Genomic DNA, 41563 nt, shown 5'->3' with positions numbered 1-41563 from the left:
GATGAAAGACGTGGTAGCCTGCGAAAAGCTTCGGGGAGTCGGCAAACAGACTTTGATCCGGAGATGTCTGAATGGGGGAACCCAGCCATCATAAGATGGTTATCTTGTACTGAATACATAGGTGCAAGAGGCGAACCAGGGGAACTGAAACATCTAAGTACCCTGAGGAAAAGAAATCAACCGAGATTCCCTTAGTAGTGGCGAGCGAACGGGGACTAGCCCTTAAGTGGCTTTGAGATTAGCGGAACGCTCTGGAAAGTGCGGCCATAGTGGGTGATAGCCCTGTACGCGAAAATCTCTTAGTCATGAAATCGAGTAGGACGGAGCACGAGAAACTTTGTCTGAATATGGGGGGACCATCCTCCAAGGCTAAATACTACTGACTGACCGATAGTGAACTAGTACCGTGAGGGAAAGGCGAAAAGAACCCCGGAGAGGGGAGTGAAATAGATCCTGAAACCGTATGCGTACAAGCAGTGGGAGCAGACTTTGTTCTGTGACTGCGTACCTTTTGTATAATGGGTCAGCGACTTATTTTCAGTGGCGAGCTTAACCGAATAGGGGAGGCGTAGCGAAAGCGAGTCTTAATAGGGCGTCTAGTCGCTGGGAATAGACCCGAAACCGGGCGATCTATCCATGGGCAGGTTGAAGGTTGGGTAACACTAACTGGAGGACCGAACCGACTACCGTTGAAAAGTTAGCGGATGACCTGTGGATCGGAGTGAAAGGCTAATCAAGCTCGGAGATAGCTGGTTCTCCTCGAAAGCTATTTAGGTAGCGCCTCATGTATCACTGTAGGGGGTAGAGCACTGTTTCGGCTAGGGGGTCATCCCGACTTACCAAACCGATGCAAACTCCGAATACCTACAAGTGCCGAGCATGGGAGACACACGGCGGGTGCTAACGTCCGTCGTGAAAAGGGAAACAACCCAGACCGTCAGCTAAGGTCCCAAAGTTATGGTTAAGTGGGAAACGATGTGGGAAGGCTTAGACAGCTAGGAGGTTGGCTTAGAAGCAGCCACCCTTTAAAGAAAGCGTAATAGCTCACTAGTCGAGTCGGCCTGCGCGGAAGATGTAACGGGGCTCAAACCATACACCGAAGCTACGGGTATCACCTTCGGGTGATGCGGTAGAGGAGCGTTCTGTAAGCCTGTGAAGGTGAGTTGAGAAGCTTGCTGGAGGTATCAGAAGTGCGAATGCTGACATGAGTAACGACAATGGGTGTGAAAAACACCCACGCCGAAAGACCAAGGTTTCCTGCGCAACGTTAATCGACGCAGGGTTAGTCGGTCCCTAAGGCGAGGCTGAAAAGCGTAGTCGATGGAAAACAGGTTAATATTCCTGTACTTCTGGTTATTGCGATGGAGGGACGGAGAAGGCTAGGCCAGCTTGGCGTTGGTTGTCCAAGTTTAAGGTGGTAGGCTGAGATCTTAGGTAAATCCGGGATCTTAAGGCCGAGAGCTGATGACGAGTTATCTTTTAGATGACGAAGTGGTTGATGCCATGCTTCCAAGAAAAGCTTCTAAGCTTCAGGTAACCAGGAACCGTACCCCAAACCGACACAGGTGGTTGGGTAGAGAATACCAAGGCGCTTGAGAGAACTCGGGTGAAGGAACTAGGCAAAATGGCACCGTAACTTCGGGAGAAGGTGCGCCGGTGAGGGTGAAGGACTTGCTCCGTAAGCTCATGCCGGTCGAAGATACCAGGCCGCTGCGACTGTTTATTAAAAACACAGCACTCTGCAAACACGAAAGTGGACGTATAGGGTGTGACGCCTGCCCGGTGCCGGAAGGTTAATTGATGGGGTTAGCTAACGCGAAGCTCTTGATCGAAGCCCCGGTAAACGGCGGCCGTAACTATAACGGTCCTAAGGTAGCGAAATTCCTTGTCGGGTAAGTTCCGACCTGCACGAATGGCGTAACGATGGCGGCGCTGTCTCCACCCGAGACTCAGTGAAATTGAAATCGCTGTGAAGATGCAGTGTATCCGCGGCTAGACGGAAAGACCCCGTGAACCTTTACTATAGCTTTGCACTGGACTTTGAATTTGCTTGTGTAGGATAGGTGGGAGGCTTTGAAGCGTGGACGCCAGTCTGCGTGGAGCCAACCTTGAAATACCACCCTGGCAACTTTGAGGTTCTAACTCAGGTCCGTTATCCGGATCGAGGACAGTGTATGGTGGGTAGTTTGACTGGGGCGGTCTCCTCCTAAAGAGTAACGGAGGAGTACGAAGGTGCGCTCAGACCGGTCGGAAATCGGTCGTAGAGTATAAAGGCAAAAGCGCGCTTGACTGCGAGACAGACACGTCGAGCAGGTACGAAAGTAGGTCTTAGTGATCCGGTGGTTCTGTATGGAAGGGCCATCGCTCAACGGATAAAAGGTACTCCGGGGATAACAGGCTGATACCGCCCAAGAGTTCATATCGACGGCGGTGTTTGGCACCTCGATGTCGGCTCATCACATCCTGGGGCTGAAGCCGGTCCCAAGGGTATGGCTGTTCGCCATTTAAAGTGGTACGCGAGCTGGGTTTAGAACGTCGTGAGACAGTTCGGTCCCTATCTGCCGTGGACGTTTGAGATTTGAGAGGGGCTGCTCCTAGTACGAGAGGACCGGAGTGGACGAACCTCTGGTGTTCCGGTTGTCACGCCAGTGGCATTGCCGGGTAGCTATGTTCGGAAAAGATAACCGCTGAAAGCATCTAAGCGGGAAACTTGCCTCAAGATGAGATCTCACTGGAACCTTGAGTTCCCTGAAGGGCCGTCGAAGACTACGACGTTGATAGGTTGGGTGTGTAAGCGCTGTGAGGCGTTGAGCTAACCAATACTAATTGCCCGTGAGGCTTGACCATATAACACCCAAGCAATTTGAGTACTCGAAAGAGCATCAGATTGCGGTGTGTGAAGACGAAACGAACCGAAAGTTCGACCGCCCCTAAAAAGGCAGCACAAAACACCGAAAACTATCCCATACCCAATTTGCTGAAGCGAGGCCATCTGGCCACGGTTCGGTACCCGAATTTCTTGACGACCATAGAGCGTTGGAACCACCTGATCCCATCCCGAACTCAGCAGTGAAACGATGCATCGCCGATGGTAGTGTGGGGTTTCCCCATGTGAGAGTAGGTCATCGTCAAGATTAAATTCCGAAACCCCAATTGCGAAAGCAGTTGGGGTTTTGTTTTGCCCGCAGGAAAGTTCGTAAAGCAATAAGCGCTTTGATCGCTTGAAAGTTTCAGAAGCAGCGGTCAGTTGGATTCGTCTGTTTCGAACTTGGCAATTGACGTGGTGACGTCGTTCAGACTTCGGCGGCCATTGACCGTGTACTCGCGCTCGCGGTCGTCTACCGAGCCCGGTTTACGCACGGTCATTTGCGCATACAGTCCATCTTTCTTGCTGTAGCTGCCGTAGTGATTGTTCATCCTCGCAATAAAACACTCACTTGCGATGATCACCGGGAAGTCAGCAACAGGCTCGATCACGTAATAGCCCGCGCCGTAACCATAGTATTCCTCGCTGTCATTGGCTGAAGGAGGAATAGGACAAATCGGCTTTCTCTCCTCCCCGTTCCCGTATGACTCTTTATCTATCGTGGCCAAACCTTTCGCCAGCGCCCGATGCAGGCCGGGTTTCAGCGTGTAAGTGGTTTTTTTGTCTTCTTTTTGCTGTGTGCGGGGAATGCTCAGTCGATAACGGTAGCGTACTTCTACCAACGGTACTTCCACGTTAATTTGCAGCGGACTGAGCAAATAGACGTTATCGACTCCATACGAGCTGTCGCGATAGGCGGCATAGACCTTGCCGCGAATGCTGATCCAGTTCACGGACTGATTGGCGCCGCGATCACTGATGGAGTAAAGCGAACTGCCAATACCTGATTCCTGGCCCAGCGCTGCGGTTCTGCGGGTGAACCGGTCACCGTCACGGCGGTAGGTTTCGAAGAAGCTGAACAGCCCGGTGCCGCCAGTGTAGGTCTGAACGATCAGGTCGCGCTGTCCATCTCCGTCCAGATCAAGCAAGTTGAACGAAGTCTGCCCAAGTTCGGTGTCGGCATCCAGGTTTGAGGCTTGCATAGCCTTCCACTCGCTCTGGGTAACGCCCTTGGGAGAGGACTTCGGGAAGTGCGTTTTTTCAGAATATTGACCATCGTCAGACTCTGCGTAAAAGGTTGTCAGGGGGCTTTTGATCGACAATGAGGCAAGTGTCCGTTCCAAGGCAAACTCCGGATCTTTTTTGCTCATCGCTTGAATGCGCTGTTGCAGGTCGTCCATTACTTGTTTATCGATGTCATTCGGTTTGAAGACAACCGCTGCCTTCCACGCCGCTTGCAACAATTGCAGGCGCTCGCGGTAGTGCTGATCCAGGCAAGAAACATCCTCTGCACACTCATTCCGGGTGTCCAGCCACTGCCGTTGAGAGCGTTTAAGTTCAGGCTGCGTCTGTGCCGATGCCTTCATCAAACCCCGATACACCATGCCCATTTGCGCATCAAGTTCATGCAACTCTTTACTTGCGCAGATAGTGTTTTCGACGACATTCGCCGCTTTTATGCAATCCATTCCGGCCGCCATCGCTTGCTGAACAAACAGCGCTGCGCAGGCGGACACAATGCAACGTTCCTTGATGTACACGCAGTCATCCTTGTTTTGAGTAGTTGTACAGGCGCGCAGGGTAATCGTTGGGCGAGGAATCTTGAAGCGCTGGCTTCAGAGAACGCTACTTCTGGCCGATAACCCACTCGGTGACTTCAAAGTCGAGCGAAATCGCTTGATAGCATTTGGCCGCCAGCTATCATCTGCGCGCCTGAAATTGCCACTTTCTTCAATTGCCTGGAAATCTTCGATGCTGTCGTATCACCAAAAGAGTTTTCTGATCGTCGATGATTTCTCGGATTTCCGCAGTTCCGTTCGTTCGATGCTGCGGGAACTTGGGGTCAAGGACGTCGACACCGCCGACACCGGTGAGCAGGCGCTGAAGATGTGTGCACAGAAGTCCTACGATTTTATCTTGCAGGATTTCCATCTTGGCGACGGCAAGAAGAACGGCCAGCAGGTACTCGAAGACCTGATGCTGGAGAAGCTCATCAGCCACGAAGCGGTGTTCGTCATGGTCACCGCCGAGACCAGTCAGGCGATGGTGCTCAGCGCGCTGGAGCATGAGCCGGACGCGTACCTGACCAAGCCGTTCAACCGCTCCGGGCTGGCCCAGCGACTTGAGCGTCTGGAGCAGCGCAAGACGCTGCTAAAACCGATTCTGCAAGCTCTCGACCGTGGTAAACCGGTCGAGGTGCTCAATGCCTGCATCGCTCTGTGCAAACAGGATATTCGCTATTCGCCGCTGTGCCTGCGTTACCGTGCCGATGCCCTGCGCGACATGAACCAGAACGAAGCGCTGGAGCGTCTTTACGACAGCATCATTGCCGACCGGCCGTTGCCGTGGGCGTTTGCCGGGTTGGGCAAATTGCTCTTCAAGCGTGGGCAAGTGGCGCAGGCCAAAGGTGTTTATGAGAAAGCGCTGAAGGTGTTCCCGATGATGCCGGCGCTGTACGACGGCATGGCTGAAGTCCTGGTTTCCGAAGGCGATACCAAAGGCGCGCAGCAGGTGCTCGAAGAAGCGATCAGGTTATCGCCGCTGGCGGTGCGTCGGCAGGCGTTGCTGGGCAAACTGGCGATGGCCAACGAGGATTTCGACACGGCTTCGCGCGCCTATCGTCAAGCCGTGGCGCAGGGCGCGCAGTCGCGGTTCAAGGACCCGGAAAGCAACCTGGGGCTGGCTCACGCGCTAATCAGCAAAGGCAGTGAGCGTGGTCTCGATACGCGCACGCGGCTTGAGATCAACACCACCCTGAGTGCGGTCGCCAAAGAGAACCCGACCGATCCCGGCCTGCAGATCCGTGCACGTCTGATGAAGGCCACCAGCCTGTTGCTCAATGATGCCGAGACTGCCGATAAGCTCACCGAACAAGCGTTGATGCGTCTTGATGGCATGGAGCAATTCATGAGTCCGGAAGCGGCGCTGCTCGTCGCCAAGCAATTGCAGATGCTGGGTCAGGCTGAGGCGGGCACCTCGATGCTCAAGAGTTGCGCGGAGATCTACGGCGACGATCCGGCAGTGATGAAAGACATCGCCAAGCTCACCGATGACCCGACTATCCTCAGTTCCAGCAACGCTGCCGCTGACCTCAACCGTCAAGGCGTGCGGGTGTACAAGACCGGCAACCTGGTCGAGGCCCGCGAGGTGTTCCGCAAGGCGCTGAAGATGCAACCGAAAAACATCAGTATCGCCCTGAACATGGCCCAGTCGCTGCTCCATGGCACTGACACCAGTGTGCCGTCGGCGGAGCTGGAAGAATGTCGGGCCTGCCTGAAACTGGTTGGCCTGATGCCCGACACCGACGCGCGTCATGCGCGTTATCAGAAGCTGAAAAGCAAGGCGTTTGGCGAATGAACGACGATCAGCAGGCGCTGGATTTTTCCACGGTGATTGCCTCCACCGTCCACGACATGAAGAACTCCCTGGCCATGCTGATGCAGGCCCACAGCCAGTGGCTGGCGCGATTGTCCGAAGCACAGCGCCAGGGTTCGGAGCAGGGCGTGATCGATTTCGAGTTCGCCCACCTCAACGGCATGCTGGTGCAATTGCTTGGGCTGTATAAGCTCGGCGTCAATCAGCTACCACTGCAGCCGGCATATCACGAACTCGACGATTTCATCGAGGCGCAACTGGCGGCGCATCAGGAAGTGTTCGCCAGCCGCGGGATCATCGCCACGTACGAGGTTGATCCGCTGAGTCCGCTGGGCTTCTTTGATCGTGAACTGATTGCCTCGGTGCTCGGCAACTGCATCAACAATGCAATCCGCTACGCACGCGAGTCGTTGCTGATTACTGTCAGTGACGAAGCGGGGCAGTTGGTGCTGACCATCAATGATGACGGCGACGGTTATCCGGCCGAGATGCTCGAGCGTCAGGCCGATTACGTGCAGGGCATCAATCACAGCAGCGGCAGCACCGGGCTGGGTTTGTATTTCGCCAATCGCATCGCAGCGCTGCATCAGCGCAACGGCGTCGAGGGCCGAACCGAAATCAGCAATGGCGGCCCACTGGGCGGCGGCCTCTTCAGCCTCTACCTGCCCTGACACAACACCGGCCCCTACAGAGAAAAGGATTTTGTTTGGCGCTGCTTGATATTCCGAACAGGCGAAGCCTATTTTGTACGAGTCGCCGTTCGCGGCTCGCACAATAACAAGGATAGCGTCATGACAACCGATGGCCAGCGTTCACTCGCACAGCGACTGACGGGCATTGATGAGATTGAATGTGTCACGCCGGATTTGAATGGCGTGCCACGGGGCAAGGTGATGACCGCCGAGGGTTTCCTCGAAGGGCGGCGTTTGCAGATGGCGCGGGGAGTGCTGCTGCAATGCATCATGGGCGGTTATCCAGCGGCGCGGTTTTACGGCAGCGATGACGGCGATCTGGCGCTGGTGGCCGAGCCAACCATGATTCACCCGCTACCGTGGAGCGACGAGCCGCGTGCTCTGGCCATTTGCGACGCTGATGAGCTGACCGGTGAAAGCTCAAACCTGTCGACCCGTGGCCAGCTCAAGAAGGTCATTGCCCGATACGCAGCGCGCGGTCTGGCGCCGGTGGTAGCGACTGAGCTGGAGTTCTTTGTCTTCGCGCCAAACACCGATCCGACCCAGGCATTCCGTCCGCCGGTTGGCCTCGACGGTCGCCGCGAAGATGGCTTGTCGGCGTTCAGCGTCAGTTCCAACAACGGTCTGCGCCCCTTCTTCAGTGAAGTCTATAAATGCATGGCGGCCCTCGGCTTGCCGCGCGATACCTTCATGCACGAAATGGGGGTCAGCCAGTTCGAGATCAATCTGCTGCACGGTGATCCACTGTTGCTGGCCGACCAGACTTTCCTGTTCAAGCACCTGCTCAAGGAAGTTGCGCTCAAGCACGGCTTGACCGTGGTGTGCATGGCCAAGCCCCTGGCGCACACGCCGGGCAGCTCGATGCACATTCACCAGAGCATCGTTGAAATCGGCAGCGGCAAGAATGTGTTCAGCGACGAGAATGGTCAGCCGACCGCGATGTTCCGTCACTTCATCGGCGGGCAGCAAGCGGGCATGGCCGATTTCACCGCACTGTTTGCTCCCAACGTGAACTCCTATCAGCGTCTGTGCCACCCGTACGCTTCGCCAAACAATGCGTGCTGGTCACACGACAATCGCGCCGCTGGCTTGCGTATCCCCGCCAGTTCGCCGGTTGCACGTCGGGTTGAAAACCGTTTGCCGGGTGCCGATGCCAATCCGTATCTGGCGATTGCAGCCAGTCTGGCCGCCGGTTTGCATGGGATCGAGCATGAGCTGGAGCCGACCGAAGCGATTCAAGGCGAGTTTGAAGTGCCGGACAACCTTTCGTTGCCGTGTACCTTGCATGCCGCCCTTGAACGTCTGAAACGTAGCCAATTGGCGAGGGAACTGTTCGGAAAGGAGTTCATCGAAGGCTACATCGCTTCGAAGACCATGGAGTTGACCAGCTTCTTTGATGAAATTACTCCCTGGGAAAGGCGTGTTCTAGCAGCCCAGGCCTGACGAACCGTCGCCACCGGACTATCGTTTTGAGAGTCCGGTATTTACTGCAAGGAGCCGCTCGGAACGCCGATGCGCCAAATCTGGAAATCCTTTCGAGCGCTGTATTTTGCCTCGCTGATGATGTTGATCGGCTCGGGCCTTCTATCTACTTATCTGGCGCTGCGTCTGGCCGCTGACCATGTCGACGGACTTTGGGTCGGTGCACTGATGGCGGCCAACTATTTTGGCCTGGTGCTGGGCGGCAAGATTGGCCACCGGCTGATTGCCAGGGTTGGGCATATCCGCGCTTACTCGGCGTGTGCCGGGATCGTCGGTGCGGCGGTGCTCGGCCACGGGCTGGTCGACTGGCTGCCGGCGTGGCTGGTGCTGCGGACGATCGTTGGTCTGGGCATGATGTGCCAATACATGGTGATCGAGAGCTGGCTCAACGAGCAGGCGGAGGCCAATCAGCGTGGTCTGGTGTTCAGCGGCTACATGATCGCCTCGTATCTGGGTCTGGTCTTGGGCCAGCTGATTCTGGTCATGCACCCCGGGCTGGGTCTGGAATTGCTTATGCTGGTCGCCCTGTGCTTCGCGCTGTGTCTGGTGCCGGTGACCTTGACCCGGCGGATTCACCCGGCGCCACTGCACCCGGCGCCGATGGAGCCACGCTTCTTTATCAAACGTGTCCCGCAGTCGCTGAGTACGGTGCTCGGAGCGGGCCTGATCATCGGCTCGTTCTACGGCCTGGCGCCGCTGTATGCCTCGCAGCAGGGACTGTCGACCGAGCAGGTCGGTCTGTTCATGGGTAGCTGCATTTTTGCCGGATTGCTGGTGCAGTGGCCGTTGGGTTGGTTATCTGACCGTTATGATCGAGCGCTGTTGATTCGCTGTTTTGCCGGGTTTCTGGCGGTGGCGGCCTTGCCCTTGGCGATATTGCCGCAGGTTCCGCTGGAGGTGCTGTTCGTGGTCGGCTTCCTGTGTTCGCTGGTGCAATTCTGTCTGTATCCGCTGGCGGTGGCGTTCTCCAATGACCACGTCGAAGGTGATCGTCGAGTCTCGCTGACGGCCATGCTGTTGGTGACCTACGGCGTTGGTGCGAGTATCGGGCCGTTGCTTGCGGGCGTGCTGATGAAGTTTCTCGGCAGCCAGAGTCTGTATGCGTTCTTCAGCTTTTTTGCGTTGGTGCTGGTGTGGCGGATTCGGCCGAAGGCGGTGACCAATCTGCATCAGGTCGACGATGCGCCGCTGCATCACGTGGCCATGCCGGACAGCATGTCGAGTTCGCCGCTGGTGGCGGCGCTGGATCCGCGGGTGGATGAGCAGGTGGTTCAGGAGCAGATGCAGACCCCGGTTGAGCCTGAGCCGGAAGTGGAGCCTGAAGTGCAGATTGAGCCTGTCGTGGCAGTTGCATCCGATGATGTAGACGATCATCCGACGCCAGACATCAGTGGCGCCAGACCCTGAAGGGAAATGCATTCCTGTGGCGAGGGGATTTATCCCCGTTAGGCTGCACACAGTCGCAAAACCCTCCAGCTCGGTTTAACAGGAACACTGTGCAGTCAGGATTTGGCGCCGCTTCGCAGACCAACGGGGATAAATCCCCTCGCCACAGGGAATTTATTGGTCCTGCTACCGCGAGGCATAAAAAAGGGCAGTCCCGCCAAGGACTGCCCTTTTTATTTGTCGCTACCAATCACATATCGTCTTTGTCGAAACGCCGTGCTTCACGCTGCAATTGATAAACAAAACGCTCAACATTGCGGGCTGCCTGGCCACTGATGTTGTGGAAGCGCAGGCCGGCAAAGGTGATGTTGAGTTTTTCTTCGAAGTGCAGGTAACGCAGTTCGACCGAAGTCGGCTGGTTGCCGAACAGCGGCGGGGCGATCATGCGGTCGTAGACCTGACCCAGCTGCAGGCGATCAGTGATGTCGCCCTCAAAACGCAACTTGCAGCCGGTGGCGGAAATATCCAGCAGTTTGCCGTTGATCGGCGCCTTGAGCTTTTCGCCGCCGAGTTCAACGCTGACCAGGTCGGTCAGTTTCAATGCGGCGCGAAATGCATTGCGGCGCTGGTGGTAAACCACTTCGGTCGGCATTTCGCCGGTGTAAAAGCGGTCGCCTTCGGATTCTTCGATGTTCAGGGTGCCGGTGCATTCCCAGGCGATGCGCACGCCTTCATGGAAACCTTCGACCCGGAACGGTTCGCCGGCGAGCAGAAAGCGTTCGCCATCGCGCGGAATCATTTCGTCGAGGGCAATCGAAGCGCTGTCGCGGTCGACTTTGATCAGGTAGCTCTGGAAGCGCTGGCTGCGTTCGTGGAACGTGATGATCAGCGGGTCGTGGCTATCTTGCAGTTGGCGCAGGTTGCTGGAGATTTCCAGTGGCGTGGTGAGCACCTTTGGTGGCTGCGGAGCATCATCCGCGCTTAGGGCGTTTGGCACGTTTTCTCAATCTCCAGACAAAATTTGACGATGACTAGCCAGCATTTTGCCAGCATGTTTCACGTGTTGATAGTGCAGGGCCATCGAATGGCTCACGCCTGGCTGAGCGTACGCGGCTTGGCAGGTTTGGCGAAAGTGCCGCTAGCGTCATAAAGCGCTGGCGGTTCGCCGCCCGTGAGGATTTTCAGCTGATTGGCCGTGGTGGCCTGCTGGATCTGGATCGACTGGCCATTCTTGACGTTGGCGGCCTGGCACTGAGCGATGAGATCGGTCAATGCGTCACCTTGCGTCAACAGCTGCGCGCCAATGCTCGACTGGCCGGCCAGTTGCTCGAGGCCCTGGCGATCAGTCGACAGGCCAAGGCTGGCGAGGATTTCGCTGCGCTTGCGGCCATGCTGTTCAAGCAGAATGATCAACGCCTGTTTGCGCGCCAGAATTTCTTCCAGCAGTGGCATGTCACGACCGTGCAAAGCGAGGGCCTCGGTTTGCAGTAACTCCAGCAAATCTTGAGCTGGAGCAAAGTCGTCGTTGATCAGTTGCAGTAAGTTAGTGTCGTGCATGGCTGGCCTTGGGTTTTAAGCGTCCAAAAGCCTGGCGCCGGCAAAAGCCTAGCGCTGGGCTTCGAAGTTGAGCAGTTTGCTGGCTACACGGTTGCTGTCGACTTTATAGCTGCCATCGGCAATCGCGGCTTTCAACTCGGCCACACGGGCTTTGTCGACAGCAGGCTGATCGCGCAGCTTGTCAGTGACCTTCTGCAACTGTTGAGCCTCATTGCTGAGGTGTACCGATTCCCCGCTTTTTGCGGTACTGGCCGGTTCGGCCTGGGTATTCAGCGGTGCGGAAGTGCCGTTTTCGGCTGTTTCCTTAGGCGCGCTGGTACGTGTACTGCCTGTAAGTGACGAGGAACTGTTCAAACGGCTGAAATCGATGACCATGATAAAAACCTCTGGGAATTTGGACGCTTGCCATGTTTTCGGCCATCCCCTGGAAAACTTTAGGCGCATTTACCAATGAGCCTTGCATGCGCCGGCGCGTGTCCTGCTGCGGCACAGTTTAGGGAACAGCCGGGATCAGCGCCAGTTTTCTACATCGCCACTTCCACTTGGCCGGGCGCGGTGACTTGCGCCTTGATGACCCGTTGCGAATTAAGGTTTTTCACCCGGATCTGTTCTTTCAAGCCGCCGTTGGACAGCGCTTCGCCCGGCATCCGCACGGCAAGCGTGCCGCTGCGGGCGGTGATGACCACTTGATCGCCTTTACGAATGACTTCTGCCTGTTCCAGATGGACCAGAGTAATCACCTGATCGGCGACCGTTGGTCGGGTTAATTTTTGCCCGATGGCTTCGTCCACCGAGGTCAGAAAGCCTTGATTGATCAGGCTGACGTCGCGTTCACGCAAGGTCACGTCCTGCGGCTCGATAATTCCGGCGCGTTTGAGGGGCCGGGTGGTGGTGACAATCTCGCGAAACAGGCGGACTTGAGCGGGCACGAACACGGTCCAGGGCGAGGTTCCCTCACAGCGAACCTTCACCGTTACGCGGCCCAAAGGACGTGCCGGACTCTCCAAAGAGGCTGTCAATTCCTTGTCGCACATAGGCATGCGCATACGTGGATCGAGCTGTTTGACTTCGATTTCGTAGCGGCCTTCTGTTTGACTGGTAGCCAGATAGTCTTCTACGGTGAACTCAAGAAAGCCCTGAGTGACGCCGATAAGCATGTCAGGCAAGGTAACCGCATCAGCAATGGCAGGGCTGCCAGCGAAAAAGCAGCAAATGGCGGACGCCACACAAAGCCCTCTGCGGAGGGGTGATGTCAGGCGTCGGAAAAATGTCGTTTGAGCGTTCATACGAGTTAAAAAGCAAGCGCCGTGCCGTTTAGCAATGAATGTGCGTCGCAACAACACTTGGCGTTGATGTAGGAGTCTGGGCATGGCTGGTGTAATGGATTCGGTGAACCAGCGCACGCAACTGGTGGGGCAGAATCGCCTGGAGCTGTTGTTGTTCCGTCTCGACGGTCAGCAGCTCTATGGAATCAACGTGTTCAAAGTACGGGAAGTGCTGCAATGCCCGTCGCTGACGTTGATGCCCAAGTCCAGTCCTGTCGTGTGCGGGGTGGCGAATATTCGGGGGGCGACCATTCCGATCCTTGATCTGGCAATGGCGACCGGTTCCGGAGCGTTGAAAGACAAGAACAATCCGTTCGTGATCATCACGGAGTACAACACCAAGACCCAGGGTTTCCTGGTCCGCTCGGTGGAGCGCATCGTCAACATGAACTGGGAAGAGATTCATCCGCCGCCCAAGGGCACGGGTCGCGATCATTATCTGACCGCTGTGACTCGGGTGGACAATCAGTTAGTCGAAATCATCGACGTCGAGAAGGTGCTGGCGGAAGTTGCGCCGACGCCGGAAGCGATTTCGGTGGGCGTGGTCGATGTCGAGACCCAGACCAAAGCGTTGTCGCTGCGAGTGCTGACGGTCGATGACTCGTCGGTGGCACGCAAACAGGTTACGCGCTGTCTGCAAACGATCGGCGTCGAAGTCGTGGCGTTGAACGACGGCAAGCAGGCGCTGGATTACCTGCGCAAGCTGGTCGATGAAGGCAAGAAGCCGGAAGAAGAGTTCCTGATGATGATCTCCGACATCGAGATGCCGGAGATGGACGGGTACACCCTGACGGCGGAGATCCGCGGCGACCCGCGCATGCAAAAGCTTCATATCATCCTGCATACTTCGTTGTCCGGGGTATTCAATCAGGCGATGGTCAAGAAAGTCGGTGCCGATGACTTCCTGGCCAAATTCCGCCCTGATGACCTGGCATCCCGGGTAGTCGACCGGATCAAAGCAGCAGATATCAGCTAGGGGCCTTTTGCCCCTGGCGGTCAACACGATTTAAGAGGCGGCATCATTGTCTACGGGTAATTTGGATTTCGAACAGTTCCGGGTCTTCCTGGAAAAAGCCTGTGGCATTTTGCTCGGTGAAAACAAGCAGTACCTGGTCTCGAGCCGTCTCAACAAACTGATGGAGCAGCAAGGCATCAAGTCCCTGGGTGAGCTGGTTCAGCGCATCCAGACCCAGCCGCGCAGTGGTTTGCGCGAGCAGGTGGTCGATGCCATGACGACCAACGAAACCCTGTGGTTTCGTGATACCTATCCGTTTGAAGTCTTGAAGAACAAGGTATTGCCTGAAGCGATCAAGGCTGCGCCGAACCAGCGTCTGCGGATCTGGTCGGCGGCTTGTTCGTCGGGTCAGGAGCCGTACTCGCTGTCGATGTCGATCGACGAGTTCGAACGCAGCAACCTGGGCCAGTTGAAGATGGGTGTGCAGATCGTTGCCACTGATCTGTCCGGCCTGATGCTGACCAACTGCAAGACTGGCGAGTACGACAGCCTGGCGATCGGTCGCGGTTTGTCGCCGGAACGCCTGCAGCGTTACTTCGACCCGAAAGGGCCGGGGCGTTGGGTGATCAAGGCGCCGATCAAGAACCGAGTGGAGTTCCGCTCGTTCAACTTGCTCGACAGCTACGCCGCCCTGGGCAAGTTCGACATCGTGTTCTGCCGCAACGTGTTGATCTACTTCTCTGCGGAAGTGAAGAAAGACATCCTGTTGCGCATTCACAGTACGTTGAAGCCGGGCGGTTATCTGTTCCTTGGCGCTTCCGAAGCGTTGAACGGTTTGCCGGATCATTACCAGATGGTTCAGTGCAGCCCGGGGATCATCTACCAGGCGAAATGATTGCAGCGGCAACACAAAAAACGGCAGGCCCGCAAAGGTCTGCCGTTTTTTTATGCCTGAACAATTTCCCACGAACAGCACAAATCCCCCTGTGGGAGCGAGCCTGCTCGCGAAGGCGGCCTGTCAGAAAAACAATTGCCGACTGGCACATAGCCCTCGCGAGCAGGCTCGCTACCACGGGGATCTGCGTTGACCTGGCAAGGGAGGCAAGCGGCAGAAAAGCGGCATTCGGCGGAAACCAGTTGCCGCTTTTCTGGCATTGCCGCTTTGCCGACTCCCGGCAAAGCCCCGGTTTCCGGGTGTTTCTCGCATTGGCACGCGGCTTGCTAAAGCTCAGTTACGAAAAACCGGTCACCCGAAGGTTCCCGACATGAGCATCAGCTTCGATAAAGCGCTCGGCATTCACGAAAAGGCTCTTGGCTTCCGCGCCCAGCGTGCCGAAGTCCTGGCGAACAACATCGCCAACGCCGATACCCCGAACTACAAGGCTCGGGATCTGGACTTCTCCAAAGTGCTTGAAGCACAGACCCAGAAGAACGCCAACGGCACTATCGCCCTGAACATGACCAATAGCCGTCACATCGAGGCAGAAGGTCTGGGCAATGGCGACGAATCGCTGCTGTATCGCACGCCGATGCAACCGTCGATTGACCAGAACACCGTGGACGCCCAGCTTGAGCAATCGAATTACGCGGAAAACGCGGTCGGTTTCCAGGCCAGCTTCACCCTGCTCAACAGCAAATTCAAAGGGCTGGTGTCAGCCTTGCGCGGAGAGTAATCCATGTCCCTGTCCAGCGTTTTCAACATTGCCGGCAGCGGCATGAGCGCACAGACCACGCGTCTGAACACCGTGGCCTCGAACATCGCCAACGCCGAAACCGTCTCGTCGAGCATCGACCAGACCTATCGCGCCCGTCACCCGGTGTTCGCCACCATGTTCCAGGGCGGCCAGAACAGCGGCAGCAACTCGCTGTTCCAGAGTCAGGATGCCGCCGGTCAAGGCGTGCAGGTGCTCGGTGTGGTCGAAGACCAGAGCAACCTTGAAGCGCGTTACGAACCGAACCATCCGGCGGCCGATGCCAAAGGCTACGTCTACTACCCGAACGTCAACGTGGTGGAAGAAATGGCTGACATGATTTCCGCGAGCCGTTCGTTCCAGACCAACGCCGAAATGATGAACACCGCGAAAACCATGATGCAGAAGGTACTGACCCTCGGTCAGTAATAAGGGGCGATTGCCATGAGTGTTTCCGATACCACCAGCTCCCTGAGCATGAATGACATCCTGGCGAACTCGTCGAAAAAGACCAGTTCGACAGCCGATGGCATTGCTTCGGCCACTAACAGCTCCACCGGCGGCCAGGCTCTGGGCAAGGACGCGTTCCTGCAACTGCTGGTTACCCAGCTGAAAAACCAGAACCCGCTTGATCCGCAAGACAACAGCGCATTCGTGGCGCAGTTGGCGCAGTTCAGCAGCCTGGAAGGCATCACCACGCTTAACAGCACTGTCAGCTCGCTGGCCGGCAACTACAACTCGTCGCAAGCGTTGCAGGCATCGTCGCTGGTCGGTCGCAACGTGATTGTGCAGACCAACTCGGTTCAGCTCGACGATCCGAGCAAAGGCATGACCGGTTCGGTCACCGTTCCATCGTCGATTGCCGGCGGTACCGTCAGCATTACCGACAGCAGCGGCACGGTGGTTCGCACCATCGATCTGGGCAGTCGTGCCGCAGGCAGCGCGAGCTTCACCTGGGACGGCAAGGACAAGGACGGCAATGTGGTCAAGACCGGTACTTATACCGTTAAGGCCAACGCATCGATCAATGGTACCTCGACCGATATGGCGACCTACCTGCCGGCCACCGTCACCAGCGTGACGATCAGCCAGACCGGCGGCGAGCTGATGCTCAACCTGTCCGGCAAGGGCACCGTTGCCCTGTCCAAAGTACAAACCATTGGTATATAGAGCCGACTAACCGGCACAAAGGAGTGGAATATGTCTTTCAATATCGGCCTTAGCGGTCTCTATGCAGCCAACAAACAACTGGACGTGACCGGCAACAACATCGCCAACGTCGCAACCGCCGGTTTCAAATCGTCCCGCGCAGAATTCGAAGACGTGTACTCGGCCACTCGCCTGGGCAGCGGCAGCAAAGTGATCGGCAACGGTGTGCGCCTTGCCAACGTTTCCCAGCAGTTCACCCAGGGTGACATCAACAACACCGGTAACGTGTTGGACATGGGCATCAACGGTTCGGGTTTCTTCACCATGAGCAACAACGGCTCGGTGTCCTACACCCGTGCCGGTACGTTCAAGGTTGACGATCAGGGCTTCATCACCAACACCGATTACACCTCGCGCCTGCAAGGCTACGGTGTGGATGCCAACGGCAAGATCATCAATGGCGTGTTGACTGACCTGAAAATCGATACTTCGAACCTGGCGCCTAAGTCGACTTCGCTGGTGACTTCGAGTATCAACTTGAACTCCTCGGCAACAAAAATCGTCGATACGGGCACCAACGCTGTTGTGTTCGATCCGACCAAGCTGGCGACGTACACCAAGTCGTTCAGTACCCCGATCTATGACACTCAGGGCAACTCGCACGTCATGGATCAGTACTTTGTGAAGACTGATGACAATACCTGGAAGGTTTACACCCTGGTAGATGGGCGCAATCCGGACGCTACCGGTAGCGATCCAAGCGATCCTGCTACTCCTCCGGTTGCTTCGACACTGACATTTGACAGCTCTGGCAATTTGACTCAGGTCAGCACGCCAAACCCGCTGGACCCCCTCAAGCCGATCCTCAGCAGCGACTTGACGCTGACCGGCTGGAAGCCAGGCACCGTGACCAACGGCAAATTCACGCCTAACGGTGCAGCGGCCAACACGGCTGGTGTGACCATCTCCATGGCCAAGACCACTCAGTACAACGCTGACACCGCGCGTTCGATCCCGACTCAGGATGGTTACGCCACTGGCCAGATCACCAACCTGACCATCGACGGCACCGGTACGCTGTTCGCCAACTTCAGCAACAACCAGAGCAAGGCCATCGGCCAGGTTGCACTGGCCAGCTTCACCAACGAACAAGGCCTGCAAGCAATCGGTGGCACCAGCTGGAAAGAGACGTTCGCTTCGGGTATCCCTGGCTACGATGCACCGGAAACCGGTACCTTGGGTTCGATCGCTTCCAACTCGCTGGAAGAGTCGAACGTTAACCTGACCAACGAGCTGGTGGATCTGATCAAAGGCCAGAGCAACTATCAGGCGAACGCGAAGACTATTTCGACTCAGAGCACCATCATGCAGACCATCATTCAGATGACCTGATTGCGGGTTCTGGCTGTGCAAAGGGGCCCCTCGTTTTGAGGGGCTTTTTTGTGGGTGGGTTTTGGGGGCATATCCGTTGCTGCGGGTGTTGCTGATCAGGGTTCCGCCCTTACGGCGGGTCACCTTTTCCAAACGCCGAAAAGGTAACCCAAAAGGCTTACCCTGACGTACGGCCCTCGCTGGGGCTCGGGTTCCTTCGCTCCGGGATTGATCCGGGGGCATCGCCTACGGTTTGCTGCGCTGCACCTCCTCTCGATGCATTTGGCTGCGCCAAACGGTCGCTGCGCTCCCACCCCCGGATCAATCCCTCCACTCAGCCTTCCGACGGGCCTTCTAGATCAAGAGCGGTACTCGAGCTAACGCTCATTGTGTTGAGTGGGGCGGCATGGCCGCGTTTGGGGTGTGCTTGTTTTTTGTGGGAGCTGGCTTGCCAGCGATGGCGGCCTGACAGCCGACCAAGCTCTCGCGGGTGAACCTGGCTCAAACTGTGGGAGGGGGCTCGCTCCCGAAAACGGCCTGACAGCCGACCAAGCTCTGGCAGCTGTACTCATTCCCTGTAGATACCGTCTTGCCCCTCATCGGGCAAGTGCAAATTTCGGGTCAAATGGTTGGCCCGATTTTAGAACGGCGTAAACGAAATGCAGCAGCTTGCGCATCGCTGCACAGATGATCTGCTTGGGAGCCTTGCCGTTGGCCTTCAGGCGATCCTTCATGGCGATTATCGCTTCGTTGTGCTTCAGCGCCACCAAGCCTGGCATGTACAGACCAGCCCGAACCCGTGCCGAGCCGATCTTCGAAATCACAGTTCGCCCCTTGAGCACCCCTGAGTCCTGAAGCTTTGGGTTCAACCCAGCGGCAGCGACCAGTTTGCGAGGATCGTCATATTTGCGCAGGTCGCCCAGTTCGGCCAGCAGCCGTTCAAGCGTTTTCTGTCCGATGCCGTCGATGGTGACGATCAAGTCACGCATCTGGCGCATGTCCGGGTCATCGTCGATGTGTTTTTTGATCGCCTTGTGCGTTTCAGCGATCTCTTTTTCGATGTGGCGCAGCACAGAGTTGATCGAGTCTTTGACCTTCTCGTCGGACACATCCAGTCGATTGAGCTCCATTCGCTCCATCTCCTGAAGGTCGTCCAACCGCCGCACCATCGCCTTTAGCTGGCGATACTTCAACGGCTCCGGCGCCCACAGTTGAAGCTTCTCAGCCTTTTCCCGAGCAAAGTCAGCGATCAGTTTGGCGTCGCTTTTGTCGGTTTTGATCCGGCGTAACTCGCTGCCGGCGTAAGCGCTGGTCGTGGACGGATTTACAACACAGACCCGGTAGCCCCTGTTGTAAACAAACTCGGCAAGTTCCAGGTGATACACGCTGGTGGCTTCCATCACGATCAGGGACGAAGGCTCGACCTGCTTGTTCAGCCAAGCTTCAAACTCTTTGAAACCCTTCGGGTCGTTGGCCAGTTTGGCTTTGGTTTTGTGTTTACCGTTTGGCAGGTGAGTGGCGATATCAAAGGTGTTTTTAGCGATATCGACGCCGACGAAATTGGACATGACTGTCTCTCCATTGATCCGTTTTCGATCATCACTGCACTCTGTCCAACCTTGCGAATGCGGGCTCTCGCCAAAGACGGGCCCAAGATACCGTTCGAACTATATGAGTGAGTGTGGAGGGCAGGAGCACGATCTACATCACAGGCAAAAAGCCTAAGGAGCTGCACGGCTTCCAAGTCCCTCCCTCGATGATCAGTCGAGAACTATCGCTCCTGACGGAGCGATAGTCGAGATACAAGGAGCTGCCGAAGGCTGCGATCTTTTGATCCGCTTTGGCTGTATCGCTCACCCCGTTGAGCAGTGGAAGATCGTGCGGTCGGCTTTTGTTTTTCTCAGGCCAAAGAAAACCCCCGACAAACCACAAGTCTGTCGGGGGTTTCTTTTGCCTGGAAAGCATCAAGCGTCTTGCAACGCCTGACTCCGCTCAGCTTATTGGCAAGCTTCGCAATCCGGCTCGTCGATCGCGCAAGCCTTTGGCACTGGTGCCGGACCGGCAGGTGCTGCCAATACCGAATCGTCGCCGTGGTTGCCGCCGCTGGATACAGCGTTCAGCTTGCCGGTGTTGATGGTCGACTTCTCGGTGCTGGTCGCGGCCAGGGCACGGAGGTAGTAAGTGGTTTTCAGACCACGGTACCAGGCCATGCGGTAGGTCACGTCGAGCTTCTTGCCCGAGGCACCGGCGATGTACAGGTTCAGCGACTGGGCCTGGTCGATCCACTTCTGACGACGGCTGGCCGCGTCAACGATCCACTTGGTGTCCACTTCGAAGGCAGTCGCGTAGAGCTCTTTGAGTTCTTGCGGGATGCGCTCGATCTGCTGAACCGAACCGTCGTAGTACTTCAGGTCGTTGATCATGACCGAGTCCCACAGACCGCGAGCCTTGAGGTCGCGAACCAGGTACGGGTTGATCACGGTGAATTCGCCCGACAGGTTCGATTTCACATAGAGGTTCTGGTAGGTCGGTTCGATCGACTGCGATACGCCAGTGATGTTGGCGATGGTCGCGGTCGGTGCGATGGCCATGATGTTCGAGTTACGAATGCCTTTCTGTACACGGGCGCGAACCGGTGCCCAGTCCAGGGATTCGTTCAGGTCAACGTCGATGTACTTCTGGCCACGTTGCTCGATCAGGATCTGTTGCGAATCCAGTGGCAGGATGCCTTTGGACCACAGCGAACCCTGGAACGTCTCGTACGCGCCGCGCTCGTCGGCCAGGTCGCAGGAGGCCTGGATCGCGTAGTAGCTGACCGCTTCCATCGACTTGTCGGCGAACTCGACGGCAGCGTCGGAACCGTAAGGGATGTGCTGCAGGTACAGAGCGTCCTGGAAGCCCATGATGCCCAGACCGACCGGACGGTGCTTGAAGTTGGAGTTCTTCGCTTGTGGCACCGAGTAATAGTTGATGTCGATAACGTTATCGAGCATGCGAACGGCGGTGTTCACGGTGCGTTCCAGCTTGGCGGTGTCCAGCTTGCCGTTGACGATGTGGTTCGGCAGGTTGATCGAGCCCAGGTTGCAAACGGCGATCTCGTCCTTGTTGGTGTTCAAGGTGATCTCGGTGCACAGGTTCGAGCTGTGAACCACGCCGACGTGCTGCTGCGGGCTACGCAGGTTGCACGGGTCTTTGAAGGTCAGCCATGGGTGGCCGGTTTCAAACAGCATGGAAAGCATTTTGCGCCACAGGTCTTTGGCCTGGATGGTCTTGAACAGCTTGATCTTGCCCGGGTACTCGGACAGGGCTTCGTAGTACTCGTAGCGCTCTTCGAAGGCTTTACCGGTCAGGTCGTGCAGGTCCGGTACTTCGGATGGCGAGAACAGGGTCCATTTGCCGTCATCGAAGACACGCTTCATGAACAGGTCAGGGATCCAGTTGGCAGTGTTCATGTCGTGGGTACGACGACGATCATCACCGGTGTTCTTGCGCAGTTCGATGAACTCTTCGATGTCCATGTGCCAGGTTTCCAGGTAGGCACAGACAGCGCCTTTGCGCTTGCCACCCTGGTTAACGGCTACAGCGGTGTCGTTCACTACTTTGAGGAACGGAACCACGCCTTGCGACTTGCCGTTGGTGCCTTTGATGTACGAACCCAGTGCACGCACCGGCGTCCAGTCGTTGCCCAGGCCACCAGCGAATTTCGACAACATGGCGTTGTCGTGGATCGCGTGATAGATGCCCGACAGGTCATCCGGCACGGTGGTCAGGTAGCAGCTCGACAGCTGTGGACGCAGGGTACCGGCGTTGAACAGGGTCGGCGTCGACGACATGTAGTCGAAGGACGACAGCAGGTTGTAGAACTCGATCGCACGATCTTCTTTGTTCTTCTCTTCGATTGCCAGGCCCATGGCCACGCGCATGAAGAAGATCTGCGGCAGTTCGAAACGAATACCATCCTTGTGGATGAAGTAACGGTCGTACAGGGTCTGCAGGCCCAGGTAGGTGAATTGCTGATCGCGCTCGTGGTTGATCGCCTTGCCCAGTTTTTCCAGGTCGAAGGTGGCCAGCACAGGGTTCAGCAGTTCGAACTCGATACCTTTGGCGATGTAGGCCGGCAGTGCCTTGGCGTACATGTCGACCATTTCGTGGTGAGTGGCGCTCTCGGCCACGCCAAGGAAGCCCAGGCCTTCGGCACGCAGGGTGTCCATCAGCAGGCGGGCGGTGACGAACGAGTAGTTCGGCTCACGCTCAACCAGAGTGCGCGCGGTCATCACCAGCGCGGTGTTGACGTCGGTCAGGGCCACGCCGTCGTACAGGTTCTTCAGGGTTTCGCGCTGGATCAGGTCGCCGTCGACTTCTTCCAGACCTTCGCAGGCTTCGGTAACGATGGTGTTCAGGCGGCCCATGTCCAGCGGCGCCAGGCTACCGTCGGCACGAGTGATGCGGATCGACGGGTGAGCGTTGACCGCTTCGGCAGCCGGGGCGTGAGCGGCGCGTTCTTTCGAACGACCGTCGCGATAGATCACGTAGTCGCGAGCGACTTTCTGCTCGCCGGCACGCATCAGGGCCAGTTCGACCTGGTCCTGGATTTCTTCGATGTGGATGGTGCCGCCAGAAGGCATGCGACGCTTGAAGGTCGCGGTGACTTGTTCGGTCAGGCGCGCAACGGTGTCGTGGATTCGCGACGAAGCGGCAGCGGTGCCGCCCTCAACTGCGAGAAACGCTTTGGTGATAGCGACGGTGATCTTGTCATCGGTGTAAGGAACGACAGTGCCATTGCGCTTGATCACGCGCAGTTGACCAGGCGCGGTGGCTGCCAGATCCGAATTCGAATCGGCGGCCTGCGGCAAGGTGCCCTGCGGGTTCTCGCGAGTTGTGTCGGTTTGCATGGGTGTCTCCACGTTCTCTATGTTTGTTTGGGCACCATCACGGTGCCCACCGTTCCGTCCTGAAGCACTACAACCGGCACGCGCCGGGTATAACGACTTCGGGACAGTTCAGGAAGGGGCCTTGTGAGCGCCGCTTCCATGCCGAAGTCTTCGGTGCACGCGATACGCGTGAAACCGCATTCCTTTCGGGGAGCAGTTTCGGACTGCAACACCCGTACCGTTATCGTCGCGTACGACGGAAAAACGGTAGCCATCCGCAGGCGCGGTTTGGGCTTGTGAAAATACGTTTGGTTCAACCCGACAATGGCAATTAAAAGCCTTGAATTCACTGTCCGGTTTGTGTTTGGTTTTTTGCACAAAACCCTACATGTAGGGTTTTTTAGAGCGCGGGCTACAAGATAATGCGTTTTGGGGGCGAATTGCAACGGACAGCCTGTGGATAACCCTGTGCGTAAATTGTGGGTGAAACAGGGAATTCCCGTGTAGGCCGCGGACCTGCTGAGCTAGACCGTTTGTCACTGTTTTTTCGCCTGGAAAAACGCTTCAGCGGATTTTTAAGGGCGCGAACCCTATCACAAAAAAGCGCCTTGTCCGAACGCATTTACCGACTTGTGTTCTGGCTGTACGCCGTTTATACAATCGGGCCATGTGAACGCATTTTTATCCTCCCGAAACATGACAAAAAGACGGGAGGCGTACCGTGTCTGGCGGGCAATAGTCTTCTTTATCAATAAAAAATAGAAAGCAGAGGTCACCGGTGGAGCAACAAGCCTGGCAGGTATTGATCGTCGAGGATGACCAGCGACTGGCCGAACTCACGCGCGACTACCTGCAAGCCAATGGACTGCGTGTGGAAATCGAAGGCAACGGTGCGCTGGCGGCGGCGCGGATCATCAAGGAGCAGCCGGATCTGGTGATCCTCGACCTGATGTTGCCCGGCGAAGATGGCCTGAGCATCTGTCGCAAGGTGCGCGACCACTACGACGGGCCGATTCTGATGCTCACCGCGCGCACGGATGATGCCGACCAGATTCAGGGCCTCGACCTCGGTGCCGACGATTACGTCTGCAAACCGGTGCGCCCACGACTGTTGCTGGCGCGAATTCAAGCGTTGCTGCGACGCAGTGACACAGCCGAGCCGGTCGCGGAAAAATCCCGTCGCCTGCAATTCGGCCCGCTGCTGGTCGACAACGCTTTGCGCGAAGCCTGGCTGAGCGACAACAGCATCGAACTGACCAGTGCCGAATTCGATCTGCTCTGGCTGCTGGTTGCCAACGCCGGGCGCATTCTGTCCCGCGAAGAAATCTTCACCGCACTGCGCGGCATCGGCTACGACGGTCAGGATCGCTCCATCGACGTACGCATCTCGCGCATCCGCCCGAAAATTGGCGACGACCCCGACCATCCGCGCCTGATCAAGACCATCCGCAGCAAAGGTTATCTGTTCGTGCCGGAAGCCTGCGCAGACCTGGCGCTGTGAACTCGATCTTTCTGCGCATCTACGGCGGCATGTGCGCAGCGCTGATTCTGGTGGCGGTGCTCGGCGTGCTGGCGCTGAACCTGCTCAACCAAGTGCGCAGCGAGCAATACCGCGAGCGTCTGGCCCATGGCACGTTCTCGCTGATGGCCGACAATCTGCAACCGATGAACGACACTGAACGTCATCGCGCGTTGCTGGTGTGGGAGCGTCTGTTGGGGATCCCGTTGGCGCTGAAAAAATTCAACGAAACCAATCTCGATCTGACTCAGCGCACCCGTGTGCAGCGCGGCCAGGCGCTGGTCGAGCAGACCGGGCCGCATGCGGCAAAGGTTTATCGATTGGTCAGTGACAAAGAGCAACTGGTGCTGACCGGCGAGGTGCAGCAGATCAGTGAACAACTGGCCCGTGCGACGATTTACCTGTTGGCCGACGAACTGGTGCGCGTGCCGGTTGGCGAGCAGCCCAAGCGCTTGGCGCAATTAAAGGAAGACAAAGGCTTCGGTTTCGACCTGCGATTGGTCACGGTGAATGACGCCGATATGGATGAAGATCAAAGTCGTCGCGTGTCCGAGGGCGATACGGTGATGGCGCTGGGCAAGGGCGGTGATTCGATCCGGGTGTTTGCCGGCATGGTCGGTACGCCGTGGGTCCTGGAAATCGGGCCGCTGTATCAGATGAATCCGTATCCGCCGGAGTGGCTGGTGTTGATCGCCGCGCTGGGGCTGAGCTTGATCGGCCTCATCGTTTATCTGCTGGTGCGTCAGCTCGAACGGCGGTTGCGCGGTCTTGAAGCGGCGGCCACACGAATCGCCAAGGGTAGCCTGGAAACCCGCGTGCCGGCGCGCGGTGCCGACTCGGTCGGGCGCCTGGCGTCGGCGTTCAATGGCATGGCCGAGCACTTGCAGCAGTTGCTCGCGATCCAGCGTGAACTGGTGCGGGCGGTGTCCCATGAACTGCGTACGCCAGTGGCGCGTCTGCGTTTCGGCCTGGAGATGATCGGCTCGGCGACCACCCCGCAAGCGCTGGAAAAGTACCGTGAAGGCATGGATCACGACATCGAGGACCTCGATAAGCTGGTCGATGAAATGCTTACTTATGCGCGGCTGGAACAGGGTTCGCCAGCGCTGACGTTCCAGCGCATCGACCTTGATGCACTGGTCAATCAAGTGATCGAGGAGCTGGCGCCGTTGCGCGCCGAGGTCACCGTGCAGCGAGGGCTGTGTTTGTCCTCCGCCGATAACGACGATGCCTGGGTCGAAGCCGAGCCGCGATATCTGCACCGCGCGCTGCAGAACCTGGTGGGCAACGCGATGCGCCATGCGCATTCGAAAGTGACGGTGAGTTATCAGGTCGGCCAATTGCGCTGTCGGGTCGACGTCGAGGATGACGGGCCGGGTGTGCCGGAAGTGGCGTGGGAGCGGATCTTTACGCCGTTTCTGCGTCTGGACGACAGTCGTACGCGGGCGTCTGGCGGGCATGGCCTGGGATTGTCGATTGTGCGGCGGATCATCCATTGGCATGACGGCCGGGCGATCATCGGCAAGAGCAAGAGCCTGGGTGGGGCGTGCTTCAGTCTGAGCTGGCCGCGCAATCAGGAACGCCGTTGAGATGTGTGGTGGCGGGGCTGGCCTCTTCGCGAGCAGGCTCGCTCCCACAAGGGAACGTATTTCAATGTGGGAGCGAGCCTGCTCGCGAAGCGGTCTTAACAGACGCCGAATGATTTCAGGCGTGGATGCTGACCAGACTCAACAACTTCCCGTCCTGAACCCCGAACTGCGCCTCCAGTTCCGTGCCGTTACGCCATTCGGCAGACAAGTCCGTCAACAGGCGCAATCTCACCTCTCCGGCCGCCGTCCACTCCAGTACTTCAGCATGCTCGAAATAAAAGCGCTTCTGCACTATCGGGTACAGCGCCTTGAACAAACTCTCTTTCACTGAAAACGTCAGCGTGACCCACAACGCCAGTTGATCCCGCGAGCCCGCAGACATGCGCTGCATTTCTGCCGGTGTAAGGATTTCCCCCGCCAGGCGCTCGGCACGTTCGGCGTTGAGCAGGTTCTCAAGATCCATACCCAGGCCGCGCCAGTGCTGCTTATTGGCAACAATCGCCGCCGCCCGACCGGTGCTGTGGGTGATCGAACCGCAGATATGCGCCGGCCATACCGGCGCACGATCTTCGCCAATCGCCGGCACCACGTCCGAGCCTTCCAATTGCTGCAACGCCGCGCGGGCGCAGATCCGCCCGGCGAGGAATTCTGCCTGACGCTTGGCCACTGAACGCTGAATGCTTGGCGGTGCAACGACGGCGCTGCGCTGAAAGTCATCGCCGAGCAGTCGGGACGGATCGAAATGAGTGCTGAGCAGCACGGTATCGGGCAACACCGTGGGCAACGGCCAATGGCTGTCTAGCGCGGTGCAGCAGGCGGGCAGGGCGGGGGTGAGATTCATGGCGGGCATTTTGCCGGTTAGTCGGGCCAAGGTCGAGATTGGCGGTGAAGCTTTCGCGAGCAGGCTCGCTCCCACACGGGATCTATGCCGCCCAGAAAATCCCCTGTGGGAGTGAGCCTGCTCGCGATAGCCGCGCCGCGGTGTCTCTGATCAGCTGAAGATTTTCTGGAAGAACGCTTTCATGTCCGCCCAGGACTTTTCATCCGCCGCCTTGTTGTACCCGATGTCCGGGCCACCGTGTTCGCCATGGCTCAAGCGATCAGCGTCCGGGTTGGTAAAGCCGTGCTTGGCGCCATCCAGACTGACGAACTTATAGTCGGCACCCGCTTTGTCCATTTCACTCTTGAACGCGGTGACGTTGTCCGGCGTCACCATGCTGTCCAGCGCACCGTGCTCCACCAGGATTTTCGCCTTCACACTGCCAGGCTTGGCTGGCGTGTTGGTCGCCAGCGCGCCATGGAAACTCACCACGCCCAACAGCGGCACACCCTGACGCGCAGCATTCAGCACCACACCACCGCCAAAGCAATAACCGATGGCCGCGAGTTTATTCACGTCGGTCTGCGGCTGTTTCTTCAACAGATCCAGCCCGGCCGCGAAGCGTTTACTGGCCGCGTCGGCATCCTTGTTCACCGCTTGCATGAACGCCATCGCATCTTTCGGGTGCTCGGTGTTCTTGCCTTCGCCATACATATCAATCGCCAGAGCGCTGTAGCCGAGTTCGGCGAGATCGCGTGCACGGCGCTTGGCGTAATCGTTCAGGCCCCACCATTCATGCACAACGACGATGCCCGGGCGCTTGCCCTTGATTGCGTCGTCATAGGCGTAATAACCGATCAGCTTCGTGCCATCGGCGCTCTGGTACGGGATTTCCTGGGTCTTGATCGCAGCTTGAGTGAGGCCGCTGACGGCCAGCAAGGTGAGGGCGAGAAACAAACGCATGGTGGGGTCTCCTGACAATAAAGGGTCAAAACAGCCTAGTTCATTTGATTCAGGTCAGGTTCAGAGAGTGTTCAGGGGCGGTACAGGGGAGGGTCAGTAACCTTGCGCCATACCCAAACAGCACTGTGAAAGAGGAAACTCAATGACTCGTTTAAACAAACTGCTGCTGGCTTTTACCCTGTTGGGCTCCAGCATCGCGGCCCACGCCGACACTACTTCGAACTTCGCCGGCCTGACGTTCGGCCAGACCAGCGACAAGGTTAAAAAGTCCAACGCGCTGAACGACAACCTCGACCACCCTAACGCTACTGGCGCGATTGACGGCAACAACACCTACGGTGTGCGCCTCGGCCAGCAAAACTCGCAAGGTCGCTACTACGCCACCTACGACAACGTGTCCGGTTCGCACAATGGCATTAAACTGCGTCAGGAAAACTTGCTGGGCAGCTACGATCTGTTCTATCCAGTAGGTGGCAGCACCAAACTGTTCGGCGGTGCGACTGCCGGTCTGACCAAGTTGACCCAGGACTCGCCAGGCTACAGCCGTGACAGCGACATCGGTTACGCGGTCGGCGGTCAATTCGGTGTGTTGCAGCAAGTCTCGCAAAACACCTCGGTGGAACTCGGTTACCGTTACCTGATGAGCAACGCCAGCACCGAGATGAAAGAAAGTGGCGGCAGCAAACAAGGCTCGCTGGATTTGAACAGCAGCGCGCAGACTTACCTGTCGGCTAACTACAATTTCTAAGGAGCGGTTCGCCTTAGCGAAATCATTGTAGGAGCAGAGCTTGCTCGCGCAAGCGGTGGATCAGTCGATATCTCACTGACTGATCCACCGCTTGCGCGAGCAAGCTTTGCTGCTGCAGGTGTGTTTCTGGAGATTCTGATTTACCCGGGAGAGTGTTATGAAACTGTTGGTCGTCGAAGATGAAGCGCTGTTGCGTCATCACCTGCAAACCCGCCTCACGGAGAGCGGTCACGTGGTCGAGTCCGTGGCCAATGCCGAAGAGGCGCTGTATCAGACCGGACAGTTCAACTTTGATCTGGCGGTGATCGATCTCGGTCTGCCGGGCATGGGCGGTCTCGACCTGATCCGCGAGTTGCGCAACGGCGGCAAGACCTTCCCGATCCTGATCCTCACCGCGCGCGGTAACTGGCAGGACAAGGTTGAAGGCCTCGCGGCTGGCGCCGACGACTATGTGGTGAAACCGTTCCAGTTCGAAGAACTCGATGCGCGCCTGAATGCGTTGCTGCGCCGCTCCAGCGGTTTCACCCAGTCGACTATCGTCGCGGGCCCGTTGCTGCTCGACCTCAATCGCAAACAGGCCACCCTCGACGAACAACCGCTGGCACTGACCGCTTACGAATATCGCATCCTCGAATACCTCATGCGTCACCACCAGCAAGTGGTGCCCAAGGATCGTTTGATGGAGCAGCTCTACCCGGACGACGACGAGCGCGATCCGAACGTCATCGAAGTGTTGGTCGGCCGCCTGCGCCGCAAACTCGAAGGGCCTGCCGGTTTCAAACCGATCGACACCGTGCGCGGCCTTGGCTACCTGTTCAATGAGCGCTGCACTTGATTCGTTCGCTTCGCGTCCGGCTGATGCTCGCCGCCACCACGTTGGCGGTGTTGTTCATGCTCGCCTTGCTCCCGGCGATGCAGGGCGCCTTCAGCCTCGCGTTGCAGGATTCGATCGAACAGCGTTTGGCCTCTGACGTCACCACGCTGATCTCTGCCGCGCGCATTGAAAACGGTCGACTGGTAATGCCCAACCAGCTACCGGATGAACGCTTCAATCTCACTGACTTCCGCTTGCTCGGTTACATCTACGACCGCGAAGGGCATCTGGTCTGGCGCTCGAAAGCCACCCAGGAAGAGCAGATCAATTACAAGCCGCGCTACGACGGCCTTGGCAACGAGTTCGCGCGGATCCGCGAGGCCAACGGTCAGGAATTCTTCGTCTATGACGTTGAAGTCAAACTGCTCGGCGGTAAAAGTGCGGCGTTCAGCATCGTCGCCCTGCAACCGGTGCGCGAGTACGAAAGCACCCTCGAAGGCTTGCGCGAGAATCTCTATCTGGGTTTCGGCGCGGCCTTGCTGGTTTTGCTGGCGCTGCTATGGATCGGCCTGACCTGGGGCCTCAAAGCCTTGCGTCGACTGAGTCAGGAACTCGACGAAATCGAAGGCGGCACCCGCGAAAGTCTCACCGAACAACACCCGCGTGAGCTGTTGCGCCTGACCGGCTCGCTCAACCGTTTGCTGCTCAGTGAGCGTCAGCAGCGCAGTCGTTATCGCGACTCGCTCGACGATCTCGCCCACAGCCTGAAAACCCCGTTGGCGGTGCTGCAAGGCGTCAGTGAGGACATGGCTCAACGCCCCGAAGATCGCGATCAGGCCTGGGTGCTGCAAAGTCAGATCGAGCGCATGAGCCAGCAGATCAGCTATCAACTGCAACGCGCGAGCTTGCGCAAAAGCGGTCTGGTGCGCCATCAGGTGCGCCTGCAACCCGTACTGAAAAGCCTCTGTGACACGCTGGACAAGGTCTACCGCGACAAACGCGTGCGCGTGGCGTTTGATCTGCCCGAGCATTGCTACGTGCCGATCGAGCAGGGTGCGTTGCTCGAGATGATGGGTAACTTGCTGGAAAACGCTTATCGGCTGTGTCTGGGCGAGGTGCGCATCAGCGTGCGCGAAAGTCTCGCCGGGGTTGAGCTGTGTGTGGAGGATGACGGCCCGGGGGTGCCGCCGGATCAGCGTGCGCGGATTCTTGAGCGCGGTGAGCGGCTGGATGCCCAGCATCCGGGGCAGGGGATCGGGTTGGCGGTGGTCAAGGACATTATCGAAAGCTACAACGCCAAACTGGCGCTGGGTGATTCGCCGATGGGTGGGGCGGCATTCAGGATTCATTTTCCTGCGGTTTGAGGGTGGGGGCTGGTTTTTTGACCCAACTCATCTCCCTTGTGGCGAGGGGATTTATCCCCGTTGGGTTGCGCAGCAGCCCCCAGGATCTCAAGCGTTTCAGACAGATCGAGTTCACCGGTCTTACGACGGCTGCGCCGCCGAACGGGGATAAATCCCCTCGCCACGGCATGTGTTGGGTTTGCCCCCTCACCCCAGCCCTCTCCCCGAGGAGAGGGAGCCGATTTGTGAGCCTTTCAGAATCTGAGTTCGACTCGGTATTTCACGTCGGCGTAACTCTCCCAAACATCTCGGTCAGTCCCCTCTCCCTACGGGCGGTTCGACGTTTTGGGAGAGCTAGGGTGAGGGGCTCTTGATCTTCAGCCCGAACACTGAGCCTCGGCGAAGTGCCGTACGCCGGGGGGCAAGCCTTTTGCCTTGCTTTTCGGCGTTTGGAAAAGTGAGTCGCTGTAAGAGCGAAACCGCAAGAAGCCCTAACCGCAGCAACGGATATGCCCCCAAACCCAAACCCAAACCCAAATCCAAACCCCAACCCCCCAAGCTGTTTCAGGCCGCAGAATCCTCCATTCCCCCTCACTGCTCCTGCGCCCGATAAGCCCCCGGAGTCAGCCCCGTCCACTTCTTGAAAGCGCGGTGAAACGCCGAAGGCTCGGAAAACCCCAACTGCTCGGCAATCTGCTGCAACGACAGATCCGCCCGCCCCAAATGATAAATGGCGATATCCCGCCGCAACTGATCCTTCAACTCCTGAAAACTGCTGCCTTCCTCACGCAAATGCCGACGCAACGTCTGCGGGCTGATATGCATATGCGCCGCCACTGCCTCAAGATCCGGCCAACTCGCACTGTCGCGGCTGAGCAAACGGCGCAAGCGGCTGGTCAGGCTGTCGCCATCGTCCGGGCGTGAAAGCAAGTCGGCGGGGGAGCGTTCGAGGAAATGCTTGAGCGTGCGTTCGTCCTGTAACAACGGCATGGACAGATAACGGCTGTGAAACAGCAGGCTGCTCTGCTCGCTGCCGAACATCATCGGGCAAGGGAACAGCAAATCGTATTCAGCCCCGTGCTCGGGGCGCGGATAGCTGAATGTCACCTGTTCCAGGCGAATCCGCTGGCCAATCAGCCAACTGCCAAGCCGATGCCAGATCACCAGCAAACTCTCGGTGAGAAAGTGATCCGGATCCCACAATTGCGAATCATCGAGGCTCAAACGCACCCATTCGTCTTCGCGGCTCAGGGTCAGGCGCGGGCCCTGCGGGAATAAGCTATAAAACAATAAACCACGTTGCAGAGCCTTCTCCAGATTGCGGCAGTGGATCGAGGCGTGGCACATCATCGCGAAGCTGCCGGGCTTGCTCGGTGCGTTGCCGAAACCCAGGTATTCATCGTCCAGCGCCAGCCACAGGCCTTGGATCAACTGAGTGAACTGTTCGGGCGCGAGGCGTGCGCGAGGCTCGTCGAGCAATTCCGGGTTGATGCCCAATTGCAGCAGCAGGCCCGAATAGTCGAACCCCAGGCGGCGTGCGCCACCGAGGGCGGCACGGGCGAAATGACTGGCGATGGTGCGTTCGCGCATAAGCGGCAAATCCTTCCTCTGGCGCCGGATGGTAGCCGGGGGCGGTTTGAGCAACAAGGCGGATTTCCGCCAAATTGTAGGACGAGAAACGGCGAGTTGGCGGAAATCCGCCACATACAAGTCACCAAACGGTGACACTGAAAAGGCCTGCAGCCCTTGATGTCAAAAGGCTTGCTGCGAAATGCACCAAAGTGGCACGGCGTTTGCGATTAAAAGCGACAGAAGCGTGCGTTTATCCCGTCCGGAAAACGCCGCTCCAACAACAAATCCCTCCAGTGCAGGAGGGTTCGCAATTCAGGTTTCGCGGCGTAACAGATGGATGTTGCCACGCGGGGCTCTTGAGGAAACATGCAATGACGACTCGTCAGCCACTGTACAAATCCCTGTATTTCCAGGTGATCATCGCAATCATCATCGGTATCGCGCTCGGTCATTACTACCCGCAGTTCGGTGTGGCCGTAAAGCCGCTGGGTGACGGGTTCATCAAACTGATCAAAATGATCATCGCTCCAATCATCTTCTGCACCGTGGTCAGCGGCATCGCCGGCATGCAGAGCATGAAGTCTGTCGGCAAGACCGGTGGTTACGCACTCCTGTACTTCGAAATCGTCTCGACCATCGCTCTGCTGGTCGGTCTGGTCGTGGTCAACATCGTGCAGCCGGGCAACGGCATGCACATCGACGTTGCTACCCTCGATGCCTCGAAAGTCGCCTCCTACGTCGCAGCTGGCGCTGACCAGAGCGTTGTCGGCTTCCTGCTCAACGTGATCCCGACCACTATCGTCGGCGCGTTCGCTACGGGCGACATCCTGCAAGTGCTGATGTTCTCGGTGATCTTCGGTTTCGCCCTGCACCGCCTGGGTGCCTACGGCAAGCCGATCCTCGACTTCATCGATCGCTTCGCTCACGTGATGTTCAACATCATCAACATGATCATGAAGCTCGCGCCAATCGGTGCCTTCGGTGCGATGGCGTTCACCATCGGTGCCTACGGTGTCGGCTCGCTGGTGCAACTGGGTCAACTGATGATCTGCTTCTACATCACTTGCCTGCTGTTCGTGCTGATCGTGCTCGGCGGTATCGCCCGCGCTCATGGCTTCAGCGTACTGAAGATGATCCGCTACATCCGTGAAGAGCTGCTGATCGTCCTCGGCACCTCGTCGTCGGAATCGGTACTGCCACGCATGCTGATCAAGATGGAGCGTCTGGGCGCGAAGAAATCGGTAGTGGGTCTGGTGATCCCGACCGGTTACTCGTTCAACCTCGACGGTACCGCGATCTACCTGACCATGGCCGCCGTGTTCATTGCTCAGGCAACCGACACGCACATGGACATCACTCACCAGATCACTCTGCTGGTGGTGTTGCTGCTGTCCTCCAAAGGCGCAGCCGGTGTGACCGGTTCGGGCTTCATCGTGCTGGCAGCGACCCTGTCGGCGGTAGGTCATCTGCCGGTGGCCGGTTTGGCGCTGATCCTCGGTATCGACCGCTTCATGTCCGAAGCACGTGCACTGACCAACCTGGTCGGTAACGCTGTGGCGACCATCGTCGTAGCCAAGTGGGTCAAAGAGCTGGACACCGACGTACTCGACGCCGAACTGGCTTCGGGTGGCCGCGGTATCGCTGATACCCGCCCTGAAGATGACCTGGGTGTGGCTGAAGGCCCAACCCCGAGCAGCGTCAAGTAACTGCATTGGGTAACATCCTGTGGCGGGGGAGCTTGCTCCCTCGCCACAGATGGACTGAAAAACCTGCTTTGGCAGGTTTTTTATTGCCTGCGATTTGAGCGTAACGGTCACACCCGCTGACATATCCGGTGATTGCTGCATCGGCAATGGCTGCCTAGGCTGAGTGCATCGTCCAAGGAGCTTGCCCATGTCTGCACCGCTGGCCTCACTGAAGATTCTCGATTTCTCGACGTTGTTGCCCGGCCCCTTCGCCTCGCTGTTGCTGGCGGACATGGGCGCCGAGGTACTGCGTATCGAATCGCCGACGCGCATGGATCTGCTGCGGGTCTTGCCGCCGCACGATGGTGGGGTATCGGCCAGTCATGCGTATCTGAACCGCAATAAACGCAGCCTGGCGCTGGACCTGAAGCAGCCCGAGGCGCTGAACGTGATCAAGCAGTTGCTGGCCGATTACGACATCGTCCTGGAGCAATTTCGCCCCGGTGTGATGGAGCGTCTGGGCCTGGGTTACGAAGCGTTGAAGGCGATCAACCCGAAGCTGATTTACGTATCGATCACCGGTTACGGCCAGACCGGGCCGTACAAGGATCGCGCCGGGCACGACATCAATTACCTGGCGCTGGCCGGGCTCTCCAGCTACACCGGCCGCGCCGACAGCGGGCCGTTGCCGCTGGGCATGCAGGTGGCGGATATCGCCGGCGGCTCGCTGCATGGCGTGATCGGTCTGCTCGCGGCGGTAATTGCCCGACAACAGAGCGGGCAGGGCACGCACCTGGACGTGAGCATGACCGATTGCGCGTTCAGCCTGAATGCCATGGCCGGTGCGGGTTATCTGGCTTGTGGCGTTGAGCCTGAGTGGGAAGATCAGATGCTCAATGGCGGCAGCTTTTACGACTATTACCGTTCGCGGGATGGGCGCTGGATGTCGGTGGGCAGTCTGGAGCCGGGGTTCATGCAACAACTGTGTTCGGCACTGGGGCGGCCGGAGTTGGCGGCGCAGGGGTTGTCACCCAGGCCCGAGCAGCAGCAAGCGTTGAAAGAGGCGTTGAAGGTCGAGTTCGAGAAGCATGATTTTACTGAACTGTGCGAGCTATTCGCTGGGATCGATGCGTGTGTCGAGCCGGTGTTGAGTGTCGGTGAGGCCGTGCGCCATCCGCAGTTGCAGGCGCGTGAACTGGTGACGCAGGTGCCGCGTGGGGATGGCACGGCGCAGGCGCAGATGGCCTGTCCATTGAAGTTTTCCGAGGCGTTGCCGGCGCCGCGGCATGTTGGCGCGGTGTTGGGGCAGCATACGGATCAGGTGTTGGCGGAGTTGGGATTTAGTCCTGAGCGGATTGCTGAATTGCGTTCAGCCAAGGTCATTCTCTAGCGCCTATACCGGCTCTTTCGCGAGCAGGCTCACTCCCACAGGTGAATGCATTTCAAGGTGGGAGCGAGCCTGCTCGCGAAGAGGTCAGTGTGACCGACACAGATTGTGATCATTCCACCCGCATCTCACCACTGAACACCAACGTGTTGCGGCATCGGCGACACAAATACCGCCGCCCCTGCCGCACCAAGCTATGGCGCTGCGCCGAGAATGGAAAATCACTGTCCACACACGGGCACTTGTAGATATAGCGCGTCACACTGCGGCGCTTGATCGCATAAGTGTGGCAACGATCCGGTGGCAGTTCGTAAACGCCGCGCATGATCAATTGCCACTCTTCGCCATGCGGCTGGATACGGTCGCCAAACAATTGGTGGGCGATCAAGTGCGCGACTTCGTGGGCCACGGTCTGCTTGAGGAAATGCTCGGTGTTTTCCCGGTACAACTGAGGATTGAAGCGCAGCAGATTCTCGTGCAGATGAGCGACACCGGCTTTTTGCCCGCGCAGCTTGAGACTGACGACGGGGCGTGGGAAATGACGTTTGAAAAAGGATTCAGCGAGTTGGTAACAGTCTTCGACGCGGGTATTGAGTTGCTCGGGCATGCTTGATGGATCTCCAGAGGCGTCGAGTATGCCGCAACCCTGAGGACTTGCGAATCGCCGAGCTGCCGAATGGTCATCCTGCAAATGACAAGGCCGCCTCGCGGCGGCCTCTGGTTAGTCTGTCGTGTCAGTTCGTATAGACGGGACCAACGCCCAGTCCCCAGACAATCACGGTGAACGCCATGATGGCGACCAGTACCACCAGACCCACCGCCAGTACCGAGCTCGAGAACAGAAAACCTTCATCCGACGGAATATTCATGAAGGTCGGCAGCCCCACATACAACAGGTAAACCGTGTAGCAGATGGCCGCTGTGCCGACGATCATCCCCAGCCACATATGCGGGTACAGCGCCGCCAGCCCACCGACAAACAACGGTGTCGCGGTGTAAGTGGCGAAGGCCACGCAACGGGCCAGGCTCGGGTTGGCGTCGTAAGTGCGGGCCATCCAGTGCACGAAGGCACCCATCACCGCGACACCGCCGAGCATTGCCAGGTACGACATGACGGTCATCCACACAGCGCTTTCAACGGTGAGCATCACCGGCGCGCGGTTGCCGATCACCCAGCCGACCTGCGTGGTTCCGATAAACGCCGAGACAGCGGGGATCGCCGCCAGAATCAGCGTGTGCGTGAGGTACATGTGGCTGATGCTTTCCTCTTGGTCGCCACGGATTTCCTTCCATTCCTGATCGGGGTGGGTAAAAAGTCCCACTACGTGATGGATCATGCCAGTCACTCCTCTTGTTATTGCCATCGCCCCCCAACGGAGCGCCTACGGGCCAACGAGGCCGAGCAAATTCAGGTCTTTAGATGTGTGCGACCTTATGTCGCAGTATAGAAAGGACTTAACCGCACAGGTAATAGGGGCTTAGAGCAAATCGCGCTGTAAACACATGGCTTAATCGCCTTGAGGTCTTGTGGGGACGGCATTTTTTAGCTTGAAACACTTTTGTGGCGAGGGTATTTATCCCCGTTCGGCTGCGCAGCAGTCGCCAAGCAATACACCGCACAGTGTCAGGCAAACCGAGGTCGCAGGTTTTGGGGCTGCTTCGCAACCCAACGGGGATAAATCCCCTTGCCACAGGTGCTTCGCGCATCCAGGGTTTTTGCGTAAAATGCCGGCCTTTCGTCACACCTCACGGATTTCGCGTCATGGGCACTCTTACGGTCAACCAGAACAAACTGCAAAAGCGCCTGCGCCGTCAGGCCGGCGAAGCGGTTGCTGACTTCAACATGATTGAAGACGGCGACAAGGTCATGGTCTGCCTGTCCGGGGGCAAGGACAGCTACACCATGCTTGATGTGCTGCTGCACCTGCAGAAGGTTGCGCCGATCAAATTCGAGATCGTCGCGGTGAACATGGACCAGAAACAGCCGGGCTTTCCCGAGCACGTGCTGCCGGCCTATCTGAAAGAGTTGGGTGTCGAGTACCACATCGTCGAGAAAGACACGTACTCGGTGGTCAAGGAACTGATCCCGGAAGGCAAGACCACGTGCTCGCTGTGCTCGCGCCTGCGTCGCGGCACGCTGTACACCTTCGCCGACGAAATCGGCGCGACCAAAATGGCCCTCGGTCATCACCGTGACGACATCGTCGAGACGTTTTTCCTCAACATGTTCTTCAACGGCAGCCTCAAGGCGATGCCACCGAAGCTGCGCGCCGATGACGGCCGCAACGTGGTGATCCGCCCGCTGGCCTACTGCAACGAGAAAGACATTCAGGCCTATTCGGACTTGAAGGCATTCCCGATCATCCCGTGCAACCTCTGCGGTTCGCAGGAAAACCTGCAGCGTCAGGTGGTCAAGGAAATGCTTCTGGACTGGGAACGCAAGACGCCCGGTCGAACTGAAAGCATCTTCCGCAGTCTGCAGAACGTGATCCCGTCGCAACTGGCCGACCGCAACCTGTTCGACTTCACCAGCCTGAAGATCGACGAGACGGTGGCTTCGCGCTTCGTCAACGTGGTCAACCTCTAATCAAAACTGTGGGAGTGGCCTGTGGTGAGGGAATTTAGCGAAACGTCGCACCGCCCCGTTGGGCTGCGCAGCAGCCCCAGTCTATTCTGGGAGCGCTTCGCGCTCCAACGGGGATGATTCCCCTCGCCACAGGGCCCGACATCAGTTTTTTTATTCAATTAACCAGGAGAGGGCATGCGCGATTACAAGTGGCTGCACGAATACTGTCTGAACCGCTTCGGTTCGGCAGCTGAACTGGAAGCCCATCTGCCCGTTCCCAATACCCCGGCGCAACTGCGCAAAATCAGCGACGACCGCTACCTTTCGACCATGGCCCTGCGGGTGTTCCGTGCCGGGCTCAAGCACAGTCTGGTCGACGCCAAGTGGCCGGCCTTCGAAGAAGTGTTCTTCAAGTTCGACCCGGAAAAAGTCGTGCTGATGAGTGCCGAACACCTTGAACGCCTGATGCAGGACGCGCGGATCATCCGCCACCTGGGCAAGCTCAAAAGCGTGCCGCGCAATGCGCAGTTCATTCTCGATGTCGAGAAAGACAAGGGCAGTTTCGGCGCGCTGATCGCTGACTGGCCGGTGACGGATATCGTCGGTCTGTGGACGTACCTGAAAAAGCACGGCCATCAACTGGGCGGGCTGTCGGCGCCACGATTTTTGCGCATGGTCGGCAAGGATACGTTCGTGCCGAGCTACGACGTGGTCGCGGCGCTGAATGCGCAGAAGATCGTCGACAAGGTGCCGACCAGTCAGCGCGATCTGGCGATGGTGCAGGACGTGTTCAATCAATGGCACGAACAGAGTGGCGGGCGAGCGATGAGCCAGATATCGATGATGCTCGCGTATACCGTCAATCATTGAAACCGAGTCGGCCCAATCGCGAGCAGGCTCACTCCTACAGGGGGCTGTGAACGCCTATCCCTTGTGGGAGCGAGCCTGCTCGCGAAGACGATTTGTCAGGTGACGCTGATCTCGCCTTCACCCGCCAGTTTGCGATTCAACTGATACCGCCAGCGCACATACAGCAGCGCCGAGCAGAACACCGCCAGGCTCGCTGCCATCTCCAGCACACCAAACAGCTGCCTGTTCGGGTCATACGCCGCCAGTGCGCCTTTGATGAAATACAGATTCACCACAAAGCACATCCACGAGTGAGCCCGCGCGCTCCCCATGATCATCGCTGGCGCAAGGACGATCCACGGGATCAACTCGACCAGTAGAATCACCCAGGGCCGCGCGCCATGCAGGTCAGCGAACACCAGGTAATAAGCGGCGAGTAATCCGGCCAGAGCGAAAAAGCTCAGCAGACTGATCACCCGCATGGCCTTCACCCGCGGCTCCAGCCATGCGACCGAGGGCAGGATTTTCGGCTTCTTCGCCACCGTCAGCCCTCCAGTTTCTGCGCAGTCTTGGCCAGACGCAGACCGAGCGCGCGACACAACGCCACTTCGTGCTGATCGAGGCCACTTTTGCCGTCTGCCCCCGCGTGGTGGCTGGCGCCATAAGGCGTGCCACCTCCCTGGGTTTCGAGCAATGCCGATTCGCTGTAAGGCAGGCCGGTGATCAGCATGCCGTGGTGCAGCAGCGGCAGCATCATCGACAGCAGGGTGGTTTCCTGGCCGCCATGCAGGCTGGCGGTAGAAGTGAACACGCCGGCCGGCTTGCCGACCAGTGCGCCGGTCAGCCACAGGTTGCTGGTGCCATCGAGAAAGTACTTCAGTGGCGCGGCCATGTTGCCGAAGCGCGTCGGACTGCCGAGGGCCAGACCGGCGCAATTCTTCAGGTCATCGAGGGTCGCGTAGAGCGCGCCTTCATCCGGGATCTGCGGCGCGACTGCTTCGCACTCGGTGGAGATCGCCGGCACGGTGCGCAGGCGGGCCTCGAGGCCGGCCTGTTCGACACCACGGGCAATCTGTCGGGCCATCTCGTTGGTCGAGCCGTTGCGGCTGTAATACAGCACCAGAATGTACGGCGCGCTCACGGCAACAACTCCAGAATGTTTTCCGGTGGACGGCCGATGATGGCTTTGTCGCCGACTTCAAGAATCGGCCGCTCCATCAGCTTTGGATGTTCGGCGATGGCAGCGATCAATTCCGCTTCGCTGAGGCTTTCGTCAGCGAGCTGAAGCATTTTGTATTCATCTTCCCCAGTGCGCAGCAGTTGCCGTGCGCTGATCCCCAGCTTGCCGAGCAGGGCCTTGATTTGCGCCGCGTTCAGCGGGGTTTCGAGGTAGCGCACGACGTTTGGCGTCAAGCCGCGAGCTTCAAGAAGTTCCAGCGCGCCGCGGGATTTCGAGCAGCGCGGATTGTGATAAAGCGTCAGATCGGTCATGGCGGGTCGCTTCTGGCGTAAAGTGGCGGCTATTCTAACTGTGCAGCGCGCAATCCAGAACCGTCAGAGGCGATGGGTCGCAGGCGCCTTCAAATTTTCACAAGGAACACGACATGACACGGCGATTGGCAGCGGCATTGACGATAATCGGGGCGTTGATGCTGGGGGGCTGCGGCAATGATTACGGTATCGACCAGAACGGTCAGAAAGTCGCCTCCGAGCGTTTGGACAAACAATGGGTCGTACTCAATTACTGGGCCGAATGGTGTGGTCCGTGCCGCACGGAAATTCCCGAGCTTAACCATTTGGCTGACGAACTCAAGAGCAAGAATGTCGGGGTATTCGGGGTCAACTTCGACAATGTGCAGGGTGTCGAGTTGAAGGACGCCAGCGAGAAGCTCGGCATCAAGTTCACCGTGTTGGCGCAGGATCCTGCGGAACTGTTCGAGCTGCCGCGCAGTGAAGCCTTGCCGGTGACGTACATCATCGACAACAAGGGCAAAGTGCGTGAACAGTTGATGGGTGAGCAGACGGCGGCGGGAGTGATGGCCAAACTCGAAGCGTTGCAGGCGACCAAGTGAGTTGTCGCTGAAGAGCAACCCTCACCCCAGCCCTCTCCCAAAGAGAGAGGGGGCCGACCGGGGTGTCTGGCGATTTACATCGACCTGAAAGTACCAGTCGATTTGGAATCGGCGAAGCGACATCAAGTCGACTCAAAGACGACGAAGTAACATCAAGTCGATTTTGGATTCACCAGCACAGGATCATTTCGGCGTATCTCTGGAGTATCCCCCAATCAGTCCCCTCTCCCTATGGGAGAGGGTTAGTGAGGGGCTTGGCGATCTAAAAGATCAACCCTCTTCCAGCCACCACCGCAACGGCTTGCCTTCCGCCGGCCAGAAGCGCATCTGGTCGATCGGCGAAATGTCCCAGCGCTCGACATGTTCCAGCGCCTGCAGGAAGCGTTGCTCCTGCTCCATCAACGCCGGTGCGCAGAGTTTGCGGGTCTTGCCTATCTTGCCGAAGCTGATCTTGTCGCCGTCCAGCGTGTACGGCGCAAACCAATGGTTGCAGCCGCCGTTGCCGTAAGCGCGGCCGTCATCGCCGAGGGTGACGGTCAGGTGGCTGTAATCCATCAATGGCCGCTCGCCGATCCACTCCAGAATGTAGCTGCGGTTCTGTTGCAGTTGCACAGGCTCCGCGGCGCAGCCTACAAGGCCGGCACCGACCAGAGCGGTCAGGGCAAGGCGTTTCATCACGCAGGCTCCTGGCATTTCG

At 57.9% G+C, this 41563-nt stretch carries 37 protein-coding genes and 2 rRNA genes (2 of these 39 only partly in view); 22 read left to right on the top strand and 17 right to left on the bottom strand.

All coding sequences use genetic code 11. From position 1 onward, the window contains the following. Together JFT81_RS29315 and rrf are read left to right on the top strand one after the other, a co-directional pair. Positions 1–2847: ribosomal RNA gene (locus JFT81_RS29315) — 23S ribosomal RNA — on the top strand (it extends 47 nt beyond the left edge of the window). Positions 2848–3018: 171 nt separating this feature from the next. Continuing rightward, positions 3019–3134: ribosomal RNA gene (rrf, locus tag JFT81_RS29310) — 5S ribosomal RNA — on the top strand. A 109-nt stretch (positions 3135–3243) separates the two neighbouring features. On the opposite strand, the gene JFT81_RS29305 is transcribed toward rrf, so the two are convergent. Then, positions 3244–4626, bottom strand: a complete 1383-nt coding sequence (locus JFT81_RS29305) for a lysozyme inhibitor LprI family protein (RefSeq protein WP_201231097.1) — start codon at positions 4624–4626, stop codon at positions 3244–3246. A 211-nt stretch (positions 4627–4837) separates the two neighbouring features. Between JFT81_RS29305 and JFT81_RS29300 the strand changes: the two genes are divergently transcribed. The 4 genes from JFT81_RS29300 (at position 4838) to JFT81_RS29285 (ending at position 10041) form a co-directional block, all read left to right on the top strand. Next, positions 4838–6442 carry a tetratricopeptide repeat-containing response regulator gene (locus JFT81_RS29300; RefSeq protein ID WP_201231096.1) on the top strand — a complete coding sequence of 535 codons (1605 nt, stop codon included), beginning with the start codon at positions 4838–4840 and terminating at the stop codon, positions 6440–6442. After that, on the top strand, positions 6439–7131 hold the full coding sequence (locus JFT81_RS29295) for a HAMP domain-containing sensor histidine kinase (protein WP_201231095.1): 693 nt from the start codon (positions 6439–6441) through the stop codon (positions 7129–7131). The genes JFT81_RS29300 and JFT81_RS29295 overlap by 4 nt, the downstream gene beginning before the upstream one ends. 222 nt (positions 7132–7353) lie before the next feature. After that, a complete protein-coding gene (locus tag JFT81_RS29290; RefSeq protein WP_201231106.1) occupies positions 7354–8595 on the top strand; it encodes a glutamine synthetase family protein in 1242 nt (413 codons plus the stop codon). Positions 8596–8664: 69 nt separating this feature from the next. After that, on the top strand, positions 8665–10041 hold the full coding sequence (locus JFT81_RS29285; protein ID WP_201231094.1) for an MFS transporter: 1377 nt from the start codon (positions 8665–8667) through the stop codon (positions 10039–10041). Positions 10042–10270: 229 nt separating this feature from the next. Here JFT81_RS29285 and JFT81_RS29280 read toward each other — a convergent pair whose 3' ends face one another. The 4 genes from JFT81_RS29280 to flgA all read right to left on the bottom strand — a co-directional run bounded on the left by JFT81_RS29280 (position 10271) and on the right by flgA (position 12863). Beyond that, positions 10271–11017, bottom strand: coding sequence for a flagellar brake protein (locus tag JFT81_RS29280; protein WP_201231093.1), 747 nt, complete (start codon positions 11015–11017; stop codon positions 10271–10273). 92 nt (positions 11018–11109) lie between these two features. Beyond that, positions 11110–11577, bottom strand: coding sequence for a flagellar protein FlgN (locus JFT81_RS29275; protein WP_201231092.1), 468 nt, complete (start codon positions 11575–11577; stop codon positions 11110–11112). A gap of 48 nt (positions 11578–11625) precedes the next feature. After that, positions 11626–11952: a flagellar biosynthesis anti-sigma factor FlgM gene (flgM, locus tag JFT81_RS29270; protein WP_201147833.1), complete on the bottom strand. Its 327-nt coding sequence runs from the start codon at positions 11950–11952 to the stop codon at positions 11626–11628. Positions 11953–12101: 149 nt separating this feature from the next. Then, on the bottom strand, positions 12102–12863 hold the full coding sequence (flgA, locus tag JFT81_RS29265) for a flagellar basal body P-ring formation chaperone FlgA (RefSeq protein WP_201231091.1): 762 nt from the start codon (positions 12861–12863) through the stop codon (positions 12102–12104). A gap of 82 nt (positions 12864–12945) precedes the next feature. Between flgA and JFT81_RS29260 the strand changes: the two genes are divergently transcribed. The 6 genes from JFT81_RS29260 (at position 12946) to flgE (ending at position 18089) form a co-directional block, all read left to right on the top strand. Next, positions 12946–13878 carry a chemotaxis protein CheV gene (locus JFT81_RS29260; RefSeq protein WP_201147835.1) on the top strand — a complete coding sequence of 311 codons (933 nt, stop codon included), beginning with the start codon at positions 12946–12948 and terminating at the stop codon, positions 13876–13878. 46 nt (positions 13879–13924) lie between these two features. Continuing rightward, positions 13925–14752, top strand: coding sequence for a protein-glutamate O-methyltransferase CheR (gene cheR / locus JFT81_RS29255; protein ID WP_201147836.1), 828 nt, complete (start codon positions 13925–13927; stop codon positions 14750–14752). A 370-nt stretch (positions 14753–15122) separates the two neighbouring features. Further along, positions 15123–15530, top strand: coding sequence for a flagellar basal body rod protein FlgB (gene flgB, locus JFT81_RS29250; protein WP_053122819.1), 408 nt, complete (start codon positions 15123–15125; stop codon positions 15528–15530). Positions 15531–15533: 3 nt separating this feature from the next. Next, on the top strand, positions 15534–15977 hold the full coding sequence (gene flgC / locus JFT81_RS29245) for a flagellar basal body rod protein FlgC (protein ID WP_003227217.1): 444 nt from the start codon (positions 15534–15536) through the stop codon (positions 15975–15977). Positions 15978–15992: 15 nt separating this feature from the next. Continuing rightward, positions 15993–16718 carry a flagellar hook assembly protein FlgD gene (flgD, locus tag JFT81_RS29240; RefSeq protein WP_201147838.1) on the top strand — a complete coding sequence of 242 codons (726 nt, stop codon included), beginning with the start codon at positions 15993–15995 and terminating at the stop codon, positions 16716–16718. A gap of 30 nt (positions 16719–16748) precedes the next feature. Beyond that, positions 16749–18089, top strand: a complete 1341-nt coding sequence (gene flgE, locus JFT81_RS29235; protein ID WP_201231090.1) for a flagellar hook protein FlgE — start codon at positions 16749–16751, stop codon at positions 18087–18089. Between the two features lie 575 nt (positions 18090–18664). On the opposite strand, the gene JFT81_RS29230 is transcribed toward flgE, so the two are convergent. Next, positions 18665–19636, bottom strand: coding sequence for an IS110 family transposase (locus JFT81_RS29230; protein ID WP_201228302.1), 972 nt, complete (start codon positions 19634–19636; stop codon positions 18665–18667). A 429-nt stretch (positions 19637–20065) separates the two neighbouring features. Beyond that, complete coding sequence (locus JFT81_RS29225; protein ID WP_201231089.1) at positions 20066–22960, bottom strand: ribonucleoside-diphosphate reductase subunit alpha; 2895 nt, start codon at positions 22958–22960, stop codon at positions 20066–20068. A gap of 757 nt (positions 22961–23717) precedes the next feature. Between JFT81_RS29225 and JFT81_RS29220 the strand changes: the two genes are divergently transcribed. Then, complete coding sequence (locus JFT81_RS29220) at positions 23718–24440, top strand: response regulator (RefSeq protein WP_201231088.1); 723 nt, start codon at positions 23718–23720, stop codon at positions 24438–24440. Further along, positions 24437–26047 carry an ATP-binding protein gene (locus JFT81_RS29215; RefSeq protein WP_201231087.1) on the top strand — a complete coding sequence of 537 codons (1611 nt, stop codon included), beginning with the start codon at positions 24437–24439 and terminating at the stop codon, positions 26045–26047. The genes JFT81_RS29220 and JFT81_RS29215 overlap by 4 nt, the downstream gene beginning before the upstream one ends. A 115-nt stretch (positions 26048–26162) precedes the next feature. Here the strand turns inward: JFT81_RS29215 and JFT81_RS29210 are convergent, their stop codons facing one another. Both JFT81_RS29210 and JFT81_RS29205 read right to left on the bottom strand, forming a co-directional pair. Beyond that, positions 26163–26888 (bottom strand): 4'-phosphopantetheinyl transferase superfamily protein, encoded by a 726-nt coding sequence (locus JFT81_RS29210; RefSeq protein WP_201231086.1) that lies wholly within the window; start codon positions 26886–26888, stop codon positions 26163–26165. Positions 26889–27038: 150 nt separating this feature from the next. After that, positions 27039–27830 carry a dienelactone hydrolase family protein gene (locus JFT81_RS29205; protein WP_201231085.1) on the bottom strand — a complete coding sequence of 264 codons (792 nt, stop codon included), beginning with the start codon at positions 27828–27830 and terminating at the stop codon, positions 27039–27041. A gap of 142 nt (positions 27831–27972) precedes the next feature. Between JFT81_RS29205 and JFT81_RS29200 the strand changes: the two genes are divergently transcribed. From JFT81_RS29200 to JFT81_RS29190, 3 genes are all read left to right on the top strand, one after another. After that, positions 27973–28578: a hypothetical protein gene (locus JFT81_RS29200; protein ID WP_201231084.1), complete on the top strand. Its 606-nt coding sequence runs from the start codon at positions 27973–27975 to the stop codon at positions 28576–28578. A gap of 157 nt (positions 28579–28735) precedes the next feature. Further along, a complete protein-coding gene (locus JFT81_RS29195) occupies positions 28736–29413 on the top strand; it encodes a response regulator transcription factor (RefSeq protein ID WP_201231083.1) in 678 nt (225 codons plus the stop codon). Then, positions 29410–30756, top strand: a complete 1347-nt coding sequence (locus JFT81_RS29190; protein ID WP_201231082.1) for an ATP-binding protein — start codon at positions 29410–29412, stop codon at positions 30754–30756. The genes JFT81_RS29195 and JFT81_RS29190 overlap by 4 nt, the downstream gene beginning before the upstream one ends. 570 nt (positions 30757–31326) lie before the next feature. Here the strand turns inward: JFT81_RS29190 and JFT81_RS29185 are convergent. Continuing rightward, positions 31327–32325, bottom strand: a complete 999-nt coding sequence (locus JFT81_RS29185) for an AraC family transcriptional regulator (RefSeq protein ID WP_201231081.1) — start codon at positions 32323–32325, stop codon at positions 31327–31329. Between the two features lie 353 nt (positions 32326–32678). Here JFT81_RS29185 and JFT81_RS29180 point away from each other — a divergent pair, with 353 nt between their 5' ends. Together JFT81_RS29180 and JFT81_RS29175 are read left to right on the top strand one after the other, a co-directional pair. After that, positions 32679–34013, top strand: a complete 1335-nt coding sequence (locus tag JFT81_RS29180) for a dicarboxylate/amino acid:cation symporter (RefSeq protein ID WP_201231080.1) — start codon at positions 32679–32681, stop codon at positions 34011–34013. A 187-nt stretch (positions 34014–34200) separates the two neighbouring features. Beyond that, positions 34201–35382, top strand: coding sequence for a CaiB/BaiF CoA-transferase family protein (locus JFT81_RS29175; protein WP_201231079.1), 1182 nt, complete (start codon positions 34201–34203; stop codon positions 35380–35382). A 109-nt stretch (positions 35383–35491) separates the two neighbouring features. Here JFT81_RS29175 and JFT81_RS29170 read toward each other — a convergent pair whose 3' ends face one another. Together JFT81_RS29170 and JFT81_RS29165 are read right to left on the bottom strand one after the other, a co-directional pair. Beyond that, positions 35492–35986 carry a SprT family zinc-dependent metalloprotease gene (locus tag JFT81_RS29170; protein ID WP_201231078.1) on the bottom strand — a complete coding sequence of 165 codons (495 nt, stop codon included), beginning with the start codon at positions 35984–35986 and terminating at the stop codon, positions 35492–35494. Between the two features lie 127 nt (positions 35987–36113). Then, positions 36114–36716 carry a Yip1 family protein gene (locus JFT81_RS29165; RefSeq protein WP_201231077.1) on the bottom strand — a complete coding sequence of 201 codons (603 nt, stop codon included), beginning with the start codon at positions 36714–36716 and terminating at the stop codon, positions 36114–36116. A gap of 425 nt (positions 36717–37141) precedes the next feature. On the opposite strand from JFT81_RS29165, the gene ttcA reads away from it, so the two are divergent. Both ttcA and JFT81_RS29155 read left to right on the top strand, forming a co-directional pair. Next, positions 37142–37966 (top strand): tRNA 2-thiocytidine(32) synthetase TtcA, encoded by an 825-nt coding sequence (ttcA, locus tag JFT81_RS29160; protein ID WP_201231076.1) that lies wholly within the window; start codon positions 37142–37144, stop codon positions 37964–37966. Positions 37967–38140: 174 nt separating this feature from the next. Next, the gene (locus JFT81_RS29155; RefSeq protein ID WP_201231075.1) at positions 38141–38815 is read left to right on the top strand and encodes a DNA-3-methyladenine glycosylase I; all 675 of its coding nucleotides are present in this window, start codon (positions 38141–38143) and stop codon (positions 38813–38815) included. Positions 38816–38910: 95 nt separating this feature from the next. Here the strand turns inward: JFT81_RS29155 and JFT81_RS29150 are convergent, their stop codons facing one another. The 3 genes from JFT81_RS29150 to arsC are packed head-to-tail and all read right to left on the bottom strand — an operon-like array spanning position 38911 to position 40285. Continuing rightward, positions 38911–39336: a DUF2069 domain-containing protein gene (locus JFT81_RS29150; RefSeq protein ID WP_201231074.1), complete on the bottom strand. Its 426-nt coding sequence runs from the start codon at positions 39334–39336 to the stop codon at positions 38911–38913. 2 nt (positions 39337–39338) lie between these two features. Then, on the bottom strand, positions 39339–39935 hold the full coding sequence (gene wrbA, locus JFT81_RS29145; RefSeq protein ID WP_201231073.1) for an NAD(P)H:quinone oxidoreductase: 597 nt from the start codon (positions 39933–39935) through the stop codon (positions 39339–39341). After that, positions 39932–40285: an arsenate reductase (glutaredoxin) gene (arsC, locus tag JFT81_RS29140; protein WP_201231072.1), complete on the bottom strand. Its 354-nt coding sequence runs from the start codon at positions 40283–40285 to the stop codon at positions 39932–39934. Before arsC ends, wrbA begins: the two co-directional genes overlap by 4 nt. A 113-nt stretch (positions 40286–40398) precedes the next feature. On the opposite strand from arsC, the gene JFT81_RS29135 reads away from it, so the two are divergent. Beyond that, positions 40399–40866 carry a TlpA disulfide reductase family protein gene (locus JFT81_RS29135; RefSeq protein ID WP_007917494.1) on the top strand — a complete coding sequence of 156 codons (468 nt, stop codon included), beginning with the start codon at positions 40399–40401 and terminating at the stop codon, positions 40864–40866. A gap of 270 nt (positions 40867–41136) precedes the next feature. Here the strand turns inward: JFT81_RS29135 and JFT81_RS29130 are convergent, their stop codons facing one another. Next, positions 41137–41541: an META domain-containing protein gene (locus JFT81_RS29130; RefSeq protein ID WP_201231071.1), complete on the bottom strand. Its 405-nt coding sequence runs from the start codon at positions 41539–41541 to the stop codon at positions 41137–41139. Then, positions 41541–41563 carry the end of a hypothetical protein gene (locus JFT81_RS29125; protein ID WP_008079168.1) on the bottom strand. It continues 412 nt past the right edge of the window, so the window shows 23 of its 435 coding nt (coding positions 413–435); its start codon lies off the right edge, out of view — the gene reads right to left on this strand; its stop codon occupies positions 41541–41543. Before JFT81_RS29125 ends, JFT81_RS29130 begins: the two co-directional genes overlap by 1 nt.

Origin of the sequence: Pseudomonas sp. TH43 (genome assembly GCF_016650635.1) — a bacterium.
Classification (GTDB): domain Bacteria; phylum Pseudomonadota; class Gammaproteobacteria; order Pseudomonadales; family Pseudomonadaceae; genus Aquipseudomonas.
This window is presented reverse-complemented; position numbering and strand designations above follow the sequence as displayed.

What these genes read in the sequence shown, in the direction of transcription:
- JFT81_RS29295 (WP_201231095.1), top strand. Translation starts at nt 6,439, where the DNA reads ATGAACGACGATCAGCAGGCGCTGGATTTTTCCACGGTGATTGCCTCC.
- JFT81_RS29230 (WP_201228302.1), bottom strand. Translation starts at nt 19,636, where the DNA reads ATGTCCAATTTCGTCGGCGTCGATATCGCTAAAAACACCTTTGATATC.
- JFT81_RS29275 (WP_201231092.1), bottom strand. Translation starts at nt 11,577, where the DNA reads ATGCACGACACTAACTTACTGCAACTGATCAACGACGACTTTGCTCCA.
- JFT81_RS29155 (WP_201231075.1), top strand. Translation starts at nt 38,141, where the DNA reads ATGCGCGATTACAAGTGGCTGCACGAATACTGTCTGAACCGCTTCGGT.
- JFT81_RS29170 (WP_201231078.1), bottom strand. Translation starts at nt 35,986, where the DNA reads ATGCCCGAGCAACTCAATACCCGCGTCGAAGACTGTTACCAACTCGCT.
- JFT81_RS29130 (WP_201231071.1), bottom strand. Translation starts at nt 41,541, where the DNA reads ATGAAACGCCTTGCCCTGACCGCTCTGGTCGGTGCCGGCCTTGTAGGC.
- flgB (WP_053122819.1), top strand. Translation starts at nt 15,123, where the DNA reads ATGAGCATCAGCTTCGATAAAGCGCTCGGCATTCACGAAAAGGCTCTT.
- ttcA (WP_201231076.1), top strand. Translation starts at nt 37,142, where the DNA reads ATGGGCACTCTTACGGTCAACCAGAACAAACTGCAAAAGCGCCTGCGC.
- JFT81_RS29260 (WP_201147835.1), top strand. Translation starts at nt 12,946, where the DNA reads ATGGCTGGTGTAATGGATTCGGTGAACCAGCGCACGCAACTGGTGGGG.
- JFT81_RS29290 (WP_201231106.1), top strand. Translation starts at nt 7,354, where the DNA reads ATGACCGCCGAGGGTTTCCTCGAAGGGCGGCGTTTGCAGATGGCGCGG.
- JFT81_RS29185 (WP_201231081.1), bottom strand. Translation starts at nt 32,325, where the DNA reads ATGCGCGAACGCACCATCGCCAGTCATTTCGCCCGTGCCGCCCTCGGT.
- JFT81_RS29200 (WP_201231084.1), top strand. Translation starts at nt 27,973, where the DNA reads ATGACTCGTTTAAACAAACTGCTGCTGGCTTTTACCCTGTTGGGCTCC.
- flgC (WP_003227217.1), top strand. Translation starts at nt 15,534, where the DNA reads ATGTCCCTGTCCAGCGTTTTCAACATTGCCGGCAGCGGCATGAGCGCA.
- arsC (WP_201231072.1), bottom strand. Translation starts at nt 40,285, where the DNA reads ATGACCGATCTGACGCTTTATCACAATCCGCGCTGCTCGAAATCCCGC.
- JFT81_RS29175 (WP_201231079.1), top strand. Translation starts at nt 34,201, where the DNA reads ATGTCTGCACCGCTGGCCTCACTGAAGATTCTCGATTTCTCGACGTTG.
- flgM (WP_201147833.1), bottom strand. Translation starts at nt 11,952, where the DNA reads ATGGTCATCGATTTCAGCCGTTTGAACAGTTCCTCGTCACTTACAGGC.
- JFT81_RS29300 (WP_201231096.1), top strand. Translation starts at nt 4,838, where the DNA reads ATGCTGTCGTATCACCAAAAGAGTTTTCTGATCGTCGATGATTTCTCG.
- JFT81_RS29210 (WP_201231086.1), bottom strand. Translation starts at nt 26,888, where the DNA reads ATGAATCTCACCCCCGCCCTGCCCGCCTGCTGCACCGCGCTAGACAGC.
- JFT81_RS29180 (WP_201231080.1), top strand. Translation starts at nt 32,679, where the DNA reads ATGACGACTCGTCAGCCACTGTACAAATCCCTGTATTTCCAGGTGATC.
- JFT81_RS29225 (WP_201231089.1), bottom strand. Translation starts at nt 22,960, where the DNA reads ATGCAAACCGACACAACTCGCGAGAACCCGCAGGGCACCTTGCCGCAG.
- JFT81_RS29285 (WP_201231094.1), top strand. Translation starts at nt 8,665, where the DNA reads ATGCGCCAAATCTGGAAATCCTTTCGAGCGCTGTATTTTGCCTCGCTG.
- JFT81_RS29165 (WP_201231077.1), bottom strand. Translation starts at nt 36,716, where the DNA reads ATGATCCATCACGTAGTGGGACTTTTTACCCACCCCGATCAGGAATGG.
- flgA (WP_201231091.1), bottom strand. Translation starts at nt 12,863, where the DNA reads ATGAACGCTCAAACGACATTTTTCCGACGCCTGACATCACCCCTCCGC.
- flgE (WP_201231090.1), top strand. Translation starts at nt 16,749, where the DNA reads ATGTCTTTCAATATCGGCCTTAGCGGTCTCTATGCAGCCAACAAACAA.
- flgD (WP_201147838.1), top strand. Translation starts at nt 15,993, where the DNA reads ATGAGTGTTTCCGATACCACCAGCTCCCTGAGCATGAATGACATCCTG.
- JFT81_RS29135 (WP_007917494.1), top strand. Translation starts at nt 40,399, where the DNA reads ATGACACGGCGATTGGCAGCGGCATTGACGATAATCGGGGCGTTGATG.
- JFT81_RS29195 (WP_201231083.1), top strand. Translation starts at nt 28,736, where the DNA reads ATGAAACTGTTGGTCGTCGAAGATGAAGCGCTGTTGCGTCATCACCTG.
- JFT81_RS29205 (WP_201231085.1), bottom strand. Translation starts at nt 27,830, where the DNA reads ATGCGTTTGTTTCTCGCCCTCACCTTGCTGGCCGTCAGCGGCCTCACT.